General features: G+C 40.2%; 55 protein-coding genes and 1 pseudogene (1 of these 56 running past the window's edge). 23 read left to right on the top strand and 33 right to left on the bottom strand.

What is annotated here, in order from left to right; genetic code table 11:
- Positions 1 to 137: 137 nt before the first annotated feature.
- Positions 138 to 1,166: an IS110 family RNA-guided transposase gene (locus BW976_RS17985; protein WP_076373383.1), complete on the bottom strand. Its 1,029-nt coding sequence runs from the start codon at positions 1,164 to 1,166 to the stop codon at positions 138 to 140.
- A gap of 452 nt (positions 1,167 to 1,618) precedes the next feature.
- Between BW976_RS17985 and BW976_RS17990 the strand changes: the two genes are divergently transcribed.
- From BW976_RS17990 to BW976_RS18000, 3 genes are all read left to right on the top strand, one after another.
- Positions 1,619 to 4,036, top strand: a complete 2,418-nt coding sequence (locus BW976_RS17990; RefSeq protein WP_076374988.1) for a glycoside hydrolase family 3 N-terminal domain-containing protein — start codon at positions 1,619 to 1,621, stop codon at positions 4,034 to 4,036.
- Positions 4,037 to 4,988: 952 nt separating this feature from the next.
- Positions 4,989 to 5,669, top strand: coding sequence for a carboxylesterase family protein (locus BW976_RS29450; protein WP_175614130.1), 681 nt, complete (start codon positions 4,989 to 4,991; stop codon positions 5,667 to 5,669).
- A gap of 516 nt (positions 5,670 to 6,185) precedes the next feature.
- Positions 6,186 to 7,421: an ROK family transcriptional regulator gene (locus BW976_RS18000; RefSeq protein WP_076374992.1), complete on the top strand. Its 1,236-nt coding sequence runs from the start codon at positions 6,186 to 6,188 to the stop codon at positions 7,419 to 7,421.
- A 111-nt stretch (positions 7,422 to 7,532) separates the two neighbouring features.
- Here BW976_RS18000 and BW976_RS18005 read toward each other — a convergent pair whose 3' ends face one another.
- The 6 genes from BW976_RS18005 to BW976_RS18030 form a co-directional block, all read right to left on the bottom strand.
- Positions 7,533 to 8,384 carry a beta/alpha barrel domain-containing protein gene (locus BW976_RS18005; protein ID WP_076374994.1) on the bottom strand — a complete coding sequence of 284 codons (852 nt, stop codon included), beginning with the start codon at positions 8,382 to 8,384 and terminating at the stop codon, positions 7,533 to 7,535.
- Positions 8,385 to 8,495: 111 nt separating this feature from the next.
- Entirely contained in the window at positions 8,496 to 9,809 is a 1,314-nt protein-coding gene (locus BW976_RS18010; protein ID WP_076374996.1) for an NAD(P)/FAD-dependent oxidoreductase, read from the bottom strand.
- A 156-nt stretch (positions 9,810 to 9,965) separates the two neighbouring features.
- Positions 9,966 to 12,959 (bottom strand): protein translocase subunit SecDF, encoded by a 2,994-nt coding sequence (gene secDF, locus BW976_RS18015; protein WP_076374998.1) that lies wholly within the window; start codon positions 12,957 to 12,959, stop codon positions 9,966 to 9,968.
- Between the two features lie 115 nt (positions 12,960 to 13,074).
- Positions 13,075 to 13,557, bottom strand: a complete 483-nt coding sequence (locus BW976_RS18020; RefSeq protein WP_076375001.1) for a dihydrofolate reductase — start codon at positions 13,555 to 13,557, stop codon at positions 13,075 to 13,077.
- Positions 13,558 to 13,619: 62 nt separating this feature from the next.
- Entirely contained in the window at positions 13,620 to 13,985 is a 366-nt protein-coding gene (locus BW976_RS18025) for a four helix bundle protein (protein ID WP_076375003.1), read from the bottom strand.
- 71 nt (positions 13,986 to 14,056) lie between these two features.
- The gene (locus tag BW976_RS18030; RefSeq protein ID WP_076375005.1) at positions 14,057 to 14,878 is read right to left on the bottom strand and encodes a thymidylate synthase; all 822 of its coding nucleotides are present in this window, start codon (positions 14,876 to 14,878) and stop codon (positions 14,057 to 14,059) included.
- Positions 14,879 to 15,027: 149 nt separating this feature from the next.
- On the opposite strand from BW976_RS18030, the gene ispE reads away from it, so the two are divergent.
- A complete protein-coding gene (gene ispE / locus BW976_RS18035) occupies positions 15,028 to 15,867 on the top strand; it encodes a 4-(cytidine 5'-diphospho)-2-C-methyl-D-erythritol kinase (protein ID WP_317042947.1) in 840 nt (279 codons plus the stop codon).
- A 101-nt stretch (positions 15,868 to 15,968) separates the two neighbouring features.
- Here the strand turns inward: ispE and BW976_RS18040 are convergent, their stop codons facing one another.
- The 5 genes from BW976_RS18040 to tgt all read right to left on the bottom strand — a co-directional run bounded on the left by BW976_RS18040 (position 15,969) and on the right by tgt (position 21,396).
- Complete coding sequence (locus tag BW976_RS18040) at positions 15,969 to 16,856, bottom strand: NAD(P)-dependent oxidoreductase (RefSeq protein WP_076375007.1); 888 nt, start codon at positions 16,854 to 16,856, stop codon at positions 15,969 to 15,971.
- Between the two features lie 16 nt (positions 16,857 to 16,872).
- Positions 16,873 to 17,151, bottom strand: coding sequence for a hypothetical protein (locus BW976_RS18045; RefSeq protein ID WP_076375357.1), 279 nt, complete (start codon positions 17,149 to 17,151; stop codon positions 16,873 to 16,875).
- A gap of 1,021 nt (positions 17,152 to 18,172) precedes the next feature.
- Complete coding sequence (locus tag BW976_RS18050; RefSeq protein ID WP_076375009.1) at positions 18,173 to 19,081, bottom strand: DMT family transporter; 909 nt, start codon at positions 19,079 to 19,081, stop codon at positions 18,173 to 18,175.
- Positions 19,078 to 20,181 (bottom strand): LptF/LptG family permease, encoded by a 1,104-nt coding sequence (locus BW976_RS18055; RefSeq protein WP_175614131.1) that lies wholly within the window; start codon positions 20,179 to 20,181, stop codon positions 19,078 to 19,080. Before BW976_RS18055 ends, BW976_RS18050 begins: the two co-directional genes overlap by 4 nt.
- A gap of 84 nt (positions 20,182 to 20,265) precedes the next feature.
- Positions 20,266 to 21,396, bottom strand: a complete 1,131-nt coding sequence (tgt, locus tag BW976_RS18060; RefSeq protein WP_076375011.1) for a tRNA guanosine(34) transglycosylase Tgt — start codon at positions 21,394 to 21,396, stop codon at positions 20,266 to 20,268.
- Between the two features lie 284 nt (positions 21,397 to 21,680).
- On the opposite strand from tgt, the gene BW976_RS18065 reads away from it, so the two are divergent.
- The 3 genes from BW976_RS18065 to rsmG are packed head-to-tail and all read left to right on the top strand — an operon-like array spanning position 21,681 to position 24,011.
- Positions 21,681 to 22,799, top strand: coding sequence for a glycosyltransferase (locus tag BW976_RS18065; protein ID WP_076375013.1), 1,119 nt, complete (start codon positions 21,681 to 21,683; stop codon positions 22,797 to 22,799).
- Positions 22,790 to 23,395 (top strand): RNA polymerase sigma factor, encoded by a 606-nt coding sequence (locus tag BW976_RS18070; protein ID WP_076375015.1) that lies wholly within the window; start codon positions 22,790 to 22,792, stop codon positions 23,393 to 23,395. Before BW976_RS18065 ends, BW976_RS18070 begins: the two co-directional genes overlap by 10 nt.
- Positions 23,385 to 24,011 carry a 16S rRNA (guanine(527)-N(7))-methyltransferase RsmG gene (gene rsmG / locus BW976_RS18075; RefSeq protein WP_076375017.1) on the top strand — a complete coding sequence of 209 codons (627 nt, stop codon included), beginning with the start codon at positions 23,385 to 23,387 and terminating at the stop codon, positions 24,009 to 24,011. The genes BW976_RS18070 and rsmG overlap by 11 nt, the downstream gene beginning before the upstream one ends.
- Positions 24,012 to 24,149: 138 nt before the next feature.
- Here the strand turns inward: rsmG and BW976_RS18080 are convergent, their stop codons facing one another.
- Together BW976_RS18080 and BW976_RS18085 are read right to left on the bottom strand one after the other, a co-directional pair.
- Positions 24,150 to 25,469: a M56 family metallopeptidase gene (locus BW976_RS18080; protein WP_076375019.1), complete on the bottom strand. Its 1,320-nt coding sequence runs from the start codon at positions 25,467 to 25,469 to the stop codon at positions 24,150 to 24,152.
- On the bottom strand, positions 25,466 to 25,843 hold the full coding sequence (locus BW976_RS18085) for a BlaI/MecI/CopY family transcriptional regulator (RefSeq protein ID WP_076375021.1): 378 nt from the start codon (positions 25,841 to 25,843) through the stop codon (positions 25,466 to 25,468). Before BW976_RS18085 ends, BW976_RS18080 begins: the two co-directional genes overlap by 4 nt.
- A 181-nt stretch (positions 25,844 to 26,024) precedes the next feature.
- On the opposite strand from BW976_RS18085, the gene dprA reads away from it, so the two are divergent.
- Positions 26,025 to 27,122, top strand: a complete 1,098-nt coding sequence (gene dprA / locus BW976_RS18090; RefSeq protein WP_076375023.1) for a DNA-processing protein DprA — start codon at positions 26,025 to 26,027, stop codon at positions 27,120 to 27,122.
- Positions 27,123 to 27,434: 312 nt separating this feature from the next.
- Here the strand turns inward: dprA and BW976_RS18095 are convergent, their stop codons facing one another.
- The 4 genes from BW976_RS18095 to sppA form a co-directional block, all read right to left on the bottom strand.
- The gene (locus tag BW976_RS18095; protein ID WP_076375025.1) at positions 27,435 to 27,911 is read right to left on the bottom strand and encodes a SixA phosphatase family protein; all 477 of its coding nucleotides are present in this window, start codon (positions 27,909 to 27,911) and stop codon (positions 27,435 to 27,437) included.
- Positions 27,912 to 27,995: 84 nt separating this feature from the next.
- A complete protein-coding gene (locus BW976_RS18100; protein ID WP_076375027.1) occupies positions 27,996 to 28,961 on the bottom strand; it encodes a glycosyltransferase family 9 protein in 966 nt (321 codons plus the stop codon).
- 63 nt (positions 28,962 to 29,024) lie between these two features.
- Positions 29,025 to 30,707, bottom strand: a complete 1,683-nt coding sequence (locus tag BW976_RS18105; RefSeq protein WP_076375029.1) for a DNA polymerase/3'-5' exonuclease PolX — start codon at positions 30,705 to 30,707, stop codon at positions 29,025 to 29,027.
- A 454-nt stretch (positions 30,708 to 31,161) separates the two neighbouring features.
- The gene (gene sppA, locus BW976_RS18110) at positions 31,162 to 32,931 is read right to left on the bottom strand and encodes a signal peptide peptidase SppA (protein WP_076375031.1); all 1,770 of its coding nucleotides are present in this window, start codon (positions 32,929 to 32,931) and stop codon (positions 31,162 to 31,164) included.
- Between the two features lie 87 nt (positions 32,932 to 33,018).
- On the opposite strand from sppA, the gene folK reads away from it, so the two are divergent.
- The 6 genes and pseudogenes from folK (at position 33,019) to BW976_RS30065 (ending at position 35,766) form a co-directional block, all read left to right on the top strand.
- The gene (folK, locus tag BW976_RS18115) at positions 33,019 to 33,498 is read left to right on the top strand and encodes a 2-amino-4-hydroxy-6-hydroxymethyldihydropteridine diphosphokinase (RefSeq protein ID WP_076375033.1); all 480 of its coding nucleotides are present in this window, start codon (positions 33,019 to 33,021) and stop codon (positions 33,496 to 33,498) included.
- A 79-nt stretch (positions 33,499 to 33,577) separates the two neighbouring features.
- Positions 33,578 to 33,952: an Hpt domain-containing protein gene (locus tag BW976_RS18120; RefSeq protein WP_175614132.1), complete on the top strand. Its 375-nt coding sequence runs from the start codon at positions 33,578 to 33,580 to the stop codon at positions 33,950 to 33,952.
- 615 nt (positions 33,953 to 34,567) lie between these two features.
- Complete coding sequence (locus BW976_RS30135; protein ID WP_455429724.1) at positions 34,568 to 34,762, top strand: bacteriocin-like protein; 195 nt, start codon at positions 34,568 to 34,570, stop codon at positions 34,760 to 34,762.
- 327 nt (positions 34,763 to 35,089) lie between these two features.
- Positions 35,090 to 35,218, top strand: a pseudogene (locus BW976_RS30060) (transposase); the annotation flags it as partial.
- A 9-nt stretch (positions 35,219 to 35,227) separates the two neighbouring features.
- The gene (locus tag BW976_RS29820) at positions 35,228 to 35,389 is read left to right on the top strand and encodes a hypothetical protein (protein WP_245834730.1); all 162 of its coding nucleotides are present in this window, start codon (positions 35,228 to 35,230) and stop codon (positions 35,387 to 35,389) included.
- Between the two features lie 230 nt (positions 35,390 to 35,619).
- A complete protein-coding gene (locus tag BW976_RS30065) occupies positions 35,620 to 35,766 on the top strand; it encodes a transposase (protein WP_175614133.1) in 147 nt (48 codons plus the stop codon).
- 93 nt (positions 35,767 to 35,859) lie between these two features.
- Here the strand turns inward: BW976_RS30065 and purS are convergent, their stop codons facing one another.
- The 3 genes from purS to rho all read right to left on the bottom strand — a co-directional run bounded on the left by purS (position 35,860) and on the right by rho (position 38,636).
- Positions 35,860 to 36,117, bottom strand: a complete 258-nt coding sequence (purS, locus tag BW976_RS18135; protein WP_076375039.1) for a phosphoribosylformylglycinamidine synthase subunit PurS — start codon at positions 36,115 to 36,117, stop codon at positions 35,860 to 35,862.
- Positions 36,098 to 36,820 carry a CDP-diacylglycerol--serine O-phosphatidyltransferase gene (gene pssA, locus BW976_RS18140; protein WP_076375041.1) on the bottom strand — a complete coding sequence of 241 codons (723 nt, stop codon included), beginning with the start codon at positions 36,818 to 36,820 and terminating at the stop codon, positions 36,098 to 36,100. Before pssA ends, purS begins: the two co-directional genes overlap by 20 nt.
- A gap of 181 nt (positions 36,821 to 37,001) precedes the next feature.
- Positions 37,002 to 38,636, bottom strand: coding sequence for a transcription termination factor Rho (rho, locus tag BW976_RS18145; RefSeq protein WP_076375043.1), 1,635 nt, complete (start codon positions 38,634 to 38,636; stop codon positions 37,002 to 37,004).
- A gap of 342 nt (positions 38,637 to 38,978) precedes the next feature.
- Here rho and pyrF point away from each other — a divergent pair, with 342 nt between their 5' ends.
- Both pyrF and BW976_RS18155 read left to right on the top strand, forming a co-directional pair.
- Entirely contained in the window at positions 38,979 to 39,809 is an 831-nt protein-coding gene (pyrF, locus tag BW976_RS18150; protein ID WP_076375361.1) for an orotidine-5'-phosphate decarboxylase, read from the top strand.
- Positions 39,810 to 39,982: 173 nt separating this feature from the next.
- Positions 39,983 to 41,953 (top strand): alpha/beta hydrolase family protein, encoded by a 1,971-nt coding sequence (locus tag BW976_RS18155; protein WP_076375045.1) that lies wholly within the window; start codon positions 39,983 to 39,985, stop codon positions 41,951 to 41,953.
- Between the two features lie 44 nt (positions 41,954 to 41,997).
- Here BW976_RS18155 and BW976_RS30070 read toward each other — a convergent pair whose 3' ends face one another.
- The 5 genes from BW976_RS30070 to BW976_RS29460 form a co-directional block, all read right to left on the bottom strand.
- On the bottom strand, positions 41,998 to 42,510 hold the full coding sequence (locus BW976_RS30070) for a CPBP family glutamic-type intramembrane protease (protein ID WP_084192260.1): 513 nt from the start codon (positions 42,508 to 42,510) through the stop codon (positions 41,998 to 42,000).
- Between the two features lie 23 nt (positions 42,511 to 42,533).
- Positions 42,534 to 42,728 carry a CPBP family glutamic-type intramembrane protease gene (locus tag BW976_RS30075; RefSeq protein WP_139332336.1) on the bottom strand — a complete coding sequence of 65 codons (195 nt, stop codon included), beginning with the start codon at positions 42,726 to 42,728 and terminating at the stop codon, positions 42,534 to 42,536.
- On the bottom strand, positions 42,644 to 43,048 hold the full coding sequence (locus BW976_RS29455; RefSeq protein WP_076375049.1) for a hypothetical protein: 405 nt from the start codon (positions 43,046 to 43,048) through the stop codon (positions 42,644 to 42,646). The genes BW976_RS30075 and BW976_RS29455 overlap by 85 nt, the downstream gene beginning before the upstream one ends.
- A 97-nt stretch (positions 43,049 to 43,145) precedes the next feature.
- Positions 43,146 to 43,346, bottom strand: a complete 201-nt coding sequence (locus BW976_RS18170; protein WP_076375051.1) for a hypothetical protein — start codon at positions 43,344 to 43,346, stop codon at positions 43,146 to 43,148.
- 35 nt (positions 43,347 to 43,381) lie between these two features.
- The gene (locus tag BW976_RS29460; protein WP_175614134.1) at positions 43,382 to 43,555 is read right to left on the bottom strand and encodes a hypothetical protein; all 174 of its coding nucleotides are present in this window, start codon (positions 43,553 to 43,555) and stop codon (positions 43,382 to 43,384) included.
- 241 nt (positions 43,556 to 43,796) lie between these two features.
- Between BW976_RS29460 and BW976_RS18175 the strand changes: the two genes are divergently transcribed.
- From BW976_RS18175 to BW976_RS18185, 3 genes are all read left to right on the top strand, one after another.
- Positions 43,797 to 44,246 (top strand): helix-turn-helix domain-containing protein, encoded by a 450-nt coding sequence (locus tag BW976_RS18175; protein WP_076375053.1) that lies wholly within the window; start codon positions 43,797 to 43,799, stop codon positions 44,244 to 44,246.
- Between the two features lie 78 nt (positions 44,247 to 44,324).
- Positions 44,325 to 46,316: an alpha/beta hydrolase family protein gene (locus BW976_RS18180; RefSeq protein ID WP_076375055.1), complete on the top strand. Its 1,992-nt coding sequence runs from the start codon at positions 44,325 to 44,327 to the stop codon at positions 46,314 to 46,316.
- 200 nt (positions 46,317 to 46,516) lie between these two features.
- Positions 46,517 to 47,095 carry a C40 family peptidase gene (locus BW976_RS18185; RefSeq protein WP_076375057.1) on the top strand — a complete coding sequence of 193 codons (579 nt, stop codon included), beginning with the start codon at positions 46,517 to 46,519 and terminating at the stop codon, positions 47,093 to 47,095.
- 9 nt (positions 47,096 to 47,104) lie between these two features.
- Here the strand turns inward: BW976_RS18185 and BW976_RS18190 are convergent, their stop codons facing one another.
- Entirely contained in the window at positions 47,105 to 47,854 is a 750-nt protein-coding gene (locus BW976_RS18190) for a TMEM175 family protein (protein WP_076375059.1), read from the bottom strand.
- Positions 47,855 to 47,900: 46 nt separating this feature from the next.
- On the opposite strand from BW976_RS18190, the gene BW976_RS29900 reads away from it, so the two are divergent.
- On the top strand, positions 47,901 to 48,029 hold the full coding sequence (locus BW976_RS29900) for a hypothetical protein (RefSeq protein WP_256367780.1): 129 nt from the start codon (positions 47,901 to 47,903) through the stop codon (positions 48,027 to 48,029).
- Here the strand turns inward: BW976_RS29900 and BW976_RS18195 are convergent.
- The gene (locus BW976_RS18195; RefSeq protein ID WP_076375061.1) at positions 48,016 to 49,926 is read right to left on the bottom strand and encodes a DUF3857 domain-containing protein; all 1,911 of its coding nucleotides are present in this window, start codon (positions 49,924 to 49,926) and stop codon (positions 48,016 to 48,018) included. The genes BW976_RS29900 and BW976_RS18195 overlap by 14 nt on opposite strands.
- Positions 49,926 to 51,899, bottom strand: a complete 1,974-nt coding sequence (locus BW976_RS18200) for a DUF3857 domain-containing protein (protein WP_076375063.1) — start codon at positions 51,897 to 51,899, stop codon at positions 49,926 to 49,928. Before BW976_RS18200 ends, BW976_RS18195 begins: the two co-directional genes overlap by 1 nt.
- A 135-nt stretch (positions 51,900 to 52,034) precedes the next feature.
- Between BW976_RS18200 and BW976_RS18205 the strand changes: the two genes are divergently transcribed.
- Complete coding sequence (locus BW976_RS18205) at positions 52,035 to 53,063, top strand: 3'-5' exonuclease (protein ID WP_076375065.1); 1,029 nt, start codon at positions 52,035 to 52,037, stop codon at positions 53,061 to 53,063.
- A 146-nt stretch (positions 53,064 to 53,209) separates the two neighbouring features.
- Here the strand turns inward: BW976_RS18205 and queG are convergent, their stop codons facing one another.
- Positions 53,210 to 54,145: a tRNA epoxyqueuosine(34) reductase QueG gene (gene queG, locus BW976_RS18210; protein WP_076375067.1), complete on the bottom strand. Its 936-nt coding sequence runs from the start codon at positions 54,143 to 54,145 to the stop codon at positions 53,210 to 53,212.
- 154 nt (positions 54,146 to 54,299) lie between these two features.
- Here queG and BW976_RS18215 point away from each other — a divergent pair, with 154 nt between their 5' ends.
- Entirely contained in the window at positions 54,300 to 54,665 is a 366-nt protein-coding gene (locus BW976_RS18215; RefSeq protein WP_076375069.1) for a SpoIIAA family protein, read from the top strand.
- A 1-nt stretch (position 54,666) separates the two neighbouring features.
- Here BW976_RS18215 and BW976_RS18220 read toward each other — a convergent pair whose 3' ends face one another.
- Positions 54,667 to 55,350, bottom strand: a complete 684-nt coding sequence (locus BW976_RS18220) for a polysaccharide deacetylase family protein (protein ID WP_317042948.1) — start codon at positions 55,348 to 55,350, stop codon at positions 54,667 to 54,669.
- Between BW976_RS18220 and BW976_RS29945 the strand changes: the two genes are divergently transcribed.
- A complete protein-coding gene (locus BW976_RS29945; protein ID WP_317042949.1) occupies positions 55,349 to 55,510 on the top strand; it encodes a hypothetical protein in 162 nt (53 codons plus the stop codon). The genes BW976_RS18220 and BW976_RS29945 overlap by 2 nt on opposite strands.
- A 9-nt stretch (positions 55,511 to 55,519) precedes the next feature.
- Here BW976_RS29945 and BW976_RS18225 read toward each other — a convergent pair whose 3' ends face one another.
- On the bottom strand, positions 55,520 to 56,410 hold the full coding sequence (locus tag BW976_RS18225; RefSeq protein ID WP_076375073.1) for a polysaccharide deacetylase family protein: 891 nt from the start codon (positions 56,408 to 56,410) through the stop codon (positions 55,520 to 55,522).
- A gap of 94 nt (positions 56,411 to 56,504) precedes the next feature.
- Positions 56,505 to 57,671, bottom strand: partial view of a Gfo/Idh/MocA family protein gene (locus tag BW976_RS18230; RefSeq protein ID WP_217696276.1) — the 3' portion only. 12 nt of this gene lie beyond the right edge of the window; the window shows 1,167 of its 1,179 coding nt (coding positions 13–1,179); its start codon lies beyond the right edge, outside the window; its stop codon occupies positions 56,505 to 56,507.

The following is a 57,671-nucleotide window of genomic DNA, read 5'->3' on the forward strand; positions in this document are numbered from 1 at the left end:
ATGTCATTGCGAGATTCTGTGTTGATATGCAATTAATTGAGGGGATTTATTTTATCTTTGAGTCTTAGGCGGCTTTATGTCAGCCTGTTTAGGGCGGCCCTTTTTTAAAGCGGCTGCTCTAATTATTTAATGCCGGTTCATTCTGTTGTCCTAATTTGCAAATAATCCGCTTGATAAGGGGTTTTGGTTTTATAAATGGTATAAGCCATCTCCAGCAATTTTCGCTGCACGGCTACACATGCCTTCATTTTAATGCCGTTTCTGGAAACTATTCTCACAAAGACAGCCTTATACCTCTCTGAATGCCTTATGGCAGCCATAGCTGGCATATACATCGCCTTTCTCAGATATCGGTTTCCTCTTTTAGATATTTTGGACTTACCTTTGACCGATGTGCCCGATTCCTTCTCTTTAACATCCAGGCCGGCATAACTGGTTAGCTGTTTTTTACTACTTATTAATTCAAAGCCATTGGTTTCAGCTATCACTACAGCAGCGGTTAGCGGGCCTATTCCGGGTATAGATGTGATCAGTTCTACCGTGCGCTTTATTTCTACATCATCATCAATTATGGCTTTTGTTTCTGCCATTATTTCTTTGAGCTGGGTATTGATTACCTTGGTGCGGAATTTCATCCGCTCAATGGCGGTCTCGCTTGGATCAGCCTCTGTTTGCTCTGCATGCAGCTGATTCTTTAGCATAGTCCTTTCAACCGTTAACTGATCCCGCTCACGGGTTAGTTGCCTTAGGTTTCTGAATACTTTCTTTGGCTGAACCCAATCATCAAGCTTTTTTTCTAATCCAAATAAGGCAATGGCTTCTGCCATAGATTTATCCGTTATTGTTTTAGTTTCCAGAGTTTTGAAGAAGTTGGTGATCTTGTTAGGCATAACAATGCTTACACGATAGGCTTTGGCTACTAAGAAATAAGCTAGTGATTCATGATAGACTCCTGTAGCTTCCATAACATACCGTAACGGAAAGGCTTCTACTGTTTGTTTTGCTACCCATTGTACTAAAGCAGTGAATCCCTTTTGGTTATTGGAGAAAGTCTTAAACGCATAAATGAGGCTTAGGGCATCTTCGTCCATCTTTCCTAAGGATACGACAAGCTCTTTTTGAGCTACATCAATACCGACCACTTGTTTTAATAATCTTTTTACCATAAAATAGTTGTGACTGTTCACTTCGTAAGTGAAAACCTTCCTTCGTTTTTCCTCCTGCTGGCTATCCTGGATATACCGCTATGCAGTATTCCTTACATTCTGTTCAAACTCAAGAAAGTGTAAAGAATGAGGCAATATCTCGCAAACAATATGCCTATAGCTATTTAGGAGTAACGTGCTCTCATTCTTTTTCACTCATAAATCATACAAGTATAATTATTGACAAACATAGGAGGAGGAACGATGTGGCAATCTCGTCGCGTTTAATTCATGCATGGTGTGAAGCAATGAGGAGATTGCCACGCTATCGCTCGCAATGACATGGTTTTATAATTGTACAATATAATATATCTACTGCCTCCGCAATCGTTTTCGTAATTTCTATAACAGGCGTGTAAGTCAACCAGGTTCTTAAAACATATATTTGGAGTACTAACCGCAATTATATCTGCATGAGAAAAAAGTACTCCCTGCCACGCGCAAGCATGGCTTCGGCGCTGATAGTAGGACTGGCGCTATCTGCATCGGCACAAGAAAAAAATATTTACCACAAAGGTTGGGTTGATTTTAACAAGAATGGCAAAATGGACGTTTTTGAGGACCCCTCACAAACTGTTGACAAGCGTGTAGCCGACTTGCTAAGTCAGATGACCGTGGAAGAAAAAACCTGTCAGATGGCTACCCTTTACGGCTATAAACGGGTTTTAAAAGAGGAAATGCCCGCAGCGTCATGGAAAAACGAAGTTTGGAAAGACGGTATTGCCAATATTGACGAGGAACTGAACAACCTGGTTTCCACAACCGATAGGGCATATACGCAATACTCATTTCCTTACAGCAAACACGCTTCGGCTATTAATACGATCCAGAAATGGTTTGTAGAGGAAACCCGTCTGGGTATCCCGGTTGATTTTACCAACGAGGGTATCCACGGCCTTAATCATGACCGGGCTACGTCTTTACCGGCCCCTATATCCATCGGCAGTACTTTTGATAAGCAATTGGTGCGCCGTGCAGGACAAACCGTAGGCCGCGAAGCCAAAGCCCTGGGTTATACCAATGTTTATGCTCCCATTCTTGATCCTGCACGCGACCAGCGCTGGGGTCGTGTAGTGGAATGCTATGGCGAAGATCCTTTTCATATTGCCGAGTTGGGCAAGCAAATGGTGCTGGGTATCCAGGAAGAGGGCGTAGCCTCAACCCTGAAACATTTCGCGGTATACAGCGTGCCTAAAGGCGGTCGTGATGGCAGCGCCCGTACCGATCCGCATGTGGCCCCGCGCGAGATGTACCAGATCTATCTGTACCCCTTTCGCCGGGTGATACAGGAGGCACATCCTATGGGTGTGATGAGCAGTTATAACGATTGGGATGGCGTGCCCATCACCGGCAGCTATTATTTTTTAACTGAATTGTTGCGTCAGAAATTTGGTTTCAACGGCTATGTGGTATCTGACAGCGAGGCCGTAGAATACCTGTACTCCAAACATCATGTAGCAGGTGATTATAAAGAAGCTGTAAGACAAGCTGTAGCAGCCGGACTGAACGTGCGTACTAACTTCACCATGCCGCAAACCTATATTATGCCTCTGCGCGAGCTGATCAAAGAAAATAAGCTTTCGATGAAAGTAGTTGATTCCAGGGTGAGCGATGTGCTGCGGGTAAAATTCCGTTTGGGATTGTTTGATGACCCCTATGTAAAAGATCCAAAATCGGCTGATAAAAAAGTACATACCCCGGCCGATGATGCCATGTCATTGCAAATGAACCGCGAATCGATGGTGTTGTTGAAGAACCAGGGCGATTTGTTGCCTTTGGATAAAAGCAAATTGAAAAATATACTGGTGACCGGTCCGCTGGCTGCCGAAAAAAATTATGCTACAAGTCGTTACGGCCCATCGCACAACCCGGTTACCAATGTGCTGGATGGGATTAAAAACTATGTAGGTAAGGATGTAAACGTTACTTACACTAAAGGCTGTAATGTGGTTGATGCCACCTGGCCAGAAAGTGAGATCATCGAAACACCGCTTACCGCACAGGAGCAGGCCGGTATCGATTCAGCTGTAACACAGGCCAAACAGGCCGATGTGGTGATTGCTGTAGTCGGTGAAGATTTTGAAAGGGTAGGTGAGAGCCTTTCCCGCACCGGGTTGAATTTACCCGGCAGGCAATTAAAACTGATCCAGGCGCTGCAGGCTACCGGTAAACCGGTGGTGATGGTGATGATTAACGGACAGCCGCTTACTGTTAACTGGGAAAATAAATTTGTGCCTGCCATACTGGAGGCCTGGTTCCCCGGTCCCGAAAGTGGTCGTGTGGTGGCCGAAACCCTGTTTGGTGATAATAACCCAGGTGGCAGACTTCCCATTACTTTCCCAAAAACTACGGGGCAAATTGAGTATAACTTTCCGTTTAAACCCGCTTCGCAAGCCAGCCAGGGCGGCGAGAACAGCTGGGGCAAAACCAGCGTGAACGGCGCACTTTATCCTTATGGTTACGGTTTAAGCTATACCAAATTTGAATACAGCAACCTACAGGTATCGCCAGAGAAAGAGAACTCTCAGGGCGATGTACAGGTAAGTGTGGATGTAACTAATACCGGCAGCCGTAAAGGCGATGATGTGGTGCAGTTATATTTGAAAGACGAAGTTAGCAGCGTGACCACTTATGAGTATGATCTGCGAGGATTTGAACGCGTTAACCTGGCTCCTGGCGAAAAGAAAACTGTGCAGTTCACCCTGCACCCGGATGACCTGGCCCTGCTGGACAAGAATATGAACTGGACGGTTGAACCCGGCAAGTTTATGGTCATGATCGGCAGCTCGTCGGTTGATATTAAGCTGAAGAAAGAGTTTGAGGTGGAGTAGGGCTTAAAGCCGAAGGCAGAAAGCTTAAAGCTGGAATATTACTGGAGACTTCCGAAGTTTTTAAAACTTCGGAAGTCTTTTTGTATAATAACCATCTATTTAAGCCAGGACACTTGAAGTGGAATAGAAAAAATATTATTAGAATAAGTATATATTTACTTATAAGTATCAAAGCTTTTTTTGTGGTTTGAATTACTTCCTTATCCATAAGCATATGAACAAGAGTCTTTATAATTTTGGAATCTTTTTTTTAGGATTAACTGTTGCTTGCGGCTTATTCCAGAGCGTAATGCAAATCTGGACTGGTGTTCAGTTTTATACGCTGAGTTCATTTGTTACCTGGTTTTTGGTAATAAATACAATTTCTTTAACAGGAGGAATATTCTTGCTAAAGTATTATCATTACAGGGGGTATTGGGCTGCTTTTTATACGTTGATAGCCTCTATTGTTGCAAACCTTTGTTTTGCGGCTCTTGTTTTAATGCTATTAACATCAAGGGCATTACTCAGCTATTATATGCCTATGGTTCTTATTTCTTTAAGTATCGGCATTGTCTCCGCGCTAAGCCTTTTATTTTCCAGCACCGGGAAAAGGTTTTGGTTAAGGATAGCAGGGGCTTTTATATTAGTAGTCGGTTTGATTTTGGTATCAACTATTGTCTGGTCCTTATTTTCAAAAGATGTTCAATTAAATAGCACATTAGCAAAAATTGCCCAATGGACATCAATACCTGCCAGCTTAATTTACATTCCGTTTATCATACATTTCTTAAGCGAGATCAAGCTGTTAAATACAGAAAACACGAGCCCTGCTAAGGAATCTTTAAAAGTTACATTGGGTATAACGCGAACATTGGCTTTAATTATCGCAATAATTTCGGGAGTGATGCTAACTTCCGAGGCTAATTCGTCAGCATACTGGGGGGCGGTAAATTTTGAAAAAACCCAAACAATGGCTCAATTATTTGAATCCCGTACCTATGTGAACAGTAAAGGCGATACCTTGTTTTATCATTTACTAAAGCCATTAAATTTCGATTCCGCGAAGAAGTATCCTTTGGTTGTAAGTCTCCCTTACGGTGGCCAACCAGCTACGGATAAGATCAGACAGATGGAAGGCGCTGTGGCAGCTGAGGCATTATCAACCGATATTAACAGAGCAAATTACCCTGCATTTATTTTTATACCAAATTGCCCGCCCGGGTCGGGTTGGGGAGGCATTCCTAATTATCCATCGGTAGATTCGTTGGTTTATGAAGCTATTAGTTCACTCGACAAAGAACCTGGGATAGATGTAAAAAGACGCTATGTTACAGGGTTATCAAGAGGCGGTTATGGGGCCTGGCATTTTATCTGTACCCGGCCGGATATGTTTGCCGCCGCAATACCAGTTAGTGGAGGTGAAGACCCTAAACTGGCCTCCAGGATTGTGAATGTACCTGTATGGGCATTTCATGGGGCTAATGACAAAAATGTTCCGGTTAGCGGTTCACGTGATATGATCAATGCCATCAAAAAAGCGGGCGGAAATCCAAGATATACCGAGTATCCGAATGAAGGACATAACATCTGGAACCAGGTTAGTATGACACCTGGTTTATGGGACTGGCTTTTTGCTCAGAAACGTAACTAGTATAAGTGACGCCATCCTTTTTATTAAACTTTTAAACTGCCAATAATTTTCGGTATATTTACAATATAGCAGCCCGGTTCTCTTTTTATCAGAGTACCGGGCTGTTTTATTAAGGTAAAAACAAGCCCAAAAATCGATCGGTTGGTATGTGGTTATTTGAAAATCAATATATTAATACTTTTTAAACCTTTTAAAACATGCTAAAAATTTGTTAAAAAGTGTTAAAATGGCGTTAAAATTTGGTTAAAACGGGTAATTATCGAGTGTTTTTGCCCTGTTTTTGGAAGAAAAAGTGTTAAAATTATAGGTTTAAAAAGTTTTTCGAAAAGGTGCAGAAGGCGTGTCTGCAATTTCTTTTTTTACATACTGTAGGCAATTGTTTCATTAATTTTGTCAATTATACAGGTATCCGCTAAGTGTAATAATAACAGTTGTGGTTAAATACTTTATTTTTATTTTTATACAATTCAAAACACTAAGGCATTGCCTGTTATAAACCCAATTATAAATTATTGAATGGAACCGGAGAACAAAGGTGTAAAGGGCAGTAGGCTAAAAAATATGATCATTAAAACGCTTTATTTTAATAAAGCGATGTCATGCGCAGGGCTGAGCGAATTATTTGATAAAAGTATACCATCGATTGCCAAAGCTGTAAATGAATTAATGGATGAAGGCTTTGTTGTTGAGGATGGTTATGCCCCCTCAAGCGGAGGCCGCAGGCCACTGATGTATTCGGTAAAGGCCAATACTATGTACATACTGGCTATAGCACTTGATCAGCTTACAGCGCGCATACAGCTTTTCGACCTGTTGAACAATGCTGTTGCCGAGATGGTTACTTTTGAACTCAGGCTGCTCAACAACCCCGATGCCCTTGGTAAACTGACTGCCGAGATCAATAGTTATATTAAAAACTCGGGTATTGCCAAAGAAAAAATAGCTGGTACAGGCATTGGTATGCCAGGCTTTATAAATGTTACTGAAGGTATCAATTACACTTACCTTGATGCCGGTGGCGAAAGTTTAACCGCTTATCTGACCGCCAAAACCGGTATTACCACTTATATTGATAACGACTCGAGTCTGATAGCCCTGGCTGAGCAAAAGTTTGGGATAGCCAAATCGCAAAATGAGGTTATGGTGATTAACCTGGGCTGGGGTATTGGTTTAGGAATGATTGTGAATGGTAAACTATTCCGCGGATATAATGGTTTTGCCGGTGAATTGAGCCACATACCTTTGTCAGAGGATGGTGCGCTTTGTGAATGCGGCAAACGTGGTTGTCTGGAAGCGGAAGCATCCATGCTTGTAGTGGCCCGAAAAGCCATTGCAGGTATTCAGCAGGGGCGTATTACCAGTTTAAAATACAACAGTAACGATAATGACCACTCTAAATTGATGGGTGATGCTGTACTGGAAGCCGCTAATAATGGCGACCAGTTTGCTATTGAACTACTGTCAGACGCGGGTTATAAGATAGGGAAGGCCCTGGCTATCCTCATCCATATTATGAACCCTGCCAATATTGTGCTAAGCGGCAGGGGGGCCAAGGTAGCCAAGATACTTATGGCGCCTATACAGCAGGCCCTGCACAAATACTGTATCCCAAGATTGGCCGGTGGTACCGAATTACTGGTATCCGAGCTTGGTTTTGACGCCGAGCTGATTGGAGCAGCCGTACTGGTAATGGAAAATTTTGATAAAAACGTAAAAGCAAAAATGAGCAAAGCGGCAAAGGCAGTGGCTTAGTCGATGTGTAGATATGCAAATGTGCAAATGAAATAATTTATTGATAATTTGATTTTTTTAATCTGCACATCTAAAATTTGCATATCTGCACATCTGATCTTATTTGCACATCTACAAAAATACTTTTCCTGAATAGTGCATAGCTTCCTGAAATTTGCTTAAATCAAGCCCCAGGAGCTCGTTTTGTGATTGAAGGTATCCAATTAGGTTTTCAGTAGCAATGTTGCCTGTGAGATCGTCTGCGGCCATCGGGCAACCACCGTAGCCTTTTAGTGCCACATCAAAACGTTTGCACCCGCTTTTATAAGCAGCTTCTATTTTGGGTTGCCAGGTATCGGGAGTGGAATGCAGGTGAATACCAAACTCCGTTTCTGGGAATTTATGGCATAAGTCGGGATAAATACTGCTGATCTGCGCTGCCTCGGCAATGCCAATGGTATCAGCAAGGGCGATGTTTTTGATACCTAGCCTAACCAATTTTTCTGTCCATTGCTCTATGATGCCCGTATTCCACTCATCATCGTATGGATTGCCGAAACCCATAGACAGGTAAACCAGCAAATGTTTACCACTGGTATGGCATAACTCGTTGATCTTTTTTACATTATCAAAAGCCTGTGGCAGTGTTGTATTGGTATTACGAAGCTGAAAAGTTTCGGATATGGAGAAAGGATAACCGAGGTAGGTGATCTCCTCATGTTTAACCGCATCCTCGGCACCCCGATAATTGGCAATAATGGCCAGCAGTTTTGACTGAGTATTGCTCATATTCAGCTTTTTTAGTACTTCGGTAGTATCCTGTAGCTGTGGTATAGCCTTGGCTGATACAAAGCTGCCAAAATCGATAGTATCAAAACCTACCTGTAACAGCAGGTTGATGTAAGCCGCTTTGATGTCGGTTGGTATAAAATCATGCAGGCCCTGCATGGCATCGCGGGGACATTCGGTTATTTTTATGCTCATTTCAAGTACTAAGTCTGAGGTCTATAGTCCAAAGTTAGTTTTTAAGTCTGATGTTTTGAATTTTTAAACCCAGTCTAAAGACTTTATGACTTTCGACTTAAGACTCTCCATTCAATCAACCGTTTTAGGTAAATGCTCATCTTCGGTAAGTCCTTCGCGTTCAAACTTGCGGATAATAAGCCTTGTACCGCCATTGTACGTGATATAGCTTGATACCCAGTTAATAAACACGATCACCTTATTACGACCGCCTAAAAGCGATATCAGGTGGACAAACAGCCATACCAGCCAGGCGAAAAATCCCTGGAATTTTATTTTGCCCAGATCGGCAACGGCTTTATTGCGACCAACAGTAGCTAACGACCCCTTGTCGAAATATTTAAAAGGCACAGTCGGTTCGTGGTTGATCAACTGAGCTATAGATTTGGCCACATGCTGGCCCATTTGTATGGCTACCTGTGCCACACCGGGGTGTCCTTTTGGAGTTTCGTCGGTTATCATGGCTGCCACATCGCCAATGGCAAATATGTTGGTGGTTCCAACCACACGACAAATACTATCCGTCCTGATCCTGTTGCCCCGTTCAATAAAATTAGGGTCGATGCCTTCGGGTATAACACCCATAACGCCGGCACTCCAGATCACAGTTTTGGTGCGGATGGTTTTGCCACCTTCAAATTTGATTTCTTCACCGTCATAACTATCTACTTTTACGCCTAAGAGGACTTCAACACCCATTTTAGTCAAAAAATCCTTAGTTGCTGCAGATGCTTCATCAGAAAAAGGCCCCAATACTTTGGGCAGAAAATCAACCAGGTACACCTTCATATCCTCTTTTTTGAGTTCGGGATAGTCTTTGGCCAGGATATGGTTACGTAATTCAGCCAGTGCTCCCGATAATTCTACACCAGTTGGCCCGGCGCCTACCAGTACAAAGGTAAGATATGGGGCGCGTTCTTCCTGAGTAGGTTTTAATAGAGCTTCCTCAATATTTTGCAGGATAGAATATCGCAGGTTAAGCGCCTCCGGGATGGATTTCATCGGCATCGAAAACTTTTCGATATCCTTATTCCCAAAAAAATTGGTGGTTGAACCTGTAGCTATCACCAGGTAATCAAAAGCTATTTCACCAATGGTGGTATCAATGGTGTTTTTTTCGGCATTTACTTTGGTTACTTCGGCAATCCTGAACCTGAAGTTTTTTTGGCTGGCAAAATTCTTACGCAGCGAAAAAGCGATGGATTCCGACTCGAGGCTACCCGTGGCTACCTGGTATAAAAGCGGCTGAAAGGTGTGGTAATTATGCTTATCGAGCATTAAAACCTCCACGGGCTTATCTTTCAAGTGCTTGGCTACCTGGAGACCGCCAAAGCCGCCGCCTACAATAACTACCAGTGGGAATTTCGAGCTGTCTGTTAAGTTCATAATGCAGATTGTTTTAGCCCCCTCTAAATCTCCCCCAGAAGGGGAGACTTTTATTTTCAAAGCCCTCCCTTCCGGGGAGGGTTGGGAGGGGCTCGTTAATATAACAAAAAAGGCCCCAAAAGTTCTTTGGGGCCTTGTAAATAAATTTATGGAGTTTTATCTCAGGTCTTTTTTACCAAAGTCAACAATAACCGGTGTTGCCACGCAGATAGATGAGTATGTTCCGAAGATCACACCGATTAACAATGCGAATGAGAATCCTTTGATCACATCGCCACCAAATATGAACAATACGATCAATACGAATACCACGGTTAAAGCGGTAATGATGGTACGGCTCAGGGTGCTGTTGATAGCCTGGTTAATTACTTCTTCAGGGTTATCAGTTTTAGCATGGTGCAGTTCCAGGAACTCGCGGATCCTGTCAAATACTACCACAGTATCATTGATCGAGTAACCGATAACCGTTAATATCGCAGCGATAAACGCCTGGTCAATATCCAGAGAGAATGGAAGTATATCCTTGAATATAGAGAAGAATGATAAAACCAATAAGGCATCATGCGCGGTAGCTACCATCGCACCTAAGCTGAACTGCCATTTGCGGAAACGGATCAGGATGTACGCTGAGATCACAAATATGGCGAACAATACGGTATAGATAGCTGATGTTTTTAATTCATCGGCAACCGTGGCACTCACTTTTGAAAAACCTACTATATCCTTATCTGCAATACGGGTAATATCTTTAGTACCCAATGCCTGGATCAGTGTGCTCTTTACTTTAGAATCTGCAGCAACATTATTATCCCTGATCATCAGGTTGGTAGTGATGCTCATTTTATCAGCACCAAATGTTTTTACCTCTGTACTGCGGCCCAATGTAGCATCAACCGCATCATGGATGGCTTCGGTAGTAACAGCTTTATTAGGGAAGGCAATGATATAGTTACGACCACCCTCAAAATCCACACCGTAGTTAAATCCGCGGGTAAAGATGGAAATTAAACCCAAAGTGATAAATGCGCCTGAAAGTATGTAGAATTTGAAACGGTTCTTTACAAACTTGAAGTTGGCGTTTTTGAAAGTGTGTGAGCTCCATGGGTGAGAGAATTTAATATCCCAACCTTTATCAAGCATCCACTCAAATATAACCCTTGAGATTAGCAGTGAACAGAACAATGAGGTAATGATACCGATCATCAAAGTGGTAGCAAAACCTTGTATCGGGCCCGAACCAAAGATGAACAGGATCAAACCGGTTAAGAATGTACTGATCTGTGAATCGAGGATAGATGGTAAGGCGTGTTTGAAACCATCGGCTACAGCTATTCTTAATGATTTGCCTAAGCCCAGTTCTTCACGAACACGTTCATAAACCAGTACGTTAGCATCAACCGCAATACCCAGTGTGAGCACTATACCTGCAATACCCGGTAAGGTTAATACCGCGCCTAAGCTGGTTAATACGCCCATCAGGAAAAATATGTTGATGATAACCGCTACTACCGCTACAGTACCCGCACGGTTGTAATAAGCGATCATGAATATCAATACCACAACCAAGCCTAATATGCTTGAGGTAACACCGGCATTAATAGCTTCCTGACCTAGTGACGGACCTACTACTGATTCTGATATAATGTGAGCAGGAGCAGGTAAACGACCAGCTTTTAATACGTTGGCCAAATCCTTGGTATCTTCAATACTGAAGTTTCCGGAGATAGAAGATACACCACCTGATATTTCGTTCTGTACGGTTGGTGCAGAGTAAACATTATCATCCAATACAATGGCTACCGATTTTTTGTTGGTGCCTGATGATGCTTCGGCAGTAACGGTACGCCATTTCTGGGCACCTTCTGAGTTCATGATCATCACAACTTCCGGATTTCCTTTAGGATCATTATCGGCGCGTGCGTCGTTGATCACATCGCCAGATAATACCGGGCCATTGTCGGCACCTGTTAATTTGATAGCATATAATGCGAATGCTTTGTCTTTGTTATTTTTCAATGGTTTTACTTCCCAAAGAAATTTCAGGTTGCGTGGTATTACCGCTTGTACATCGGCACTATGCAGGTAAGTGTTAACCTTGGCAGTGTCTCTCTGTGGTGAGTAACCTACAACGGGGCCCTGGCCCAATTGCTGCTGGCCGCTTGCATCCTGACCAATGTTTGGAGACAATACTGAAAACAGTGGGTGCAATGCCGTAAATTGTGTTTTGCTGGCCAGTGCTGCTGCAGATGTATCTTTAGCGGCATTTTTTTGAACCTTGCTTAATAACGAACCTGCTTTGGCGGCAGTATCAGTTTTAGCAGCAACTGTTGTCGCAACAGCTTTTGCTTTTGACGAATCAGCTTTAGCAGTTTTATTTTTTGCAGCCAGCAAGTTGTCAATATTGATCAGGTATTGATAAGCCTCGGTGTTATCATAAGTTTCATAGAACTCCAGTTTAGCAGAACCCTGTAACAATTTACGAACACGCTCTGGTTCTTTTACACCTGGCAACTCAACCAAAATACGGTTTGAGCTTTGCTCTAACTGAATGTTAGGTTGAGTAACACCAAACTGGTTGATACGGGTATTTAAAACCGTGTATGATTGTTTTACCGCGGTATTGGCCTGATCTTTCAAATAAGCAGCAACCTCGCTGTTGGAGGCATTAAACTTTAAGTGATCCTGGTTGTCTTTTGTTGAAAAGATAGCAGCCAGTTTACCGTTTGGATTCAGCTTCTCATACTCACTCACAAAAAGTGTAATGAAATCCTTTTGATTGGTTTTAGCGTCAGCTTGTAATTTATCGGCATTAGCCAAAGCCTGGTTAAACACCACATCGGGATTGTTGTTGGCAATTTTCCTCACCAATTCGTCAAGCGAAATTTGCATGGTAACGTTCATACCACCTTTAAGGTCGAGGCCTAATGCCAATTCTCTTTGGAGAACGTATTGGTAATTGTGCTTGAACAACGGATATACCGGTTGTGTAGACATCGAATCCAGATACGCTGTTTCTTTCGCTGGGTCACCCTTTGAATATACTTTGGCATCACTTTGAACTTTGCGTGCCACCCACGTGAAAGATAGCTGGTATAAGCATACTACAGCCAGCAGAATGGCGAAAAATTTAATAACCCCTTTACCTTGCATCGAATTATAATATTGTAATTAATTAGTTTATAAGCTTTTTTTAATAAGACGGCAAATCTAATAAAATTTCGCAAGCATGAAATTTTAAATTAAAACAATTTGATGACAGAAAATGTTAGCGGCGTTCCAGCGTGATGAAGGAGTACCTGTACTTGTTTTTTTCGTCGGGTTCAAAGTTTTCCCGTTCCGTCTCTTTCCATTCCTGTGGATCCAGCTCCGGGAAAAAGGTATCCCCATCAAAATCCTGATCGATCACGGTTAAATAGATACGATCGGTAAGCGGAATGGCTTGCCGGTAAATTTGGGCGCCACCAACAATAAATACCTCATCCTCGCCGGCGCAAAGTTCGAGGGCATCTTCTATAGAGCCTGCAACTTCACAGCCTTCAATAGTGATGGACTGCTGGGTTACTACTATGTTGCGGCGTTTGGGTAATGGTTTGCCAACTGACTCATAGGTTTTACGGCCCATGATCACGGTATGCCCGGTGGTAACATCTTTGAAATGTTTCAGATCGTTGGGTAAGTACCAAAGTAATTTATTGTCTTTGCCGATAGCATGGTTTTTAGCTGTGGCAACTATGATGGATGTAGTCATTATCGTCATTTGGTCATTATCGTCATTAGGTCATTGAACATCGTTGGTTGATGTTTTTGATTTTACTTTTTGACGTTTCCGATGTGTTTTATGTAAATGTTAAGCTTTAGGTGAATTGTTTCTAATTGTTGAATCAAAAGTTGGTATTCTTCATCGTTAATCAAATTCCGGGTATGAGCTTTTATCAGCCAGGTTTTAGTTTCAATAATTGAGCCTCTGCTAAAGTAACAGAAGTTTTTGTTTTCTTTATAATGATATCGGCCAAAACCTTCTGCAATGTTTGCACCTATCGAATCTGATGATCGTACCAATTGTTTTCCTATGGTGTCTTTCGCAAAATAATCCCATCCCACAACTAAAGTCCATACTTTATGAGAAAACTCATCAGATAAATTATAAATCTCCAAGTCCTCGATGCGATTACTCATACAGAATCAAAATTAAAAATGACTAGTAATTATGCAAATCAAAAAATGACTTAATGACCCAATGACCTAAATTACACCGCTACCTCAGCCTTAATGTGCGGCCATGGATCATAATTCTCCAAAGTGAAATCTTCAAACTTGAAAGCGAAGATGTCTTTAACTTCAGGGTTGATCTTCATGGTTGGCAATGGGCGTGGTTCACGGCTTAACTGCAGGCGGGCCTGATCTATATGGTTATTATACAGGTGGGCATCACCAAAAGTGTGAATGAAATCCCCATAGTCCAGATCACAAACCTGGGCCATCATCATAGTTAATAAAGCGTAGGATGCGATATTGAAGGGCACGCCCAAAAATATATCGGCGCTGCGCTGATAAAGCTGACAAGACAGCTTTCCTCTTAATTCCCCCTTCAGGGGGTTAGGGGGCTCCACATAAAACTGAAACAGGCTATGGCAGGGTGGCAGGGCCATCTGGTTCACGTCGGCCACATTCCATGCCGATACAATCATGCGGCGCGAATCAGGATTGTTTTTAATTTGATTTACCACCTGGGTTATCTGGTCAATGTGCCCTCCGTCGGGTTTTGGCCACGAGCGCCATTGGTACCCGTACACCGGACCGAGGTTGCCTTCGGCATCGGCCCATTCATCCCAGATGCGAACGCCGTTTTCTTTCAGATAGCTGATATTGGTATCGCCGCTCAAAAACCAGATGAGCTCATGGATGATGGATTTGAGGTGTAATTTTTTAGTGGTCACCATCGGGAAGCCATCCTGGAGGTTGAAACGCATCTGGTAGCCAAACACACTTACTGTACCGGTTCCTGTCCTGTCATGCTTCTGCGCGCCGGTTTCCATCACATGCCTCATCAAATCGAGATACTGTTTCATTTTTTTATTAATTAAGTTGATTGTTGATTAGGTAAGTGGTTGGATTGGGTTGATTAAGTTTGGAAGAAACTAGTGAACTCATGAACCGTTGAACTAATGAACAAATTTAAAAGGCAAAGAAAAATAATCTAATTTTGACATCCTAGCCGATGTGCAAAAATACACGCGGTGTTAGTCTTTTTTCTATGATCCTTTTTCCAAACGCAAAAATAAACATTGGTCTGAACATTACCGAACGCCGGCCCGACGGTTACCATAATCTGGAAACCATTTTTTATCCCATCAACATCAAAGATGCCCTCGAAGTTGTGGTGAGTGATAAACTAAGTTTTGAATCTTCCGGTTTGGATATCCCCGGCAGGGTAGAGGATAACCTGTGCATTAAGGGTTATCATTTATTAAAAAATGATCATGACCTGCCGCCGGTGAGTATTCATCTTCATAAAAATATCCCGATAGGGGCCGGACTTGGTGGTGGATCGGCTGATGCTGCTTATTTTATCAGGCTGATGAATCAACAGTTTGAACTTGGACTGTCTGTGGAGGAAATGACTGGCTATGCACGCAAGCTTGGCGCCGACTGTGCTTTCTTCATTGAAAACAAACCGGTATTCGCTTTTGAGAAGGGTGATGAATTTGAATCGATCAAATTAGATCTGTCTAACTATAAAATTGCCCTGGTCATGCCCGATGTTCATATATCAACTGCTGAGGCTTTCAGAGGGATTAAGCCATCCCCCGTAAAAGAATCGTTATTTGACCTGATCACCGAGCCTATTACCGAATGGAAAAAGAATATCAAAAATGATTTCGAAGCATCGATATTTAAAAATCATGTAGAAATACGGGGCGTTAAAGCGGCCTTGTACGAAGCCGGCGCCATCTACGCTAGTATGAGCGGGAGCGGAGCTTCGGTATTTGGCATATTTGAACAAACACCCGATCTGCAACATCTGGAAGCAGAGAACGAAGTGTTTTACGATGTGTAATTGAATTTCGGATTTTGGATGTTCGATTTCGGAATTAAAGATATTAAATTTTCAAATCCGAAATCGAACATCCGAAATCGAACATCCGAAATCCGAATTAATTAAACACCGGCATCTTCGCTCACGCCCCGTCCTATAGCCTCTATCCAATCAGCCTCGCCCCAGCCTTTTGCCACGGCGCTTAATAAGCGGCTGTGTAAGGCATTTACAAGCGGCATGGGTGTCTGGCTTGTCTGTGATAGTTTAAATGCAAGACGCGCGTCCTTATAGCCCAATTTTGATTTGAAACCTACCGGCTCATATTGTTTGTTGGCGATGGCCCGGCCATAGTTTTGAAAAATAGGAACGTTAAACAGGGTCGATCCGAAAAAGCTGGCTACCTGCGCCCGGTCCAATCCGTTCTTCTCTGCAAGGGTATATGCTTCCGCCATCATTTCCATCGAAGCCATGATCATAAAATTGCCGGCAATTTTGACCACGTTTGCCCCGCCCGCCGATTCACCAAAATCTATCACGCCCTGGCCAAGGCAATCCAATACTGGTTTGGCCGTATCCTTGGCATGCTGATCGCCGGATACGCATATCCAGAGTTTACGGGCTTCGGCTGCCTCAGCCCGGCCAAATAACGGAGCTGCCAGATAATGGCTACCGGCCTCTTCGTGGAGTAGTGTAAGGTGCTCTGATGTTTCGGGAGAAACGGTGCTCATGGAAATATGCAGCGCGTGCTCTGGTAATTTTTCCATTATGCCCTGATTGCCCAAAGTTATTTCCTTCAGAACATCATCATCCGAAAGTATGGTGATCACGATGTGAACGCCCTCGGCAGCGTTGGCCGGCGTTTGGCATTTGGTAACGTATGCAGGATCGAGCTCATCGGCTTTGGAAAGGGTGCGGTTATAAACCTGTAAATGATAACCCGACTTGATGAGATTTTGGGCCATGTGTATGCCTATGGTGCCAAGGCCAATAAATCCAATTTTCTTTTCCATAAATTTTAGGTAGTTGTTAGCTGATGTAATCTCTGTCTTCGTCGCTTAGTGTATTGGGGTCTTCTTTCTTTTGGATGTTATCATGATAGCCTCCGATATCGAATTTTGCTTTTTTTGGCCGACCAACCAGCAAGCCTAAAATAAAAGCCACCACGGCTACCACTGCCATCATCATCAATTTTGAAACATAAAAATTGGAGAATAAAAAAGCGAAGGGAACCCTGTCTGTGTTTTGCGCCAATGCTGCTGTGAGCAAAATGGTGATAACTATTATGGTGATTGTTTTAATGCTCATGATGATTTGATTTAACAGTTTATACAATATCCGGTTTTTAAATCTTTATTAAAAATATTTTCACCAGGCGCTTTGTGAAAACTGAAAAACATGGAGGGAGGCAGGTGTTTAAAAAATGGGCGCCTGAAAAATTAATTTTCGGCCAAGGTGAAAAAAAGGAATCAATTTTTGATGGTTCTAAATTTTAACCTCGGGGAGAAACTGATTGAAATGAAACTGCGATTTTGAGAAGTTCATGATCACTGGATCAAGTCTTGATTCGACGATCCTAGACTTTCGCTTTTTGATTGTTTATGCCTCTTGTTTGGCCATGCTCTCCAGCCCGAAAATAGACTCCCGTTCCTCCGATGAGAATCCGGAAAATTTCATAGAATTTGATTTTTTGTATACATGTGAGGGTATCATGCTGATTTTATTTTATTCTGTATTTTTAGGTTCGTGACACTATCTGTAAACTTTTGATTCAATTTCTTAATCTGTAGTTTTTAGTTATATAATGTTTGTTATTTAACTGAATATAAACTATATAAACTGTTTATTTATGAATATAAATTTGATTGCTAATTTTTTTAGTTTTTTAATAGTTTAGTTAAGTCTTTTTTGTTTAATTTTCACTTTCAATAAAATTAATAAACGTTTGATTATTATATTATTATAAAATTGTAAAAATTTTAAATTGAAAAATTTAAGAATGAAAAAGTGAGCAAAAATTTGGCTTAGTTATGATTTTTGTATAAATTTTATTTTTGTTATTTGTTACACTAACTAAAAAATGATTTTTGCCCCTGTTGGGAGCGGAGATATTTAAATGGTGCCAGGCTTGTCGAAAAATAATAATGCCTCACAGGGCTTAAAAATGGCTTCTAAAATCAAGGGCTTTCTATCCCCTACTGGGATATGCTTGCACTAAAAATAGAGACTAATGGGGGTGAGTTTTATTTCCATGAAGAAGGTAGTTCAGGAAGAGTAGCCAGATATTTAAAAAGAAAATATCGTAGTTGAGACCTGATGAAAAGAAGAATTAAGCTCGTGACTTTCGTTTAGCAATTTGCTTTTGAGCTACCGGATATAGGAATATCGTAGACAAAATAATGACCGCTCCCACCCAGAAACCTATCGTCATTTTATTCATATCACCAAAGAAAATGAAAGACATCAGGATGCCATAGACAGGTTCGAGGTTGGTGATGAGGGCCACCTTGAAAGCCGAAAGTTCGCGCATTACAGATACTCCGGCAACATAGGCAAGTGATGTGCAAATGGTGCCAAGCAGTAAAAGATAACCAATGTCGCTGGGTTTTAAAATGAGCGATCTGTTAAAGCCATTGGTCAATAAAAGGTATATCGATATCCAAAAAAATGCCCCTGCTAGCTCATAGAAAGCAATGATAGGGGCCTCGTTTTCCTTTATGAGTTTTGAATTGATGATCGAAAAAAGACTAGCACAAACGGCGCTCACAAGTCCGGTAATGATGCCCTTAGTGTAATGTGATTCGAATTTAAATATTAAAATAATGCCGGTTATGATCAACAATCCAGCCATGATCTCCAGTTTTGAGATCTTCGTTTTATTCAATAGGGGTTCAAATATCGCCGTAAATAAAGTGATACTGGAGAGGCAAACCAGCGTTACAGGAACCGTAGATAGCTTGATAGAAGCAAAGAAAAGCACCCAATGACCGCCTACTAAGGCACCTGTAAACGCCATTTTTAGGAACGTTTTTCTGTCAACTTTTATACTTGTTCTGTTAAAATTGAAGTATAAAAACAGAGATATAACGGCAATAAGTACCCTGTACCATACCAATTGCACTGCGGAAATGGTAATAAGATTACCCAAAATGCCGGTAAATCCCCAGATAAAAACCGTGAAATGGAGTATGATCAGGTTCTTGTTAAGGCTTTCTTTGACACTTTTTGTAACCACTATTTTGGTGCTTTTAAGAGTAAATAATAGCCAAGCAGACCAAATGTAGTGTTAGGAATAAGGACGGTGAAAATAGGCGGCACGCCACCTTTTATAGAAAATACAATGGAAAATTTCTCCACGATAATGTAAGTAAAGCATAGTAAAATACCGATTCCAAGAGGTAAGCCTACGCCTCCACGTACTTTTCTGGATGATAAGGCTACACCCACAATAGTTAAAACATAGGCAGATAAAGGATATATAAAACGATGGTATTTCTCGTAATAAAGGTTGTTTAAAACCTCCGGACGGCGCAGTTTTTCCTTGTCTATATTCTTGTTTAGATCTTTTAAGGACATAGCGGCATATACATTATCATACACCACAAAATCGCTTGGGTGCATATCGAGTGTGGTATCTTTGGGTATGGTGCTGTTAATATATTGCTCTTTTAAACCGTTTATATATTTAACAGTGTAGTTTTTTAATGACCAAACCCTTTTAACCGAGTCATAAGTGACCTGTTGAGCAATCAATTTTTCGCGGAGGGTATCGTCATTGAACTTTTCCATAATAAACTGGTAACCAGTATGTACGGTGGGGTCATAGTTTTGGAGGTACACAAAGGTGTGTTTATCTATCTGCATATGTACCTCAATTTTGGTTGGGTCATTATCGGTTATACCATTGGCATTCTCAAAGTCGTTTTTTAAGTGATTAGTGAACGGAATGAGGTATACATTAGCAAAAAATGATACGATAAATATGATAGTTGAGGCAATAAAATAGGGTCTTAAAAAGCGGTTAAAGCTAGCCTTGCTACTCAGAATAGGTACAATTTCTGTTTGATTGGCCATCTTGGCCGTAAAAAAAATTACCGCCAAAAAATTAATCAAGGGCGACAACATATTCAGGTAAAAGGGGACAAATCCGGCATAATACTGAAATACGATATCATGAAGTGACGCGTGTTTATTGGTGAAATTATCTAACTTCTCAGATACATCAAACACTACCGATACCGCGGCAAAAATGCCCATGGTAAACACAAAAGTGCCCAGGTATTTGCCCATAATAAACCTGTCAATAACCTTCAGATACCGGTGAATAAAAGCCTTCATCCTTTAGTTTAGTTGTTTATGATCATTCAGGTTGATACCATAAAAGGTATGTTTATTATCCTTCATATTTGAATTGTACTTCAGTTATAATCGTTGGCCAAGTTGCTTAACCATGATGTTTTTCCAGTTATAAAATTCCCCGGATATGATCTTTTTACGTGCCTCCTTAACCAGCCAAAGATAGAAATGGAGGTTATGTAAGGTAGCAATTTGGGCTCCAAGCATCTCACCCGAATGTATCAAATGACGTAAATATGCTTTTGTGTAATTCTTATCAGCAAATAAATCACTATCATCTTCAATAACAGAAAAATCATTTTTCCACTTTTCATTTTTGATATTGATGATGCCATTTTTAGTGAAAAGCATACCGTTTCGGGCGTTACGGGTTGGCATAACGCAATCAAACATATCAATTCCTAAAGCTATATTTTCCAATATATTAATAGGTGTACCCACACCCATTAAGTAACGTGGTTTTTGCTCCGGTAATATATTGCAGACAATTTCGGTCATGGCGTACATTTCTTCGGCAGGTTCCCCAACGGAAAGGCCACCTATAGCATTGCCTTCACGCTCGAAAGAAGCGATAACTTCTGCCGATTTTACACGCAGATCTTTATAAACAGAACCTTGTACTATAGGGAAAAGCGTTTGGCTGTAACCATACTTAGCTTCGGTGCTGTCAAAACGATCACAACAACGTTTTAGCCAGCGATGGGTCATGTCGATAGAGCGCCTGGCGTAATGATAATCGCATGGATATGGGGTACATTCGTCAAACGCCATGATGATATCGGCACCTATAATGCGTTGGATATCCATTACATTTTCTGGCGTGAACAGATGTTTTGAGCCATCAATATGCGAACGGAAAGTAACACCTTCCTCTTTAATTTTGCGCACTTCGGTCAGGGAATACACCTGATAACCGCCGCTATCCGTTAAAATAGGGCCATCCCAGCCGTTAAATTTATGCAATCCTCCGGCTTGTTCAAGCGTATTAAGGCCTGGTCTGAGGTATAAATGATAGGTATTTCCTAAAATAATTTGCGCTTCTATATCATTTTTAAGCTCGTGCTGATGTACTGCTTTCACAGTGCCGGCAGTGCCAACGGGCATAAATATAGGCGTTTGTATAGTGCCGTGATCGGTGGTAATTTCACCTGCGCGGGCTTTTGAAAGCGGGTCTTGTGCTGTTAAATTAAATTTCATTTTGAGGTTGCAAAATTAGCAAATAAAGCCGGTTTGCTTAAATGGTTGACAATGAAATATTCAACAGTGTAAAACAATATGTCCGTAGCTTAAATCCCTGTATCTTTTGGTATTCACTTTTGCCAATAATATAAAGGAGACAGACCTTTTTTCTTCTTTATGGTTGATTGATTTTGGAAGTGTGGAAAAAAATAGGTCAGTGTGTGTAATAATCACGAAATAAACCCATGATGACCACTTTTATTCCGGCGATTTTTAACAAATTTGCCTGATATTATAACTGATTGGAAACTTATATACATAACGCGCTCTTCATTCTTTTTCAGCTGTGTTTTATCGTTCAGCTGTATTACCTGATAAGTAACCATAGCCGCCTTGCACGGTATAAACCAGCGGAGCAATTACCAGAGGTATTGATACCTGTTTCGGTAATTATAAGCGCGCGCAATGAAACCAAAAATCTACAGGAAAACCTACCTTTTATACTGCAGCAAAATTATCCTGATTTTGAGGTGGTGGTGATTAATGATTGTTCCTATGATTCATCAAGCGATGTTCTGGATGATATGCAACGGGAATACCCACACTTAAAAGTGGTTACCATAACCGAACATGATCGGTTTAAAACCGGGAAAAAATTTGCCCTTACCCTGGGAATAAAGGCCGCGAAAAATGAATATATGCTATTTACAGATGCCGATTGCAGACCTGCTTCGGTTAACTGGATAACGCGCATGGCAGTTAATTTTAGTACTAAAGCTCAAATTATTTTGGGTTATTCGCCTTATTATAAGACCCGTAACTTCTTAAATCCGTTTGTACGTTTTGAGACTATAAAAACAGCCACAAATTATTTGTCCAGTGCACTTAACGGTGATCCGTATATGGGTATTGGTCGTAATTTGGGATACACCAAAACTTTATTTTTTAGTCAAAAAGGCTTTGCTTCGCACATGCATGTGATATCTGGCGACGACGATCTATTCGTAAACCAGCATGCCACGGCTGATAATACCATTATTGAGATACACCCCGAAACGTTTACTTATACCAGTGCAAAAACAACTTTATCCTCCTGGTACAGGCAAAAAAAACGGCACATGGGGGTTGGTAAATTGTATAAAAATAAACACAGGCGAATACTCAGCTTTGACGCTATGAGTGGTTTTCTGTTTTATATTTTGCTCATAATAGCTTTCGTTTTTAAATATGAACCCTGGCTGGCACTAGGTTTGTTTGCTTTCAGGCTGATATTGCAGCTTGTTATATACAGTAAGATATTTAAAAAACTCGACGGTAAAGATCTGATATGGTATTTGCCATTCTTTGATATTATATATTATATGTATTTAAATGTTTTTGGGCTTATCGGGACATTTTTAAAAACAACCCAATGGAAATAAACGCCAATTTTACCGATAATGCGAAGAATGACTTTCACCTGGTAGTAAGGGCGCGCGAAGGCGATCAAAAGGCCTACGCCGATCTGATGCACAGGTATAAAGATTCTATTTATTTTATGGTTTTAAAAATGGTTAACAACAAGGAGGATGCGATGGATCTTACTGTTGAAACCTTTGCTAAAGCTTTCGAAAAATTGGACAAATACCAGCCAGATTATGCTTTTAGTACCTGGTTATTTAGGGTAGCTACCAATAATTGTATCGATTTTATCCGTAAAAAGAAGCTGAATACCCAGTCTATTCACGGGATGACCGATGATGATGGGGACGAAAAACCGTTGCAAATAAAGGCTGATGTTTTGAATCCCGAAGAAACATCGATCAAAAAACAACAAACGCAAGAGCTTAAATTATTGATCGAAAGCTTGCCTCATCGTTATAGAAACCTGATCACACTGCGCTATTTTGATGAGTTATCATACGAAGAAATAGCCCAGCAGCTTGATTTGCCATTGGGTACAGTTAAGGCACAATTGTTTAGAGCCAGGTATTTACTGGGTAATATCATTAATCGTTTTAACAGGGATGACATCTGATATCGTATTTAAATATTTTCCGGATCTGACTGCAAAACAGCGTTCTCAAATTGAACAACTGCCTGAGTTGTATAACCTATGGAATAGCCAGATCAATGTGATATCACGTAAAGATATCGATCTTTTGTACGAACGTCACGTACTACACTCACTCGGAATAGCTAAAGTCATGTCCTTTTTACCGGGTGAAAGTGTGCTGGATGTGGGTACAGGCGGAGGTTTTCCGGGTATTCCATTAGCTATTTTATTTCCCGAAACCCAGTTTCATTTGGTTGATTCTATCGGTAAAAAGATAAAAGTGGTACAGGAAGTAGCTAAAGCATTAGGCTTAACCAATGTAAAAGCATCGCACCTGCGTGCCGAGCAACTGGATGAAAAGTTTGATTTTGTGGTATCGCGGGCGGTTACTCAACTCAAAGATTTTTATCCATGGGTGCGTGGTAAATTCAATAAGGATTCAGAAAATACTTTACCCAATGGGATCTTATATCTCAAAGGCGGCGATCTGGAGCAGGAAATAAAAGAGTCTGGCCTGAAAGTGCAGCAATATCACCTTAAAGACTATTTCTCAGAGGATTTTTTTGAGACCAAACAGGTGATTTACGTAAAAGGGTAGATGTGCAGATTCTGTTAATTCTTAAATTCTGAGAATTCGGGTTCAGATAAAAAATGCTCAGATATGCAAAAACTTACGAAGTTTTTAAAACTCCGTAAGTTAAATATAGTACAGCCTCTTGATACGCGGTATGTTGCTTTACTGAACCGGGGTAGGTTTAGAGGGTGTCGATTTTTCACTGACGCCAATAGAAAAAGTTGACGCGGGTTTTTGAGCTGGTACAGTGGGCGTTGATGGTTTTTCTGATACTGGTGGCGGTGTAGATTCGATTGCTTTAGGTGCTGCTTTTGCATCTGTAGGTGGCTCTGGCGGCGGCGGGGGTATTTTTTTAGATGTTTTTACATCTGGCTTAATTATTGGTGGAGGGAATCTCACAACCTTTACCTTGGGGCGTACTTTTCCAGCCGGCTTAACAATAGGCGGCGGAAATTTTACAGTTTTTACTTTAGATGGCACAGGTGGTGGCGGAGGAGGACGTTTTGTTACCTTTGGCGGCATTAATTTCACATCGGTTACGTGAGGTTTTTTTGCATGCGGGGCAGGTGGAGGTGGTGGCGGAACCTTCAATAGTTTTGCCTTAATAATGGTGTCTGGGTGTTGTGGTACAAGATCAACCAGTGCATAAGTTTTGCTGAAACCCAGCGTGGAGGCACAAAGAGCCGCGGCACAAATAGGTACAGCTACAAGGTATTTTAGCCTGGCTAAATTCCCCGAGCGTTTTCGATTTAACATAATTATCCTCTTTTTTAATAAATTATAATTGAAAAATGAAGGTGCAATTGATGAGCCGCCAAGCCCGTACGCATTGTTTACCAAAAACGAAGAATAGGTGAGGATGTCGTTTTCAAAAGCGGCGGTTTGCTCATCGGCTAGGTATTCATGCACCGTTTTAAGGCTGTTTTGCAGCAAGTAAACAAAGGGATTAAACCAATTAATGATCTTGATAAACTCTAGAAATAGCACATCTAATGTATGTTTTTGGCGAATGTGTACCATTTCATGTCGGATAATGGTATTGATCCCCTCTGTTTTTGACCCGATAAATAGGTAACTGAAGAAGGAAAATGCAGTATTGGAGTTTTCAAGCAGTACAATTTTGTATCCTTTGTCGGCTATTTTGTTGGCGGTTTGAGTGATTTTTATCAGTTTAAACAACTTAAATAACAATAGGCCAAACAGTATCATGCTCCCTAACAGATAAGCATAAAAAAGTATATCCTGTATACCAATATCTTGGGTTGCAGTGGATGTAATATATTCTACGCTTATGGTGTCAGGCACGGTTGGTTTTAATATTCCTACTTGTACCAGTGGCAACAGAAAAGATATAAAGCAACTCAGTAAAAGATAAACTCTGTTTAGTGTATAATGGGTCTCCCTATTTAGAAACAGGCAATACCCGGCATAAAAAACGGCAAGATAGATGTTTGCTTCGAGCAGATAATGTAGCCAGTTCATGATTTTTTGGTTTTAAGCTGATCAATTAAGGAGGTTAATTCATCTAATTCTTTCACGCCCAGCTTTTTTTCGTCAACAATAAATGAAACCAGGCTTTGGTAAGAGTTGCTGAAATAATTCTTCATCATCTTATCAAATGTGAACTTTTTGTATTGGTCTTCTGTGATGAGGGGATAATATACATGTGAGTTACCATATGCCTTATGATCAATGAAACCCTTGCCCTCCAATACCCTCACTACGGTTGATACCGTATTATAAGCCGGTTTTGGATCGGGCATTTGTTCAATAATATCCTTCACAATAGCCTCTTTAAGTTGCCAAAGTATTTGCATTACTTGCTCTTCGGCTTTGGTTAATTCTTTTAAGTTCATAGTAAACTATTTTTATAGTTGGGTTAAATAAAGGTATAAACTATTTATATAGTTTGCAAACTATTTTTGTAGTTTTTTATTTGTGCTAATATTTTTAGGAATTTTTATATTTTAGATGAGAATCAATCGAGCGGATTATTATTGATAATCTGTACATCTAAGATCTTGAATACTTATTAATATGTCATTACTACATAGGGTAGCTTTATCGTTTGTTAAAAATTTAGGGCCGGTATCGGCTAAATCATTAATCGCTTATTTAGGTAGTGAGGAAGAAGTATTCAGATCGTCCTCTGCAAAAATGATTAGGATACCCGGTATAGGCGATAAAAAAGTAGCCCAATGGGATTTTGATGATGCCCTGAAAAAAGCCGAAAAGGAGTTATTATATATTGAAAAATATGATATAGAACCCATATTTTACACCGATAGCAGGTATCCGAAACGGCTAAAGAATTGTGGCGACTCGCCTATATTATTGTATGCAAGGGGTAATATGGACCTAAACCCGCAGCATGTGATCAGCATTGTTGGTACCCGCAACGCTACCGATTATGGCCGGCTGTTATGTAAACAGCTTATTGAAGAACTTCAACAGTATAATATTTTAATAGTAAGCGGTTTAGCTTTGGGTATTGACGTTGCCGCCCACAAAGAATGCCTGAAACACAATATGCCCACAGTTGGTGTATTAGGACACGGGCTCGATAGATTATATCCCAGTCAAAATAGGGCTACAGCCGATAAAATGCTGGAAAACGGTGGTCTGCTGAGCGAATATCCATCGGGAACGATACCCGATCGGGAGAATTTTCCTCAGCGTAATCGTATCGTAGCCGGCATTGCCGATGCCACTGTGGTAGTAGAAGCCGGCATAAAAGGAGGAGCGCTTATAACTGCCGAAATTGCTAACTCCTATAACCGGGATGTATTTGCTTTCCCTGGCCGTTTGGATGATAAATATTCTGAAGGATGTAACTTCCTGATACGTAACAATAAAGCGGCTTTATTAACTTGTGTGGCCGATTTGGCCTTTAGTTTGGGTTGGGAAAAAGCAGATAAAGCAAAACCAGCAGAACAGTTTGTTTTACCTATTGATCTCTCTAAAGATGAACGTCTGATATTTGATATTTTACAACAGCATCAATCTCCTTTAGCTATTGATGATTTGACTATAAAAGCTAATATGCCGATGAGTATGCTGGCAATGAATCTACTCAATATGGAAATGCAGGGTTATATTCAATCATTACCCGGGAAAACCTATAAAGTGAGCTAGTGCTCTGTCATTTATGAATTGACGTTTAGCCAATAATATTTATACCAAAAACATGGTTTACACTTTTTTGGAGAAACAAAATACAAGTAGTTGATTGTCAATTATTTAAATACATGGTAACCATAAAAAGTGTAAACCATGTAAACCCACCTTTTTGTTAATTGGGTTAGCCCGACTCATGACTACACGTTAATTTGTGATTGACATACCACCAGATTGTACGTTGTACTTTTAAGTTAGATATTTGATTAATAGTTGGTTGATGGAATTGGATATTATAACGTACAACTTAAAACCTATAACGTATTACATCTACCCCTTTGGTGAATCATAAAATGACAAATGTCCATCTTCATTACTGATGGAACGCCAGTCGTCATTATCAAAACTAATTAATGCCATGGCACAGGTGGGAACATCACGCAGCTGACCTGTCAGGTAATGTAGAAGTTGACTTATACCTGGATTATGACCAACCAGGCCAATATATCCATATTCATTGGGTAGGCTATTGACCACGTTTACAAGGGCACTTTCACTTGCTTCATATATTTTTATATTGGTTTGTGATGGTGGCAATTGCAAGTGTTCTGTAAATATCTGCGCTGTGGTTAAAGTGCGTAACGCTGGGCTTGTTACTACTATTTCAGGAACAATGGATCGATCTTTTAAAACCTCTGCCATCATTAACGCATCCTGCATCCCGGATTGTTTTAAAGGGCGATCAAAATCAGCATAACCGCTTTCATGAGTTGCCTTGGCATGGCGAATTAAAATTAGTTTCTTCATAGATTAGTAGTGTGTGTTTAGGATGTCAATCGATTACAATATAAGTGTAACAGCTTTAACTTTTATTAAGTTTTTAAGAATAATTTACTTGTTTGTGAACTGAACAATGCCATCTTCGGGCATATCATTCATACACTTAAAGTGGCCCAGCGGGCATTTCTCCAGGCCGAATTTGGAGCATGGACGGCAGGATAATTCAATGCCGGCAACCAGTACATCTTTAACCATATAGGGTTGTACTCCCAAAAGATCGGGTACAGTGCCTCCCCAAACAGATACGATGGGCCTGTTAAATGCTTCTGCAATGTGCGTAAGTCCCGTATCAAAACCAATGATGCTTTTAGCTTCAGATACCAGAAAAACTGATTCATCAAGTGAGGTAATGCCGCAGGCATTATAAACTTTTGTACCGATTTCGCCGGCTATGATGTCACCATTAGCTTTTACATCATTACCCCCCAATAATACCACAGGGTTATTTAGTTGCCGGCAAATACTGATGATCTTATCATTAGGCATACGTTTGGTAAAGTGTGTAGCGCCGATTACAAAAGCCACATATCCAGCCCGGTGCGCCGCCGGCAACAAGTTGTTTAATTGATGGTTGGCCTTGATATAATAATCAATAGGCTGTCCATCATTAACCACACCTAAAAATTTGACCGCCTTAAGGTAACGATCGACCAAATGGGTAGGGGGGATGAGTTTTAACTTAAATTTAAGGCTGAGCCATTTTTTTACAGGCTGTTTTTTATAAGTTGATGACCGGATACCTGTGCGTAATTTGATAATGGCAGTGCGCAGATTATTATGCAGATCTATAATATAATCGTATCGTTCGGCTTTTATTTCATCAATAGTTGCTGATAATGCAGGCTTTAATAACAGTAGTTTATCTACATAAGGATTACTATCATAAATATACTGAAAAGCCGGTTTAGTTAAAAAATGGATTTCGGCGCCGGGTATTTGCTTTTTAAGACAGCGCACAACCGGTGTGGTATAAATAATATCCCCCATAGAACTAAAGCGGATCACCAGTATCTTCATTTAATTTTGAATTAGTGAATTAATGAGTGGTGAGTTTTGACTTCTCCTTCACCTGTCCTTGTTCTATTTAGCCGATGCTCTCTTTTTTTCGAACACTTTGGTGATCTCCGGCAATGATAAGGCGTTAAGGCACATTTCTTTATATAAACCACCTTTGCGTGCGGCTAATACACCGAAGCGCATGTCTAAGAAACCTTCTACACGGTGAGCATCGGGGTTAATAGATAACCAAACACCCTTTTCCAAAGCATATTGATGCCAGCGCCAGTCGAGGTCGAGCCTTAGTGGATTGGCGTTAATTTCAATCACCACGTTATTAGCTGCACAGGCATCTATTACTTTTTTATAGTTGATCGGATAGCCGCCGCGACTTAATAATAACCGTCCGGTTGGGTGGCCCAATATAGTTGTATATGGATTTTCAATAGCCGTTATCAACCTTGAAGTGGCTTTTTCCTCATCCATTTTAAGTATGGAGTGTACAGATGCTACTATAAAATCAAATTTTTGAAGTATTTCGTCCGGATAGTCAAGTGAGCCATCATACAAAATATCCGACTCGATACCTTTAAAAATATGGAAGCCGTCGAGCTTTTTATTCAAATGCTCAATCTCTTCCTGCTGCTGTAAAACACGTTCAATACTTAGTCCTTTAGCATAAAATGCACTTTTGCTATGGTCGCACATGCCCAGGTATTCCAGTTTTAAGTTATCGCGACAGTAAAGCGCCATTTCTTCCACGGTGTTTACCCCATCGCTCCAGGTACTGTGATTGTGCAGACTACCTTTCAGATCGTGCGTAATGATCAGCGTAGGTAGTTCATTTTTTTCGGCCTTTTCAATAAAGGTAGTACCCTCGCGTAGTTCGGGTTGCATCCAGGCTAAGCCGGCTTTGGTATAAATAATTTCTTCAGATTCAGGCTGTTCCAGTGGTACGTTAATGCGCTCTAATACAGCCTGAACATGATCATCCGTGCCCGTATTGATAAACAACTCATTAAAGTAATCGGCTTTATCCACACAAATAATATCCACCAGTAAACCATTTTGCAGTTCGCCCGATATATGGTTCTCATTCAAGGAAACATTGTTCAGAATTTTTGAATCTGATAATGCACTATAAGCCACTTCCTGGTTTAGGCTACCAATAACAATCACAATCTCAGTAATGATCTCATTTAACCGCCGAAATTCACCAGCAAAATGTTTCAGCGCATCTGGAAATATAGCCTTTACTTCGTCCATCAGCTCATTTGCCTCATTTTCTACCTGGGCAAACAGGAATTTGCCGTTGCTGGCCATCCTAAATTCGATGGCTTTACGTATCTCTTCCTGGGTTTTAAGACCAAAGCCTTTAGCCTCTATCAGGCGGTTTTCATTACAGGCATAATAGAGTTCGCCTGTATTTTCAATACCCAGGTCTTTCCAGATAATGGCTACTTTTTTGGCGCCTATACCCTTAATGCCCATCATTTCAACCACACCTGCAGGCGTATTATCCAGCAATTCCTGCATTTCGGCAATAGTACCGGTTTCAAACAGTTCAATAATCTTTGATGCAATGCTTTTGCCTATACCATCTACTTTTTCCAGTTGTTCCAGCGTTTTACCAGCAATAGGGAAGGGCAGCTTATCAACTTTAAAGGCCGCATTGGCTATCGACTTTATTTTAAAGGGGTTAACCTCATGTAGTTCTATGAGTTGTGATAGTAAACGAAGCGTGCGGGCTATGGGTTTATTTTCCATAATAATATTGAGGCGTAAAAGTACAAAAAGCCATTTGTTTTTTGGGGCTCATTGGTTCATTAGTTCTGTGGTTCATTAGGTTGTTTTTTTAACGAAAAAACTTTTTAAACCTTAAATTTTAACACTTTTTTAGTTAAAAACAGATCAAAAAGGAGTACTAATTAGCTACTTTAACAAAACTTTAACGGCATTTTAACACTTTTTAACAAATTTTTGATGGATTTTGAAAGCTTTAAAAAGTATTAAAATGTTGATTTTAAGGCAACTATATGTAAATTAGTCTATTTTGAGCTTGTTTTTTCCTTTAACTAAACAGCCCGGTTTCCTCAAAAAAGAAAACCGGGCTCCTGTATATACAAAAATATGCAATATTAAGGAGGATACCTACCGATGCCTATAAATAAAAAAAGCTGCCCATACAAGCAGCTTTAATCAAAATATAAACTGGAAAACTTTATTTAATTTCTATGCTATAAGGCATACGTGCCTGTGGGGTACGCATAATTTGGGTAACGCCTTTAATTTGTTCATAAACTTTGTAATTATTACCCAGTTCTGATTGTAATATCCGGGTGCGAGCCTCTGCAGTTACATCACCGCTTAGTTGGTTAAAGAAGCTTTTTTGCTCGGGGTAGGCTACCAGGTTGTAGTTTTTTATGTTGGCTTTTTTAGCAGCAGAAGCTATGGCATCGTTAATATTACCCAGGCGGTCAACCAGGCCAATTTTTATAGCTTGCTCGCCTGTCCATACCCGGCCCTGACCTATGCTGTTAATATACGCCTGGGTTTTGTGACGACCTTCGGCAACTGCTTTGGTAAAATCGTCATAACCGTGATTTACGTTGTTTTGAAGGATTAATTTTTCCTCGGGGGTTAATGGGCGACTAATATCGCCCAGATCGGCATATTTACCAGTTTTTACACCATCAAAGGTAACGCCCAGTTTATCATTAAAAAGCTTTTGCATATTAGGCAAAATGGCGAAAATACCTATCGAACCTGTAATAGTATTGGGTTGGGCGATGATAGAATCGGCTGCGCATGAAATATAATAGCCGCCAGATGCCGCTAAATCACCCATTGAAACGATAATGGGTTTTACTTTTTTGGTTAGCATAACCTCGCGCCAGATTACATCCGAAGCCAGGGAACTTCCACCAGGAGAGTTTACGCGAAGCACCACTGCTTTTACTTTATTATCAAGCCTCACTTTGCGCAGGGCCTTTGATATTCTTTCTGATCCAATGGTATTGTCATCTCCCTCGCCACCAGAAATTTCGCCCGAGGCATAAACAACAGCTATACGATTTTTTGATGATGACTCATCTTTAGTATCACTATCAGCATTGCTTTTGGTATAATCGGCCAGTTCAACACTGTTCAGGTCGTTTTTCTTTATAGTACCTGTGCGTGCTTTCAGGTCATCCAATATTTCATCCTTGTATTTTAAACCGTCAATCAGCTTTAATTTAACGGCATCCTCTGGTAATTGTACGCGGCCGTTGTTGGCATAATTAAATAAAGAATCTTTATTGATGCCCCGGCTTTTGCTAATACCGGTTAAAAAATGATCATATAACGATCCCAGGTAGGAAGTAACTTGTAAGCGGTTGGCATCGCTCATTTTAGTAAGAAACAAGGGTTCAACAGCGCTTTTGAAAGTACCCACTTTAATAATCTGCACTTCGATACCTAGTTTATCAAGCGCTCCCTTTAAAAAAGTAACCTGCGAATTAAAGCCTTTAAGTTCAAAAATGCCTTTGGGGTTCATATAAACCTTATCGGCAACTGAGGCCAGATAATAAAATCCCTGGGTATATATTTCTGAATAAGCTACAATGAATTTGCCTGATTTTTTGAAGTCGATTAAGGCATTGCGGATCTCTTCGGTAGTAGCCTGACCGGATACCATGTAGCTTTCATCCAGAAAAACACCTTTGATGTTTGAGTCAGTTTTAGCTTTTTTAATATTGGCCAGGATATCATTTAAACCAGTTGATTTATCTTTATCCAATCCTAAAAAACTTAAGCCGGCCAAAGGGTTATTAGGTGTACGCTCGGTTATGGGGTTTGTAAAAGCTATATGCAGTACTGAATTGGGCTCAACTTCAATAGTTTTATCGCCACTGGCCGAAATTATCCCTATCACAACTAAAACCAAAACAACGGTGATTAAAACTACACCAATAATGGTGGCCAGAACGAATTTGAAGAATTGTTTCATTAATGTTATAAATCTTTTTATCTATGCAAACTTAGTAATTCAATACCGGATAATGTTAAGAGCCGTTTCTATAATATTTGTTACAACATGAATAACATTTTTTTACTTTTAGGCAGTAACCTTGGCGATAGGAAATTGTTTCTGAAACAGGCAATTGACCATATTGAAGCGGATATTGCCCCTGTTGTACAACTATCATCGGTATTTGAAACACAATCATGGGGTAAAACCGATGCCCCCGATTATCTGAACCAGGTAATACAGCTGCATACGATGTTACCGGCAAGTATATTATTGGAGAAAATACTTGCCATAGAAATTTTACTGGGACGCGAACGTAAAGAAAAGTGGGGCTCGCGCACTATTGACATTGATATTTTGTTTTACGGCGATGAGGTTATTCATAAACCCGATCTGCAGGTTCCTCATCCCGAACTCCATAAACGAAGGTTTACATTAGAGCCTTTGGCCGAAATAGCTGCTGCTTTTATTCATCCGGTATTGCATAAGAATATTTTGCAGCTTAAAAATGAATTGATAGACAACTTGGTTGTAAAAAAAGTATAAATTTATGTTTTAGTGGATGGTTGCTTAAATGGTTGTAACTAACCTATTCAATCACTCACTGAATCAACTATTAATAAATATGGCAGATATTTCACCAGATCAGGATCTTGATCTTTCTTTTTTGTACGAAATTGCCGACGGCAGCACGGAGTTTGTTGTGGAGTCGATAGCTATGTTTCTGCAGCAAACCCCAGAATTGTTTGATGATATTGATAGGGCCCTTGCTGATAAAGACTGGGCTGCAGCCGGACAAGCCGCGCATAAACTAAAGCCAAATCTGGGATTTTTTGGTATGCCCATAAGCCAGGAAATTATACAAGAGGTGGAAATAGCCTGCAAGGAAGGAGCCCTTAACGCTGAAATTACCAGGAAATTTAACCAGGTAAAAACATTGGTAAATGCCAACCTGATTACCCTCCAACAAATAAAAGCCGAGAAGGAAGGGGAACTATAAGCAAAGCGCTTAAGGCAGCCCCCCCCCCCAAAAAAAAAATTTATAAAAAATTAAGGCAATCAATTAGAAACTGTTTAAAAATGAAATTCTAAGAATGTTATAGAATGTTTTTTCTAGTGAATTATGGTGATCGCAGTGAATTTTATTCCAAAAACCGGATTGAAACCGTGTTTAAACTACCTGTAAACGACCTATAACATTTTCAAATCAGTATTTTTAAACAGCTTCTCGATAAATAAAAATTATTGTTTTTTTTCGTTTTGATTATTTTATATAATTTTATATACCATAAGGCAGTAGTTGTTTTTATCCAGACATAATTTAGTCAACCCTATATTCTTAAATCAATTAAACAATCTTCTGCTTCAGCCGAAGGATTTGGTTTCGGCTGAAGCAGACTAAAGATGGAAGGGCACATGATGCAAAGCACAGGCAACTCTAAAGTCTTTTAAAAAACATTTCTACGGGATATTAAACTAAAGTCTTCCCTTGAAGACGAAGGATTCCTCTCCAGATATGTATATTTAAGCTATTGTCTATTAACAAAAGTGAGTCATATTAAGCCAAATGCCGGGGCGTGATACTGGCAATATTTTACTTATTCAAACATTAATTATGAACCTTTTTAAAAAACTTAGCAGAGAGGAAATGAAAAAAGTTAAAGGTGGAACATCTACTGATAAGTGTACAGCCGATTGCATCAGGGATGTTCCGGCTTGCAAAATTTCGGGCCCAAATTTGCCTCTGAAAGACGGAATTTGCACTGAGTATGCTTGCCTACTCGGCGGAACTGGTTGGAAATGTATGTAAGACTATGCATTTGTTGATGTTTTACCAACGAGTATCGGAGAGTTGGATTTTAATATTACGTATATAATACAGATTTTAACGATTCGCCGTTTGTTGGTAAAAACATTAGCAAATTTTTTTCTATTGTCTTAAAAGCTGTTTAAAAATCAAATTCTAAGAAACTGTTTAAAAATGGAATGTTAAGAAGTTTATAAAAAGCACCGCAAAAAATCTGCTGAAAACTATTGGTTTGAAATTGCAAGACAAATCAATGAAAACAGAGAGATTCAGCAATGTCCAATAATAGAAAAATATTTAACAGTGCCAAACTGAAACAGAAAACATTCCCTTCGCGAGATATGGGATGCTATCTTTTATTTATTAAGAACGGGATGTCAGTGGCGGCTGTTGCCCAGCTATTATCTTAAATGGGAGTTGGTTTATTACTATTTTTCTAGCTGGCGGGATACAGAGTTGTTTGATGATATGAATACAATGCTACGGGAAAGGGCACGGAAGTTGGTTGGGAAAAACGAACAGTACTCGGTGGTAATAATTGATAGTCAATCTGTTAAAACGGCATGCAGGGGCGGTTTCAGGGGCGTGGATGGCCATAAACGGATCAATGTGGAGGTAAACGTCATTTAGTGGTAGATGATACATTGGGTAACATCGTAAGTAATATAGTACACCCGGCAAATATCCATGACAGTAAAGTAGCTGATCTAACTTTATAGAATCTGAAAAAGAGTATACATGGTGTAAAAGTTATTTATGCCGATTGCGGATACCGGGGACAATTAATAGACACAGTAAAACAAAAACATGACTATGAATTGAAAATATCGCCCAAAATCAAGGATCTGACATAAGGGATAGTGAGCCCCAAAAGGTGGGGCATTGAAAGAACTTTATCCTGGCTGGAAAACTTCAGGAGGCTAAGCAAGGATTTTGAATTCCTGATGGAAATTTCGCAAGCCATGATTTACTTAGCTTCCATAAAATTATTACTGAATAAAATTTAAACAGTTTTTAGATTACCTTAATTTTTTATAAGTTTTAAGAATAAATTGATTTGGCATTTTTCGCTTTAAGCTTTCGGTCTTATGTCTTTAGCTTTAAGCTATTTGTTTTACAGTAAAAGTATAGCTTTCCATAATGAGGTTAGCTAATAGGTTTTTGCAGGCCTGATCTACTTTGGCGTGTGCGGTTTCGGCGCTTTCGGCTTCAACTTCGAGGGTAATGTGTTTACCGATACGTACGTTTTGTATTTCGGCTAAACCAAGATTTTTCATGCTTCCGGTTACTGCTTTTCCTTGAGGATCAAGTATTTCTTTTTTGGGCATTACGTCTATTTCAGCCTGGAACTTTGTCATTTGTGAATTTTAATTGAATTAAAGATAAAGTGATGTATATAAATATCACCACAGGAACTGCCACAAATTTAAAAAATAGAATCAGTATTGCCGAAAACAAGAGCAGTAAATAGCGGAAAATGTTTTTATTAAAATCGCGGTTTTTAAATTTAAGTGACATCAGCGGTATTTCTGATACCAGTAATACACACATCACCACTACCAGAACAGTAAGCACATAGGGATTTAAGATGTATGTATCTAAGCCCTCATATTGCTGCATAATTAAGGGTAATGATGCGATAAGAATAGCATTGGCGGGTGTAGGTAAGCCGATAAAACTATCAGACTGGCGGGTATCATTATTAAACTTGGCCAGTCTTAAAGCTGAAAATACCGGGATAAGGAAGGCCACAAAATTTAAGAAATGACCGATATTGTCAATCTGATGTGATTTTAAAAACAGCTCATAAATGATAACGGAGGGCAACACGCCGAAACTAACCATATCGGCAAGGGAATCCAGATCCTTACCTATAAAAGAGTAAGAATTGAGCACTCTGGAAGCTAATCCGTCGAAAAAGTCAAATATGGATGAAAGAAAGATGGCGTAGGCAGCTATGATCAAGTTGTCCTGAAAAGCAAATACTATTCCTATACAGCCGCTAAACAGGTTGGCACAGGTAATGGCATTGGGGAGATGTTTCTTAACGCGCTTCTTCATTATCAGGCCATGAAGTTATCAGGATTTTATTAAGTATTTATGAAGTTACAGATAAAAATTTTATTTGAAAAGAATCAAGAGGCGAGAATCAAGAGTCAGGATAAACTAAATGCTTGTCTCTTGCTTCTTATCGCTTGCTTCTAAAATCTCATCTATCTATAACTTCATAAATACTAAAATATTACGAATTCATTGAAATCAAAAATTCTTCGTTAGTTTTTGTACCTCTTATCTGGGCCTGTAAAAACTCCATTGATTCCTGCGAATTCATATCGGCAAGGTGGTTACGCAGTATCCAGATGCGTTGTAGGGTTTCGCGGTCAAGTAGCAAGTCATCACGACGGGTACTTGAAGCGGTAATATCAATAGCAGGGAATATACGTTTGTTGGAAAGTTTACGATCCAGTTGTAACTCCATGTTACCTGTACCTTTAAACTCTTCAAAAATAACCTCATCCATTTTAGATCCGGTTTCAGTAAGGGCCGTAGCAATAATGGTTAATGAACCGCCATCCTCAATGTTACGGGCGGCACCAAAAAAGCGTTTGGGTTTGTGCAACGCGTTAGCATCAACACCACCCGATAATATTTTACCAGATGCCGGAGCAACAGTGTTATATGCACGGGCTAAACGGGTGATAGAATCCAGCAGGATCACTACATCATGGCCGCACTCTACCATACGTTTTGCTTTTTCTAAAACAATATTGGCAATTTTTACGTGACGCTCTGCAGGCTCATCAAAAGTTGATGATACTACTTCGGCACGTACGCTGCGGGCCATATCGGTCACCTCTTCCGGGCGCTCATCAATCAGTAATATGATCAGGTAAACTTCGGGGTGATTTTTAGCTATGGCATTAGCCACGTCTTTTAACAACATGGTTTTACCTGTTTTTGGCTGGGCTACAATTAAACCACGCTGACCTTTACCAATTGGCGAAAAAAGGTCCATGATACGGGTTGAGTAGTTACCGGCATCTGTAAACAGGCTCAGTTTTTCTGACGGGAAAAGCGGCGTTAAGTGATCAAAAGGTACACGATCACGCACTTCGGCCGGGATACGGCCATTAATGGCTTCCACGCGTACCAACGGGAAATATTTTTCGCCCTCTTTTGGCGGACGGATGCTGCCGCGAACGGTATCACCTGTTTTAAGGCCAAATAATTTTATTTGTGATTGCGATACATAAATATCATCGGGCGAAGTAAGGTAATTATAATCTGATGAGCGTAAAAAGCCATAACCATCAGGCATAATTTCCAATACACCCTCATTTACAATTACATTGTCAAAATCAAGGTTAATAGCTGGCTCCTGGTTTTTTTGTGGGGTTTGGTTGCCATTACCATTGGCGCGCCTGTCAAATTTTTGCGGGCGACCTTCGGTTGCGGGTTCTTCACTCCTTACGGTGGCCGTTTCACCTTGTTGAACTGAAGGGGCTTCAGCCTCGTCGGTAACTGCTACTGCAGGTATTTCGTTTTCGGTTTCTTCAGCTGGTTCTTCATCCTGTATATCAAACAGGTTGGTATCATCTAAAGGTACTTCAACACGTGGTTGTGTTTTGGGTTTTAATACACGGGTTCTTTTGCGTGCTTTGTCTCCTGCTTCGGCCACCGGGGCGTTGGTAGGAGTATAGTTTGACTCAACAATGTTTTGTTGGGCGCGGGCAGCCTCAATAAGCTGTTGTTGTTCAATGATGCGGGATATTAGCTGTGGCTTTCTGAGTTCGTCGGCCTCGGCAATACCTAAATTTTTTGCAATTTCGCGCAACTCAGAAACGAGTTTGTCGTTCAATTCTATTTTATCAGACATGATATGAATTATAGTTCAATGGGATTTTTAATGTTGTAATTTGTTTTCTTGACGGTAATAAAGCCCCATGTGAATTTTGGTGGTTAAACATGAAGAATTATTAAAAGAAATTGATCTTGAAACTTTGTATAAGTAAACATCCAAATCCAGGTAAATATTATTGTAATAAATAACGTGGGGTTTTAAATTGTTTCTTTAGTGCAAGAAAAATTCAAAGGAAAACGCTGCAATTGTAATCAAATAATTTATAATTTCAAATTAATTAAATAAATATCTGATAATTGACCACATATAAGCTAATTTTTTAGTTTTTTTGACATTCAAAATATTTAAGCATTAATGATTTCACGCGCCAGACTAATTGAACAGATCAAACAGAAAAAATCATTTTTATGTGTTGGTTTGGATACTGATATTAATAAGATCCCCGAATTTTTAAAAGATTACCCCGATCCAATATTGGAATTTAATAAAAGGATTATTGATGCTACCAAAGATCTTTGCGTATCCTACAAACCCAACGCCGCATTTTATGAGGCCTATGGGATAAAAGGTTTACAAAGCTTGATTGATACCTGGAAATATTTACCTACTGATACCTTAAATATAATAGATGCCAAAAGAGGCGATATCGGTAATACTTCTGATAAGTACGCACAGGCCTTTTTTGACGAAAAGGCTTCGGGTATGAGCTTTGACGCCATTACCATCACACCTTATATGGGTAACGACAGCGTGACTCCATACCTGGCTTATGAGGGTAAATGGATCATTTTATTAGCCTTGACTTCTTCGGTAGGCAGTAAGGATTTTCAATACCTGCAAACAGGTGATGGTTATTTATATGAAACGGTGATACAAAAGGCCAATACCTGGGCTGGTGCCGATAGGATCATGTACGTGGTGGGCGCCACCAAAAGCACGGAATTTACCAACATACGTAAATATGCCCCTGATAACTTTTTACTGGTTCCCGGTGTTGGGGCGCAGGGTGGTAGTCTGGAGGAAGTGTGCCGGTATGGCATCACCAAAGAATGCGGCCTTATTGTGAATGCGTCGCGTTCTATTATCTACGCCAGTAATGGAGAAGACTTTGCCGATGCCGCCCGGGCCGAAGCACAACGCATGCAGCAACAAATGCAGGTGGAACTGGAAAAAGCCGGAGTAATATAATTCAGATCAAATTTCTTGTCAAATAAATAAACGCGTTATTGTGAAGTGTCAACAATAGCGCGTTTTTATTTTATATTCTGCTTTTTTAACGTCATTTTTAAGGAACGTACGGCTGCTTCGGTAAAGTAATACCGCATAATTACTAAATTACCATCCATTATGCTTTATACCTTATGAAAAGAACCTTATTGTCTGTTATAGCCCTTTCTACTGCCTGTTGGGTATCGGCACAGGAAAAGAAACCCCTGAAACCGGTTGATTTTTACCGTATACCTGCTGTGAGCGATCCGCAGCTTGCTCCGGATGGTAAGTGGTTGGCTTATAGCGTATCAACCGTTGATACGGCAAAAGACAAGCGCGTATCACACCTATGGATGCAAAGCTGGGATGGTAAAGAATCCATAGAGCTTACGCATGGCGATGAAGCAGCTTCGACGCCCAGGTGGAGCCCCGATGGTAAATACCTGGCATTCCTTTCTTCACGCGATTCCAAAAATGGTTCACAGCTTTGGCTGATCGATCGCAGGGGAGGTGAGGGTTTTAAGCTGACTGATGTAAAAGGTAGTCTGAGTGAATATGCATGGTCGCCGGATAGTAAAAAAATAGCACTGGTAATAGGCGACCCTGAAAATAAAGGTAAGGAAGAACCTAAAACGCCCAAGCCCATTGTGATTGACCGTTACCACTTTAAGCAAGATGTAGAAGGATATTTACAGCAGTTGCATGATCATTTATACCTGTTTGATGTAAATACTAAAAAGTTGGATACGCTTACCAAAGGTGATAAAGATGAAAACGAGCCTGTATGGTCGCCGGATAGCAGGACTATCGCTTTTGTAAGCAATCGCACCGTTGATCCGGATAAGAACCAAAATAAAGATATTTTTACTATCGATGCCCATCCCAATTCTACCATGCTGCAGTTGACCGACTGGAAAGGGCGCGATAGTAACCCACAATGGAGCCCCGATGGTCGTTATATCTCTTATCTGCGCAGTACAAGCGATGCTGATTATATGATGTATGATCAGAATGTGTTATGTATCATGGATGCGGTTGGCTCCAATAACCGGGTACTAACGGCACAGCTCGACAGGCCGGTTTCTGCACCAACCTGGGCCCGGGACAATAAAAATATCTCATTTTTAGTAACAGACGACAGGCAACGTTATCTGGCCAGTGTTAATATTAACAATGGCAAAATATCAACCATAAGCAAAGGCGTGTTCGGTATTACCGATATCAATACCAACTTATCCGGTAATTGGGTGGTATCCAAAAGCGATCCATATACACCTGCGGAGATATTTGCTTTGGAAGGCGAAAAGCTTCGCCGCTTAACCTTTCATCATCAGAATTGGTTAAATACGGTAAAGCTGGCCCATGTGTCAGGTTTTCAATCGCGCAGTGCTGATGGTACGCAGGTATCAGGGATATTATTTACGCCAGATAGCGTTCCGGGTAAAAAATGGCCGCTCATATTATTTATACACGGTGGTCCGGTAGGGCAGGATGAATATACTTTTGATGCTACCCGGCAAATGCTTGCCGCAGCCGGCTATGCCGTAGCCGGTGTAAACTACCGCGGCAGTAATGGCCGCGGGCTTGATTATTGTAAAGCCATCTACGCCGATTGGGGCAATAAGGAAGTGAAAGATTTATTAGGCGCTGTTGATCATCTGGAAAGAATGGGAGTTGCCGACCCTGATCATTTAGGTATTGGCGGATGGAGTTATGGAGGTATCCTGACTGATTATACCATTGCATCAGATACACGTTTTAAAGCAGCAGCCAGCGGGGCGGGCAGTGCCTTACAGTTATCAGTTTATGGCAGCGACCAGTATGTATTACAGTACGAAAATGAAATTGGATTGCCCTGGAAAACTGCCGATAAATGGGTACAGTTATCTTATCCGTTCTTCCATGCCGATAAAATAAAAACACCGGTGATGTTTATGTCGGGCTTGCGCGATTTTAACGTGCCTACTGTGGGAAGCGAGCAAATGTACCAGGCGTTGCGATCACAAGGAGTGCCAACTGAATTAATATTATATCCTAACCAATTTCACGGCCTTACTAAGCCAAGTTACCTGGTAGACAGGCTGCAGCGCTATGTAGATTGGTATAATAAATATTTAAAATAAAATAGGCCCGATTTGGATGAAAAAGGGGATCACTATGCAGCTTGTTATAGCCTTTTGATTGCAAAACCAAATAAGTTATAAAGCAGATGTATACTCACCACAGCAATATAGGGGTGAAACTTTTCTTTTTTAAAGTAGATATAACTATAGTTTAAAGAAAGACCGCCAATAAAGGTATTGACAACATATAACCAGTTATAGGTGTGCATTGAGGCAAATAGCATGCTGGATAAAAATATAAAGAGATAATTTTGGAGAGTTTCATTAAAGTTTGTAAACTTTATCGCGTAGCGAAAAATATTATAAGTAGCTACTTGCAAAAGTAAAGTTTCTAAAAAAGGGGCGGCTATTACCGAAATCAGAAATTCCTCCGTAACACTATTCCATTTAATTGTGTTTTTTGATAGCGTGTTTTTAAAGTAAAAATAAGAAATGATGACGAATAATAAACCAATTATAATATTTACGACAACTATGCAGAAAATGAATTTTATATGCTTAAATATATGATGCTTGGTTAGATCTTGATCATTCATAGGATGCTGGAGTCGTAGCATTAATTTTGCATGTTTCTGAGTAATTATGCCACTCTTTTGAATATAAAGCCAAATAAATTGTAAAGCAAATGTATGCTTACTACAGTAAGATACGGGTAGAATTTTTCTTTTTTAAAATACGTATAGCTATAATTTAATAAAAAGCCGCCGAAAAAAGCATTTGCTGTATATAACCAATTGTAGGTATGTAGACCTGCGAATAGCAGGCTGGAAAGCAATACAAAGAGATAGTTTTGGGTGTTTTACCTAGATTTGTAAAGTTTGCCACATAGCTAAAACTGTTAAAAGTTAATACTTGTAAAAGCCAGGTTTCAACAAAAGGAGCGAATAATACAACGGCGAAAAACTCTTCTGCAGTGCTATTCCATGGAAAGGTGTTTTGCCCTAAAATACCTTTTAAATAATATTTAGATGCGTAAGAGAAGCATAAAGAAATTGAAATATGTATTGCAACTATTAATAAAATAAATCTTATATACTTGAATACATGATATCCTGTTTTATCTTGTTCATCTGTATAGTGATGAAGTTGTAACATAGGTTTAGTTTGTTTTAGACACTGGAGATATATTAAATAAAATAGGAATCTTTATAAACATAAAGATCCCTATAAAAGATACAAAGGATTGTTTTAGTTAACCACCAAATCTACCGCTTGCACCCTCAGACGCACCTCCAAAAAATGCCCTGCCGGCATCCCAAATGCCATGCCCAGCATATCCTATATAATAAGCTATATCGTTTGCAAAGCTTGTATCCTTGCTAGGAACTGTTCCTCCACTAATGTTCGTTAACTCGATATTATCAAGTTCAATCATTCCATCTATCTTGTTCATATGATTATAAATTGTTTTAGGTAATTATTAGATGTTTATTTTATTCCACCATCAGCCCAGCCACTGGCTAAGCCACTTTTAATTTCACCCCAGTGGTCCAATATGTATTTACCAATATCTCCCCAAGGAATGTCCCCTCCTTCAACTTCTTTCATTTCCTTAGCATGCATTTCTACCACACCAAAGTTTTCTAAATTCATTTGTTTCATTTACAGGTTGTTTTAAGGTTTCCTACTTTTTCGCAAAGTGCATGGGTTTCAGAAAGGTAAATCCCATATAATTATTTGGCCAAAAATTATTATTGATAAACATAAATGAAATATATTTTATATTTTACGAGTTCTACGCATGGTATTATGAGTTTTATTTATAGTTAAAATAAGTACTTCTTTAATATTTAGAATTTCAGGTGCGGGGAGTTAATATAAGTGACGTTTTACATATAGTCTTATGCCGATACATCAAAATTTAAAAAGGATTCGCGAGCGAAAAAAATTATCACAACAATATCTTGCTGATCGGTTACACATCACTCAAACGGCCTATAGTTTAATTGAAACAGGAAAAACTAAAATAGATGTAGATAGAATTCATCAGCTTGCCGGGATTTTAGATGTACCTTTTACTTACCTTATGATGGATAATGCTACTTCATTTAATGATAAAGCGGCAAATAGTAACGTAACGCATTCACAAGGCAGCATAGAAAGTAAAAACCTGATAGAAGTGCTTAGAAATGAGCTGACTATAAAAAATGAACAAATAAGTATGCTTCATCAATTATTGAGCGAAGTTTATAAAAGATTGCCACGGAACTTTCCTCTATTACTTATCATTTGTCAAATTTTCAATAATAATTTAGATGAAGTAGCTTTCAATTGGATTTTGCCCTACTTTTAAGCCTGGGAATTAAATATCTAAATAAAACTATCTGCAAATGTATCATAACATCCCCAGTCAATCTTTAATCATGTTTACATGAATAAAAATATACTGTTGATCATAGCTGTATTTATTTGCAGCAGTACTTTGGCCCAAACGGTTAAAAAGCCGTTCAAACCAACCGATTTTTATCATATCCCAACACTAGATGATCCTCAGCTTTCGCCAGATGGCAAATGGATCGCCTATAGTTTGGCTGAGGTTGATTCGGCTAAGGATAAAAGGATATCACATATCTGGATGCAGAGTTATGACGGTAAACAATCTATTCAGCTTACTTTTGATGATGAGCCATCCTCAACACCAAAATGGAGCCCGGATGGTAAATATTTATCCTTTCTATCTGAAAAAGATTCTAAAAACGGCGGACAGGTTTGGCTGATGGATCGGAGAGGCGGCGAAGGGCATAAATTGACCGATATAAAAGGAGAATTGCAGGATTACGCCTGGGCCCCAAACAGTAAAAAACTGGCGCTGGTCATCAAAGATCCTGAAAATGGCGGTAAACCCGAACCCAAAACAATAGCCCCTATAAAAATTGACCGGTATCATTTTAAGCAGGATATTGAAGGTTATCTGCAGCATCGGCACTCACATCTGTACGTTTATGATGTTGATACCAAAAAACTGGATACTTTAACCAAAGGGGATATGGATGATGATTCGCCGGTTTGGAGCCCGGATGGTAGAACCATCGCCTTTGTAAGTAACCATACCGATGATCCTGACAAGAACGAAAATTCGGACATTTTTACCATTGAAGCCAAAAGCGGGGCCGAAGCTCAGCAATTAACCACGTTTACGGGCCATGATATTAAGCCATTATGGAGTCCCGATGGTAAGTATATCGCCTACCTGCGGTCGACCAGCGATGCTGATTATTTTATTTATCAGCACGATGTACTTTGCCTTATGGATGCGGATGGAAAAAATAATAAAATACTTACCGCACAACTAGATAGGCCGGTGAGTAACCACGCCTGGAGTAAGGACGGTAAGAACATCGTTTACCTGGTGAGTAATGACCGGATCCGATACGTGGCCCAGTATAATTTGCTGCTTCGCAAATCTACCACCATTAATAAAGGTACGCAGTGTAGTTTTGAAAGCCTGATAGCCCATTCGCCGGGTAACTGGATAGCCAAAATGACCAATCCGTATATGCCGCATGAGTTAGTAGCTATTGAAAATGGAAAGATACGCAGGCTTACCTTTCATCAGGATAAATGGTTGAATAAGGTTAAACTGGCTTTCGTGAAAGGTTTTCAATCGTTTAGCAGTGATGGTACGCTGGTGTCGGGGATATTATACACTCCGGATAGTGTAGTAACTCAGAAACTGCCTTTTATCCTGTATATCCACGGCGGGCCAACCGACCAGGACGAATTTGAATTTGATGCTACCCGGCAAGTGCTGGCCAGTTCAGGTTATGCCGTGGCCGCGGTTAACTATCGGGGGAGTACCGGCCGGGGGTTAGAATATACCAAAGCCATTTATGCCGATTGGGGTAATAAGGAAGTAAAGGATCTGCTTGGTGCGGTTGATGAATTGGTGAAAACGGGTGTTGCAGATCCGCAACGATTAGGCATAGGCGGTTGGAGTTATGGTGGTATATTAACAGATTATACCATAGCTACAGACCCCCGTTTTAAAGCCGCGGCAAGCGGTGCAGGTAGTGCATTGCAATTATCTGTTTATGGCAGCGATCAGTGGGTTGTTCAGTATGATAATGAATTGGGTGTTCCGTGGAAGAATGCTGATAAGTATGTTAAACTTTCTTATCCATTTTTTCATGCCGATAAGATCAAAACGCCAACGCTGTTCATGTCGGGCTTAAAGGATTTTAATGTACCAACCGCGGGTGGCGAGCAAATGTACCAGGCGCTCCGGTCGCAGGGTGTGCCAACGCAACTGGTACTTTATCCAGGGCAATACCATATGATCAGTATACCAAGTTACCAGGTGGATAGGGCACAACGTTATATTGACTGGTTTGGGAAATATTTAGCCCCCCAGCCCCGATTTTAGATGTGGGTCTCAGATGTGCAGATGTGTAAATGTGCGGATGTGCAGATGGGGATAATTTATTGATGATTTAATTTTTCAATTTGCACATCTGCATATTTGCACATCTGCACATCCGGGGCTCACATCTGCACATCTATCCAGTGTTAATATGTTAAAAACATCCATATTAAATAACTATCGTTTAAGTATAATTTTACTCCATGACTAAACATCGCCATCTGCTTTACCTGTTTGCCGTGTTTTTTGTGCCAGTGGTACTAACCTCCTGTCATTCGCGTAAAGCGGCGATGAAAGGGCAACCCGGTGAAATTGTGAAACCGAGGACAGAAATGGCCGATAAGTATTCGCAAATTATGGGCGTGGATAGGGGTGATATCCAAAATGGCCGTTTATACGCATTCATTGACCAATGGATGGGGGTTCCTTATAAATTTGGCGGTCTGGATCAGAATGGTGTTGATTGTTCAGGACTTGCTTTTTTACTGGAGCAACAGGTTTATGGTGTTACCATCCCAAGGATGACCAGTAAGCAGATCACTGTGATCAAACGGAAATATGAAGAGGATCTGAAGGAAGGCGATCTTGTTTTCTTTGATTTCGACGGTAAGCAGTTTAGCCATGTGGGCATATACCTGCAAAATGGATACGTTGTACATGCCAGTTCCAGGCGGGGGGTAATTATTGTTCGTTTGCGCGACCCTTCTATCTATAAATACTTTTCACGTGCAGGCTCCATCATTGCGGATACCAGCGTTACAGACGCCAGTGCCGGGAAATAATCCTTTGATTCAGGGTTTATTTTTTGTTATTCTCTTCTTGACGGTTTTTACAACAGGTTTTCTTTGCGATCTGAGATGCCGAAAAAGCATAGGTGCGGAGTTATTCTGATCCGGATAATATTTTCTGTTAAGCGTGGCTATTACTATGCCATATAAACCTACAAAATACAACAAGAGTTTGGTATCAAGCTTAAGCCAGGTAATTAATGCCATGCAAATAAACCCTAGTGGTATAGTTACGAAGTTTACCCGCTGTACTTTCCATTTAAGTACGGTTTCCATATTGCCTGCATTTACACAGAGTACGCTTTTATTGTTGATGAGATAATAAATAAGCACTGTTTGCGAGATGGTAACCAAAAATATGATGCCGATATAGGAAAATAACCCCCAGCTATAGGTGATAAGATCAAAGCCTGCGGTTATAAAAGTTACTGCAAACGGAAACATGGAAACACAGAACAGGAAGATCAGATTCATAACGATCAGGTTTACATTATAATCCTTTAAAAAACTAAATATCTGTAAATGTCTGTACCAAAAGCTACCTATTAACGCAAAGCTGAGAGCATAACCAATAAATTTAGGTATCAGGTTTGTGAATGCCTCGTTTATTTGCTGGGCGCTGGCATGGTGCAGCGTTTCGGGGAGTTTTATCTCCAAAACCATAATGGTGATAATGATAGCGAATACGGCATCACTAAAAAGTATCACCCGCTCCAGCTGAAACTCCTTTTTTATTTCATCTTCATTTACCATATCTATTCCCGGATAATTTTAATTTAATTGATAATTTTGTTGTGTTATGTCAGATCAAAAAGAGAATTACTCCTTCTGGACTAAATATAAGCGTTTTGCAGGAAACGAGATATTACTTTACCTGGTCATGATCATCGGCATTATACTTGGCATTGTGATATTTAGTTACCTTTAGCCAGGGTAACATTGTTGTCGTCGCTCTCTACAATGGCCTGAAAAAAATCAATCAGATTCTGGTAAATATCCTTACTGTAAGTACCGTCAATCAGTTGCACATGGCGTTTGTAAACCAGTTCGTTCCCTTTTACCATGATGGTTGCCGAAAATTTACCGAATGGTTTGTTAATGGAAACATCAGTAGGGCGCAAATCAATATGATAGCCTGCCGGTAGTGTATAAACAATCTCATCCTCATCGGTATAGCCCCGGTTAATATACACTTCGTGACGCCGGTTACGTATTTCGCGCGGAACGTTGTGGCTTCTGTTGGTAGCATTGGCCAGGAAGGTTATTTTTCCATCATTTACAGATCCGTATTCTCCGGCGCTCAATTTAATGGTTTCGGTAGTTATGGGGTGCAGACTTTTATCTTGTTTAAAGTCGACCTTTTCAATATCCATATTGTTTATGGCGTACTCTTTCTGCAGATTTTTTATCCGCTCTTTGGGTGCTTCTTCAATTATCCCTTCACGGTTATCATATTGAGTGCCTTTAAAAATAGTTTGCATTTGTCCCGATAAATTGCCTTGCGTATCTAAAACGAAGGTCGCTTTACGTTGTTGCAGGTTATTTGAGGCAGTATATTTGGGGGTGTGCAGCAATTTACCACCTTCCGGAGTACAGGCTAATACGGTGCGGTCGTCTGTAAAATCACTCAAAAAGCCGAAAGGTATTTTCTGACTGGTACATTCTAAAAAAGTGGTATCATTTTTAAAGGGCAGGCATAAAATAACATGATCAAACTGATTCATGCTGGCAAAATCATTTAATGGGCTCTGTTTACGACTACCGGCTTCCACAATACAATAGTAAGAGTCGATATTTACAGTTTTAAATAATGCCTGCGTATAGTTTACGAGTGCCTTACAATCACCATAGTTTTGCTGATCTACATCGGCTGCCAAAAATGGCTGATATCCTCCAATACCTACCTGCACGCTTATATAATGGGTTTTACCCTGCATATATTCATATATCTTTTGGGCTTTTAATTTGGGGTTTGTGATACTATCGGTTAGTTGTTTCATGTAAGATGCGGTAGCGCCGGGTACCTGCAGACGGCTGGCCAGTAGCTTATCATATATCCATTTTCCCATCTCCTTCCAGTTGCTGAATGATCCAGTGATACCCTCGTAACTAAACTTTTCGGGAGCTATTTTAACACTGCTCAGGTATTTATCTTCATTAGGGCTATAAGGTTCATCCTTAATGGCTTTTAGGTTATTAACCTGCCATGTATAGGTTTTATAGCCATCTTTATTGGTGCCGATAACTACTTTAGCCGGCATATTGATCTCTTTGTACCGGATGTTAAAATCGGGTTTACAGCTAAAGGTATACGAACTTTTTTCGACGGCTTGCCCTGTAGTTGAGTTGGGTTCCCAGTCACTAAAATTAAGCGACTGTTTTGATTTTACTTCATATTCATAAACAATGGTATAGGGATAATCAGTTACCGCAGGATTGTAATGTTTTACCTTTAAATCCTGAAATAAGGAAAACCCATCCTGCGCGTTCACATCCTCAAAGTCACTTTCCGAAAACTTATTAACCTGCTTGCCAAATTGATTGTAAACTATGCCTTTAATGCTTTTTATTACACGGCTTTTATTATGCCAAACCACTATGTCGGCTATATTATTACCATTTTTATTTAAAATGGTAACTGCGGTTTTAATATGATAAAGGGTATTGTCATAGTCTTTCACTTCAACGCTCACCTCATTATTGCGTACCACTGCGCTGGCATAAGGAAGCAGGTCTTTGGAGATAAGAGATACATCATAGTTCTCCTGGGCACTGGCGACGATGCTTATGATGGATAAAAAAAGCAGCAATAAACAATTCTTCATTATTTTTTCTTGAAGACCATATCCGTTTTTTCCGTAAGGACGATCTTGTTATATAATTCTTTAAGGTAAGGATATTCTTCGGGGGTATAAATAGCTTTGGTAAACCGGGTCATGTTTGAAAAAGTAAACTCATTATCGTGGCTGTCAAAATTGGTAACAAACATACCCCCACTATTAGGTAAAGCAAAAGCCACCACCTGAGGTGGAGTTTCTATAACGTATTGCGCAGGCAGGTGCATATTTAATACAAGCCGGTTGTCGCTCGCCATACCCCAGTCAACCGGGTAATCACGTTCGGCAAGTTTAAAGGGGTTAGTGGTTCTTTTTTCCCAAAAAAAAGGATTAAATACCAGGCGGGCCTTGTTCATATTATCATACGCATCTATTTCAACTTCAAATATTTCGCCCAGGGGTTGGTTAAGGCTATCCAGGTTGCTGATGTTTGATTTTAATATTTTTATTTTGGGTAGTTTTCCGTCAAGGTCCTCTATATATTCATCAACTGAATTGAATTTTTTAATCGCTTTGCGTTGTGTATAAGCTTTATAGCCGTTGTAGTAATTGGTAATGGTGCCTTTAATTTTTCCGTTATCAAGCAAAGTGAGGTCAAGGGTATGAATTTCGCTGGTTTTTTGTAAGGTACTGAGTTCAACCCAGTAGGAGGGTTTGTCCAAACTTATTACACGGCCCTTATCATTAAGGCACTTAAGCGGGAGCACTCCAAAAGATAATAGCGGGTCGCTTGCGTCCAGATAATAGGATTTTCCATCAATGTTTGCTTTGGCTACTACATAATTGAAATCACTGATCACAGGATACAGTGTATTGATGTTGCCATGTTCACGGGTTGATAGCAATACAGCTTCGGTATTAATACCTGCTGCATTTAACGCGGTAATTAAAGTAAGATTGATATCGGCAATGCTGCCGGTATGGGCGTCCATAGCGCGTTTAATGCCATCGGAGCTGGATATGCCAATATAATCATTCCATTTGTACCATTTTTGCAGGTAAGCATAAATGGCCGTTGCCTTATCCATTTCAGTGGTTTTGCCGGCTATAATGGGGTCCATGCGTTCCTTCATCAGGTCTTTTCGCTTCAATTGCGACCCGAATCCGTCCTCAATCTTAAGCTGGTGGTCTATGTCTTTCCATTCCTTAGTTTCACGGGTTTTAGCGCCGGTGTATGGATTAGTCCACTCCACAAGTTCAAAATATATAGCCGATAAAAAGTTCTTTGGAGAAGTCATATAATCTTCCTCCACAAAAGCAGGGATATCTTTCATACCATAAACCAGGTGCGAGCAGTCGCTTTTTGAGCCATGGGAGGTAAAGCATTCCCGCTCCAGTTCGGAGGAGTTTTTTGTGAGCTTGTAGGGGCCTCTTAATGACGCGTTGAATGTCCAGAAGCCGGGTATATGAACCTCATACTGAGAATAGATTTTGGGTATGTCGTCCTGAAACTCCCATTTACGAAAGTTGTCCCAAAAAGGAGAGGTAAGCCTGTACCTGAACTCAATAACACAACCCGGACGCAGACCAGGTAGCGCAAATTTAATTGTACTTTGATATTTGTAATCTTTTACCTTGAATATCTTTTTAGGATCAAGGTCCAGTTTTTGCATCAGGCCGTTATCATCTTTGTAATAAGTGGTGCCGCTAATGTCGGTAACCTCTTCGGTTACATTGTCTCCATTATGTACAGGTATTTCAATAGTACCGCTGGAAAAGCCTTTATTATCGAATATTTTTATTTTAGCATGGTAGTTATAAATGAGGCCGATGCGATCGTCGGAGGTTACATCCATTCTTGAATTGCCAAATTCATTTAAAAATACCGCGTGAGCAGCAGTATCTTTGTCATACTTTTTCATATCAACCTCCTCTTGTACAAAGCCTTCTTTAAAGTCTTGTGCAATTGAAAGGTGTTGTAGACCAAAGGATAAAAGAGTAATAAGTAAAAGTTTCTTCATGTAATACTGTGATAAAATAGGAAGGTATTAAATTAAAAATAAAACGTTTATATTAAATAAATTAAAAAATTTATTCTGCTGATTCTTTTTAGGACATTTGCGACCTTTGTACCATCTACTATTGATACTTTTAAAATGAAATTAAATTTAAAACGCCCCCTTGCTTTTTTCGACCTCGAAACAACCGGTACCAATATTGGTTCCGATCGGATAGTTGAAATTTCTGTAATAAAACTAAATCCGGATGGCAGCGAAGAGGTAAAAACCTGGCGTGTTAATCCAGGCATGCCTATTCCTTTAGAATCATCATTGGTACATGGTATCTATGACGAGCACATTAAGGACGAGCTGCTGTTTAAAGAGATAGGACAGGCGGTAGCAGAATTTATAGGTGAAAGTGATTTAGCCGGTTATAATTCCAATAAGTTTGATATACCGATGCTGATGGAGGAGTTTTTACGTGCAGGAGTATCATTTAGCCTGGATGAACGCCATTTTGTAGATGTGCAAAATATATTTCACCAGATGGAGCAGCGTACATTGAAAGCAGCCTATCAGTTTTACTGTCATAAAACCATTGAGAACGCCCACTCTGCTGAAGCCGATACCCGCGCCACTATGGAGGTATTATTGGCACAAATAGAGCGTTACGAAAATATACAGTGGGAAGATAAGAAAGGTAACATCAGTGTACCGGTTGTGGGTGATGTAGAGGCGCTTCATAATTTTACCAATTTGAGTAAACCCGTTGATTTTGCCGGTCGTATGGTTTTTAACGAACAAGGCGAGGAGCTGATTAATTTTGGCAAGCATAAAGGTAAACGTGTGGAGGATGTATTTAATGTAGAACCAAGCTATTATTCCTGGATGATGCAGGGCGATTTTCCGTTATACACCAAAAGAAAGCTTGAAGAAATATACACCCGTTGGAGTGGCAAAAAAGCGGCTGAGCGCCAGGCTAAAGCTGCAACCCAATCCAAGCCAGACCAACAAGCTCCCAAAACGGATGCCTCAAAGGCAGATTACCCTAAAAAAGAATTCACCAAACCAGATCATACCCGGACACAATATCCACCTAAACCTTTTAAAAAGAAGGAAGAACCCGCAAAGCCTGTTGATAACGACATGTTACAGCAATTAGCTTTGAAGTTTAAAAAAGGGTAGATTAGATTTGAGACGTTAGATATGAGATTTGAGACAACATAATCTCATATTAAATCATTTGTATTTATACAAAAAAGGCCTTGCAGTTAACCTGTAAGGCCTTTTTGTTAGGAATTTAAAACAATTATTCTGATTGGCAATTGTTCTCATATCTCCTTCAGGAATTCAATATTCCTTTTAAGACCAGTAAATTTGGTGCGTTTTACAGCGGAGTTTTTAAATACTTTTTGAAAAACATCCTGTGTTATATCCTGCCAGTCATCAGCTTTTAGGTGGAGTAGTTCGGGGTGTGGGTTGAAGGCCGGCTCACTGTTCAATATGGAGAACCGGTTCCATGGACATACATCCTGGCAAACATCACAGCCAAACATCCAGTTATCCATTTTGCCCTTGAACTCTGCAGGAATCTCATTTTTAAGTTCAATAGTGAGGTAGGAGATACAACGGCTGCCATCAACCACGTATGGGCCAACAATAGCATCGGTAGGGCAGGCATCAATACAATTGGTACAGGTACCGCAATGATCCATCGTGGGAGCGATGTCATACTCCAGTTCCAGATCGATAATCAGCTCAGCCAAAAAAAAGAAAGAACCGGCTTTTTTATTTAATAGGTTGGAGTTTTTGCCTATCCAGCCCATACCTGCCTTTTTTGCCCAGGCCTTATCTAAAACCGGTGCCGAATCAACAAATACACGGCCGCCAACCTCGCCTATTTTTTCATTGATGATCTGTAAAAGCTGCCTTAATTTGTCTTTTATGATGGTATGATAGTCAATTCCGTAGGCGTATTTTGATATTTTGGGAGCGTCAGGATCGTTCTGTTTATTATTAGTGTAGTAATTAATACCTAATGATATGACCGATTTGGCGCCATCAACCAACAAGCGCGGGTCAAGCCGTTTATCAAAATGGTTTTCCATGTACTGCATTTCGCCATGCATATTCTTTTTTAACCATGACTCTAATCGTGGCGCCTCATCTTCCAAAAACTCGGCTTTGGAAATACCACAAAACAAGAAACCAAGCTTTTGAGCCTCGTTTTTGATCAATTGACTATATATCGTCCTGTTTTGCGTCATTGATGCAAAGATAGTATAAAATAAAATTCATAAATCCAAGCTGTTTAGCTATCTGTTATTAATAAAATGCTTTTAGTTATAATATTTTAATAAAAAATACCTCATTTTTAATTATTGGTGTGGTATTTGTAACTATTGCTATAAATATTTGAAGATGCTTGAACACATGAATTATTTGCCTACACATGTGTTAGGTATGCATGCAGTTGGTGAGGTAACCATTAACGATTATGAGAAAGCCCTTTTACCACTGCTCCAGGAGCAGGTTAAAACAACAGGGAAGATTAATTTCTTATTAGTTTTGGAAACCAATATTCAAAACTTTACAGCGGGGGCATGGTGCGGAAACATCGAAATTGGCCTGAAATACTTTTTGCGATGGCACAAGTTAGCTATCGTAACCGACCAAAAAGGTGTACGGGAATTTAGTCACCTGTTTAAATACATTATTCCGGGCCAGTATAAAGGTTATCCTTTAGAGCAACTGGATGAGGCCGTGAAATGGGTTACCGGAAAATAGATTAAAAATCCCGCTGAACGTTACTCAACAGATTCTTTGAGTTCCAATGTCCGCTGTCTATGATCCTTCTGATAGTCATGAGCGGATCTGTAGGGTAACGCTTGGTCGACAATTGAAAAGCAGCCTTAAAACCTCTTTTATGCAACTCTGGCAAGCCTTCTTTGTTCCATAGACCAAAAGGATAGGCAAAATACTTAATTGGTTTCCCGGTTATCTCTTCCAGTTTTTTAGTGGGTTTATCTAACTGAATTTCCCAGTCCTTACCACTAAGTTTGGTAAAGGGATGATGATCCCAGGTATGGCTGCCAATAATATTCCCCTCATCAGATAGTTGTTTGATCTGCGCTTTGGTCATATAATGCGGCCGACCGATGGAAACCGTCATGATAAAATAAACGGCTTTAAAATTGTACTTTTTTAATTCCGGAGCAGCGATAGTAAACTGATCGAGATCCGTATCATCAAAAGTAAACATGATGGGTTTGGATGGCAGTGGTGCACCCGTGGTGAGGTAATCATACAGTTGATCGGGCAATATGCTATGATATCCCTGATCGGCCAGCATTTTAATATGCTCTTTAAATGCCGCTATCTGTACAATATCATCCTTAGCGCTTTTTGAATCAGTAGAACGCCAGTCACGTATCTGGTGATAGCACAAAACAGGTATTTGTTTCCGTCTCATGATAGCAGCAGTATCAAGAGGAGTTATCCCTGTTGATACTGCTGGTTTTGCAGCCGATTGTGAAACCACCGCCGCTTTATCAGTTGAATTTGACTGGCACGCAACTATGCCTGAAACAAGAATTACTAATGCCAGTGATTTTAACATGATAAAGGTTTAATACGATGGACTAAAAGCTATTTCTTACGCTGTTACCAAATGTTTTGGTGCTCCAGTAGCCGCTGTCTAATATTCTTCTAACGGTCATTAATGGATAATCCGGATCGCGCTTGTCAGCCAGTTGGAAAGCGATCTTAAACCCTCTTTTTTGAAACTCTGGTAAAACAGGTTTTTTCCATACTCCAAACGGATAAGCAAAATAATCTATCTTTTTACCAGTAATTTCTTCCAGCTTTTTGGTGGGCTTGTCTATCTGAGTAACCCAATCATCAACCGGGCGGGTAGTTATTTTGCCATTTTTACCAATGATCTTCAGCGTAGAATTATGTGAGTATTTGTCAACCCGGTGATGATCCCAGGTATGTGAACCAATCACGTTGCCCTCGTCTGATAGTTTTTTAACCATGTCGGCGGTCATGTAATGCGGGCGACCAATAGATACGGTCATTACAAAATAAACAGCCTTAAAGCCGTATTTTTTTAGCGTTGGGTTTGCAATGGTGAACTGATCCAGATCGGTATCATCAAACGTTAGCATAATAGGTTTTTTAGGCAGGGGAGCACCAGTAGTCAGATAGGCATATAATTGATCGGGCAGGATAGTATGATATCCGCTATCGGCCAGCAATTTGATATGTTCTTTAAAAGCGGCTATTTGTATAATGTAATCTTTAGCGTTTTTTGAATCGGTAGCTTTCCAATCACGTATCTGGTGATAGCACACAACAGGCACTTGTTTACGGGCCATGATAGCGGCATTGTCGATTTTTCCGCCGGGTGTGGCGGCAGGGGTTTCCGCATTTTTATCAGCAGCGGCAGCTGTTTTATCAGTAGGTTTAGATTGGCATGACATTGCGCCTAGTGCACAAACGGTTAACCACACAAAAGCTTTTTTTAACATAAGATAGCAATGATTATAGATGAATTATTAACGGCGAAATTAATATTATAAATGTGCAGGTTTACAATTATATTAACAAATATTCAGCCTGAAGTTATAAAACTATCCTTTTGCCTTCTTTAATGGATCTTTTGGCGGCATCCAATATCTGCATCACAATCATGTTGTATTTTAATGATGAACGGTCATTGCGTACTTTGATAGGGTTTTTAAGTGCCGCGGTAAAATAAGGCACAGGGGCACTTTCCATCACTGGAAGCGGAGGTGCTTTAAATTCTTTTACGTCATTGTTAATGCGTATCTGAACCTTATCCGGATCAAAAGTGTGGATATAACCTTTGGCCCCGAATATTTCCATATCCTTGATGCTGAAAGGCCAGTTCCATGATGCCTCAATCATTCCGGTGGCATTTGGGTATTCTACTATAATGGTAGCATCATCTTCTACCTTGGGATATACCGATGGTTTATAATGACGGGCGATGGCAGTTACAGCGATGGGTCGTTGGCCCTGCATGAACCAGGTCATCATATCGGCACCATAGCAGCCAAAGTCATTTAAGGCTCCGGCTCCGTTAAGTTCTGGATCGGTTAACCAGCTTAAAAAATCCTCGCTACAGCCAATTTCCCGCGGGCCCTGGTGGCCATCATGAAAAACCATTTTACGGATTACGCCTATGCTATCGGTTTTTACCGTATTGTAGGCGCTTTGTACTGATGGATACCAGGTGGTTTCGTAATTGGTTAGCAGGTTAATATAATATTTAAGCGCCAAAAATTCCATGCGTTTGGCCTGGTCAAGGGTTGCTGCCAGAGGTTTTTCAACCATTACAGATATACCCAAAGGGGCGCAGGTTTCTACAATATCAATATGTTTACCTACCGCGTTATAACCCAGTACAATGGTGGGTTTACGTTTGAGGCACATGGTTTTCAGATCTTCAAAAAACAGGGAATCGGGCAGGTTATATATTTTACCAAACTTTTGCCATAGCTTTTTATCAGGCTCAGCTATGCCCACAATGTTCACGTTTCCATGCCGATATTCATTCAATATCAAGTGTATATGGTCATGGTTCAACCCGGCAATACCTACTTTAGTACCGGTAGCCAAGCGGCGCGTAGCCAAACTATCTGCTGCTTTGATCTTGGCCAGAGAGTCAACTGAGGCGATCTGAGCCTGCGTATCAACAGTGTAAATCGTTAAAATAGCAACAATAGCTAAAAGCATTTTGCAATAAAACCTGAAGCTTTGTTTGGT

This window comes from Mucilaginibacter lappiensis, assembly GCF_900155965.1.
Lineage (GTDB): Bacteria > Bacteroidota > Bacteroidia > Sphingobacteriales > Sphingobacteriaceae > Mucilaginibacter > Mucilaginibacter lappiensis.

Excerpts from the sequence above, each read along its gene's own strand:
- BW976_RS17985 (WP_076373383.1), bottom strand. The coding sequence starts at position 1,166 with ATGGTAAAAAGATTATTAAAACAAGTGGTCGGTATTGATGTAGCTCAA.
- BW976_RS17990 (WP_076374988.1), top strand. The coding sequence starts at position 1,619 with ATGAGAAAAAAGTACTCCCTGCCACGCGCAAGCATGGCTTCGGCGCTG.
- BW976_RS29450 (WP_175614130.1), top strand. The coding sequence starts at position 4,989 with ATGGCTCAATTATTTGAATCCCGTACCTATGTGAACAGTAAAGGCGAT.
- BW976_RS18000 (WP_076374992.1), top strand. The coding sequence starts at position 6,186 with ATGGAACCGGAGAACAAAGGTGTAAAGGGCAGTAGGCTAAAAAATATG.
- BW976_RS18005 (WP_076374994.1), bottom strand. The coding sequence starts at position 8,384 with ATGAGCATAAAAATAACCGAATGTCCCCGCGATGCCATGCAGGGCCTG.
- BW976_RS18010 (WP_076374996.1), bottom strand. The coding sequence starts at position 9,809 with ATGAACTTAACAGACAGCTCGAAATTCCCACTGGTAGTTATTGTAGGC.
- secDF (WP_076374998.1), bottom strand. The coding sequence starts at position 12,959 with ATGCAAGGTAAAGGGGTTATTAAATTTTTCGCCATTCTGCTGGCTGTA.
- BW976_RS18020 (WP_076375001.1), bottom strand. The coding sequence starts at position 13,557 with ATGACTACATCCATCATAGTTGCCACAGCTAAAAACCATGCTATCGGC.
- BW976_RS18025 (WP_076375003.1), bottom strand. The coding sequence starts at position 13,985 with ATGAGTAATCGCATCGAGGACTTGGAGATTTATAATTTATCTGATGAG.
- BW976_RS18030 (WP_076375005.1), bottom strand. The coding sequence starts at position 14,878 with ATGAAACAGTATCTCGATTTGATGAGGCATGTGATGGAAACCGGCGCG.
- ispE (WP_317042947.1), top strand. The coding sequence starts at position 15,028 with ATGTGCAAAAATACACGCGGTGTTAGTCTTTTTTCTATGATCCTTTTT.
- BW976_RS18040 (WP_076375007.1), bottom strand. The coding sequence starts at position 16,856 with ATGGAAAAGAAAATTGGATTTATTGGCCTTGGCACCATAGGCATACAC.
- BW976_RS18045 (WP_076375357.1), bottom strand. The coding sequence starts at position 17,151 with ATGAGCATTAAAACAATCACCATAATAGTTATCACCATTTTGCTCACA.
- BW976_RS18055 (WP_175614131.1), bottom strand. The coding sequence starts at position 20,181 with ATGAAGGCTTTTATTCACCGGTATCTGAAGGTTATTGACAGGTTTATT.
- tgt (WP_076375011.1), bottom strand. The coding sequence starts at position 21,396 with ATGAAATTTAATTTAACAGCACAAGACCCGCTTTCAAAAGCCCGCGCA.
- BW976_RS18070 (WP_076375015.1), top strand. The coding sequence starts at position 22,790 with ATGGAAATAAACGCCAATTTTACCGATAATGCGAAGAATGACTTTCAC.
- rsmG (WP_076375017.1), top strand. The coding sequence starts at position 23,385 with ATGACATCTGATATCGTATTTAAATATTTTCCGGATCTGACTGCAAAA.
- BW976_RS18080 (WP_076375019.1), bottom strand. The coding sequence starts at position 25,469 with ATGAACTGGCTACATTATCTGCTCGAAGCAAACATCTATCTTGCCGTT.
- BW976_RS18085 (WP_076375021.1), bottom strand. The coding sequence starts at position 25,843 with ATGAACTTAAAAGAATTAACCAAAGCCGAAGAGCAAGTAATGCAAATA.
- dprA (WP_076375023.1), top strand. The coding sequence starts at position 26,025 with ATGTCATTACTACATAGGGTAGCTTTATCGTTTGTTAAAAATTTAGGG.
- BW976_RS18095 (WP_076375025.1), bottom strand. The coding sequence starts at position 27,911 with ATGAAGAAACTAATTTTAATTCGCCATGCCAAGGCAACTCATGAAAGC.
- BW976_RS18100 (WP_076375027.1), bottom strand. The coding sequence starts at position 28,961 with ATGAAGATACTGGTGATCCGCTTTAGTTCTATGGGGGATATTATTTAT.
- BW976_RS18105 (WP_076375029.1), bottom strand. The coding sequence starts at position 30,707 with ATGGAAAATAAACCCATAGCCCGCACGCTTCGTTTACTATCACAACTC.
- sppA (WP_076375031.1), bottom strand. The coding sequence starts at position 32,931 with ATGAAACAATTCTTCAAATTCGTTCTGGCCACCATTATTGGTGTAGTT.
- folK (WP_076375033.1), top strand. The coding sequence starts at position 33,019 with ATGAATAACATTTTTTTACTTTTAGGCAGTAACCTTGGCGATAGGAAA.
- BW976_RS18120 (WP_175614132.1), top strand. The coding sequence starts at position 33,578 with ATGGCAGATATTTCACCAGATCAGGATCTTGATCTTTCTTTTTTGTAC.
- BW976_RS30135 (WP_455429724.1), top strand. The coding sequence starts at position 34,568 with ATGAACCTTTTTAAAAAACTTAGCAGAGAGGAAATGAAAAAAGTTAAA.
- BW976_RS29820 (WP_245834730.1), top strand. The coding sequence starts at position 35,228 with ATGAATACAATGCTACGGGAAAGGGCACGGAAGTTGGTTGGGAAAAAC.
- purS (WP_076375039.1), bottom strand. The coding sequence starts at position 36,117 with ATGACAAAGTTCCAGGCTGAAATAGACGTAATGCCCAAAAAAGAAATA.
- pssA (WP_076375041.1), bottom strand. The coding sequence starts at position 36,820 with ATGAAGAAGCGCGTTAAGAAACATCTCCCCAATGCCATTACCTGTGCC.
- rho (WP_076375043.1), bottom strand. The coding sequence starts at position 38,636 with ATGTCTGATAAAATAGAATTGAACGACAAACTCGTTTCTGAGTTGCGC.
- BW976_RS18155 (WP_076375045.1), top strand. The coding sequence starts at position 39,983 with ATGAAAAGAACCTTATTGTCTGTTATAGCCCTTTCTACTGCCTGTTGG.
- BW976_RS30070 (WP_084192260.1), bottom strand. The coding sequence starts at position 42,510 with ATGCTACGACTCCAGCATCCTATGAATGATCAAGATCTAACCAAGCAT.
- BW976_RS29455 (WP_076375049.1), bottom strand. The coding sequence starts at position 43,048 with ATGTTACAACTTCATCACTATACAGATGAACAAGATAAAACAGGATAT.
- BW976_RS18170 (WP_076375051.1), bottom strand. The coding sequence starts at position 43,346 with ATGAACAAGATAGATGGAATGATTGAACTTGATAATATCGAGTTAACG.
- BW976_RS29460 (WP_175614134.1), bottom strand. The coding sequence starts at position 43,555 with ATGAAACAAATGAATTTAGAAAACTTTGGTGTGGTAGAAATGCATGCT.
- BW976_RS18175 (WP_076375053.1), top strand. The coding sequence starts at position 43,797 with ATGCCGATACATCAAAATTTAAAAAGGATTCGCGAGCGAAAAAAATTA.
- BW976_RS18180 (WP_076375055.1), top strand. The coding sequence starts at position 44,325 with ATGAATAAAAATATACTGTTGATCATAGCTGTATTTATTTGCAGCAGT.
- BW976_RS18185 (WP_076375057.1), top strand. The coding sequence starts at position 46,517 with ATGACTAAACATCGCCATCTGCTTTACCTGTTTGCCGTGTTTTTTGTG.
- BW976_RS18190 (WP_076375059.1), bottom strand. The coding sequence starts at position 47,854 with ATGGTAAATGAAGATGAAATAAAAAAGGAGTTTCAGCTGGAGCGGGTG.
- BW976_RS29900 (WP_256367780.1), top strand. The coding sequence starts at position 47,901 with ATGTCAGATCAAAAAGAGAATTACTCCTTCTGGACTAAATATAAGCGT.
- BW976_RS18195 (WP_076375061.1), bottom strand. The coding sequence starts at position 49,926 with ATGAAGAATTGTTTATTGCTGCTTTTTTTATCCATCATAAGCATCGTC.
- BW976_RS18200 (WP_076375063.1), bottom strand. The coding sequence starts at position 51,899 with ATGAAGAAACTTTTACTTATTACTCTTTTATCCTTTGGTCTACAACAC.
- BW976_RS18205 (WP_076375065.1), top strand. The coding sequence starts at position 52,035 with ATGAAATTAAATTTAAAACGCCCCCTTGCTTTTTTCGACCTCGAAACA.
- queG (WP_076375067.1), bottom strand. The coding sequence starts at position 54,145 with ATGACGCAAAACAGGACGATATATAGTCAATTGATCAAAAACGAGGCT.
- BW976_RS18215 (WP_076375069.1), top strand. The coding sequence starts at position 54,300 with ATGCTTGAACACATGAATTATTTGCCTACACATGTGTTAGGTATGCAT.
- BW976_RS29945 (WP_317042949.1), top strand. The coding sequence starts at position 55,349 with ATGATAGCAGCAGTATCAAGAGGAGTTATCCCTGTTGATACTGCTGGT.
- BW976_RS18220 (WP_317042948.1), bottom strand. The coding sequence starts at position 55,350 with ATGAGACGGAAACAAATACCTGTTTTGTGCTATCACCAGATACGTGAC.
- BW976_RS18225 (WP_076375073.1), bottom strand. The coding sequence starts at position 56,410 with ATGTTAAAAAAAGCTTTTGTGTGGTTAACCGTTTGTGCACTAGGCGCA.